This window comes from Sphingomonas quercus (assembly GCF_018863195.1).
Lineage (GTDB): Bacteria > Pseudomonadota > Alphaproteobacteria > Sphingomonadales > Sphingomonadaceae > Solisphingomonas > Solisphingomonas quercus.
In genome coordinates this window covers 446,199-502,649 of the sequence record NZ_JAHKRT010000002.1, presented here as the reverse complement: position 1 = coordinate 502,649, position 56,451 = coordinate 446,199, and the positions used below count along the sequence as shown (strand labels likewise).

Here is a 56,451-nt window from a genome sequence, read left to right as displayed (position 1 = left end):
TGCGGGTCTTGCAAGAGCGGTTCAGACCGGACACGCGCGCCTTTCCGGCCACTCGGTCGACGTGCTCGCGCGACATGCGGACGGAACCGAGATCCCCGTCGATCTCTCGCTGTCGATGTGGTTCGAGGACGGCAAGCCGATGTTCGGCGCCCTGCTGCGCGACATCGCCGATCGACATACGGCGAAGAAGCGACTGGAGCATCTCGCGCACTGCGATACCCTCACGTCACTGCCCAACCGCAATGCGCTTCAGGAGCGGCTCGTGGCCGACATTGGCCGTGTGCCATGTTCATTGCTCCTGCTCGACCTTGACGGATTCAAGCATGTGAATGACACCCTCGGCCACTCGGTCGGGGACGCACTATTGGCTGCCGTCGCGGAGCGGTTGACGCATGCCGCCGGGGGAGAGGCCTTCGTCGCGCGTCTCGGCGGCGACGAGTTTGCTGTGTTAATGTCTGATTGCGCCGATCCGCTGCGGGTCGACGAGCTTAGCAAGCGAATATTCGACGCACTGCACCCCGCGTTCGAGCTTGGTGGACAGTCGATCTACGTCGGCACCAGCATCGGCATCGCCATGTCGCCAAAGGACGCACTGGAGGTCGAGTTGCTCCTCTCCTGTGCCGACCTGGCGTTATACGGTGCGAAGGCCGAAGGCGGCGGTGTCCGAACCTTCTTCGTTCGCGCGATGCAGAATAGCTCCCAGCACCGGCATCGCCTTGCCTCCGAGCTTCGACAGGCTTTCGCGCGGAACGAATTCGAGCTCTGGTATCAGCCACAGCTCTGCCTGGCCGACCGTTCGTTGACCGGAGTGGAGGCGCTTCTGCGGTGGCGTCATCCGCACCACGGTTTGTTGACGCCCCGGACCTTCATGGAGGTCCTAGAGGAAAGTGTCATCGCAGGAGAGGTGGGCGAGTGGATCGTCGATCAGGCTTGCGCGGCCGCAGCCGGCTGGTCGCGGGCCGGCCTGGGAACGCTTCGAGTTGGGATCAATCTGTTCGCGGCCCAATTGCGCTCGGGGCAGTTATTCGCCAGCGTGTCGGCGGCATTGGAGAAGCACGGTCTTTCTCCCAACCAGCTCGAACTGGAGATTACGGAGACAACGGTTCTTCGGCACAGCGCGCAGTCCACTGAGGCGCTCCGAAAGCTCAAGGCCCTGGGCGTCGGGATCGCTTTCGATGATTTCGGCACAGGCTTCGCATCGCTCAGCCTGTTGCAGAAATATCCGATTACGCGACTCAAAATAGATCGCAGCTTTGTGGCCTCGATCGATCGGAAGGTTGGCGACGCTGCGATCGTAAAAGCCGTTATCGGCATGGCGTCGAGCCTTGGGCTGACCGTTATCGCCGAAGGCGTCGAAACCGCGGAGGAGGAGCTTGCGCTAATCGCCCTGGGTTGCTCAGAAGCCCAGGGGTACCGCTACGGACGCGCCATGCCGGCCGCTGCGATCCTCGATGCGTTTATCCAGAAGCCCGCTGCCGACAGGATCTGTCGCAGCTGAGCGCTGCCTCGCCGAGGAGTAGCGCCTGAACTGCCGTTCAATTTGTCGCGCGGCGGGATGACGCTTACTCCAAGTCATTTCATCCGCTTCCGACGATAATGATCGTTCCCGGCACTGGGCCGACAGGCGAAGGTGACGACGACCGCTGCGGTCATAAAACCCGCAGCTCCCGACCGTCAGTTGACACTCGTCCTGCCATGCATAACGGAAAGGCTCCGCTCACCGCCACGCGGCGGCTTGCCAGGAGAAAGCGGAATGCGAATGAGCTTTGCAGGCCGGTCCTGCGCGGAGCGCCCCTTGCCGCAAATGGAGGACGGCAGCGCGCCACGCGTGAAGCCATGACCGGAAATGGTCAGGCGGGCATCCGCGCCATGATCGAGCAAGGTTTGGCGCACCACCGCGCCGGGCGCCTGGACGAAGCCGAGAATTTCTATCAGTCCGCGTTGCGGATCGCTCCGGGGCAGGCGGACGCCCTTCACCTTATTGGTGTGGTGGCCCACCAGCGCGGAAATCATGCTGGCGCCGTTCGCATGATCGAACAGGCCATTGCGGCCAACCCCATGGTGCCTAGCTTTCACAACAATCTCGGCAATGCATTGCGGGCGCAGGGCGCCCTGGAACCCGCAGCCCGCGCGTTCGAACAGGCGCTGCGGCTGAATCCCAACCATGGCGACGCGCACCACGGTCTTGGCACCGTTCGTATCGCGCAAGGTGAGCTGGAGAAGGCTGCTATGGCCTTTCGGCGAGCCCTTGCCTTACAGCCAAACCACCCTGATGCGCTTGCGGGCCTGGGCACCGTCCTGGTCAGGCAGGGAAGAAACGATGAGGCCGTCGCCGCCCTTCGGGCCGCGGTCGCTGCCCGGCCTCATGATCCAGCGATACTCAACAACCTGGGCAACGCCCTGCGTGCAACCCGGAATCCCCGCGGCGCGGAGGAAGCATATCGTCGTGCCCTCCAGGCATCGCCGCAGGCCGCGGACTCCGCCTACAATCTGGCGCTTCTGTTGTTCGAACGGGACGCCGCCGAGGAGGCGGCTTCACTCTGCCGCCGCGCCATCCAGTCCAAACCAGGTTCCGCAGACCCCTATGTGTTGCTGGCAGCCATCCTGCGTGACCAGGGACAGGCGACGGAAGCGCAAGCGGTCTGCGATCAGGCACTCCATCTGTTCCCGGACAGCGCCGGCGCGAGGCTCGGCATCGCAATTGGATCGGTGCCACTGTTCGTGCGGACGGCGCAGGAAAGCGCTGCGGCACCCCAGGCCTTTGCGCGTGCGACGGACGAGCTCGCCTCCTGGGCGCTGCCCGATACAGCGCGCCTGGGCCCCGCTGTTGGCAGCGCGCAGCCATTCTACCTTGCGTATCGGCCATTCGATGTGACGGAACCTCTGGCGCGCTATGGCGACTTGATGAGCAAGGCGGCGCATGAATATTTCCGGCCCGGCTCCGATCTCGGAAAGCGGCCCGAAGGGCGCGACCGCCTTCGCCTTGTCGTCGTCAGTGCGCAGGTTCGAGAGCATCCGGTCTGGGAGATGATCCTGCGAGGGATCGTCGCCGAACTCGACCCTGCGGTGTTCGAGCTGATGATCTTTCATACCGGCGCACAGATCGACGGGGAAACCGATTGGGCACGGAGCCGGGCCGACCGGTTTCTTCAGGGACCGATGCCGCTCGCCGCCTGGATTGATGCCGTCACCGAGGCACGACCGGATATCCTGTTCTTTCCCGAGATCGGGATGGACGCCGCGACAACGGCCCTCGCCGCATTGCGCCTGGCACCGCTTCAGGTCGCGGCATGGGGTCATCCGATTACGAGTGGCCTGCCGACGATCGACCTGTACATGTCCGGGGACCTGATCGAGCCGGCGGACGGGGATCGCCATTATCGGGAACAACTGGTCAGACTGCCCGGCACCGGCGTCTGCACTCAGCCACCATCCAAGGCGGTGGAGGCATGGGGCGATCCGGGGCGGCAGCCGGGTACGGTGCGCTTTGCGCTTTGCCACCAGTCCACCAAGTTCGACCCTGGTGACGACGCGCTGATCGTCGAAATAGCGCGGCGGGTCGGCAGGTGCGAGATGTGGCTCGTTGCGTCCCGAAAGCATCGCTGGGCGAGCGAGGCCGTCAGCGACCGGCTGGCGAGAGCCCTGCGTGCTGGCGGCATCGATCCCTCGCAAGTGCTGCGTCAGGTGCCATGGCTTGCCCCGGATGCTTTCGCCGGTTTCCTCGAGGCGATGGACGTGTATCTCGATTGCCCGAGCTTCTCTGGCTACACGACTGCCCATGGCGCGCTCGCCCGGGGCCTGCCGCTGATCACCTTGGAGGGGCAGTTCATGCGTCAGCGGCTTGCCGCGGGGCTGCTGCGACAAATCGGCATTACTGACACCATTGCCTCCAGCCGCGCCGATTATGTCGATAAAGCGGTTGCGGCAGCGGAAAGCTGCCGTGCCGGCGAGGGCGCGGCCGGGTGGCGATCGCGGATCCGCGCTGCTGCCTTGCTTGCAGATGGAAATCGTGAGGCCGTCAGGGCCTTCGCGGCGGCGCTCATCGAGGCTTTCGGCAACAGACCATAGGATCCAGACCTGACCGGCCGCCGGTCAGGCGGCCTCCTTCCACGCCTCCGTGTCGTTCAACCCCAACTGGTCAAGCGCGAGGACGAGGACGAGGCGCCCATCGACATGGGCCAAGCCTTCGAGCAACGTCGGCGACTTGGTCGTGCCGGTATCCGGCACGGAATGAAGATCATCGGGCGAAACGCTGACGATGTCATTGACTCCATCAACAATGATCCCTTGCAGCTGACTGCCAATCTCCACCACCACGATGGCGTGCCGCTCGGTCGTGGATGTCGTGCCCCATCCGAGCCTGCCGCTCAGGTCGAGTACCGGCAGCACCACGCCACGAAGGTTCACCACCCCGCGGATGTGTTCGGGCGTGTTGGGCAGTGGCGTCGCGGGCGACCATGCGCGGATTTCACGCACGGCCATGATGTCGACACCCAGCCATTGATCGGCTATTTCGACAGTGATGAATTGCCGGGTCATCACGCAGCCCTTTCCTGACTATGGTGACGCGCAGTTGAGATCTCGAACATCAAAACGCGGACCAGTCGTCTTCCCCGACTGCAGGAGCTGAAGCAAGAGCCAGATTCCCCCGGTTCACCATGCGGCCATGGGACCCGGTGCTCACGCGCGTATGCAGTTTCTGCACCTTATTGGACCGCGGCTGGCTGGCGACAGTCGGGCCGGAGCCGCTTTCCCCAAGCTTGAACTGCGCGACCTGGTGCGCCAGCTGCTCGGCTTCACTGGCAAGCGAACGGGCTGCGGCGGTCGCCTCTTCGACCATTGCGGCGTTCTGCTGAGTTACCCCGTCCATTTCAGAGACCGCCGTGTTGACCTGCTGGAGCCCGGTCGCCTGCTGCTCAGCCCCCGCCGCAATCTTGGAAATATGCTCGCTGATCTGCTTTACGCGCTCGATGATACGCGTGAGTGCCTGGCCAGTCTCACCAACCAGCTGGACGCCGGCCTGCACCTGCTGACCGCTGGCGTTGATCTTCTCCTTGACGTCCTTGGCGGCGTCCGCCGATCGCTGAGCCAGAGCCCGGACCTCGGATGCAACCACGGCGAACCCCTTCCCGGCATCTCCGGCGCGCGCTGCTTCGACACCAGCATTGAGAGCGAGAAGATTGGTCTGGAAGGCGATGCCGTCGATAACCGAGATGATCTCGGAGATTTCCTGCGAGGATCGCTCGATGCCGTTCATGGCGTCGACCGTGCGTTGAACCACGATGCCGCTCTCCTCGGCATCGCCTCTCGCCTGTTCAACGACCGACTTCGCCGTGGATGCGCTTTCCGCCGTACCCTGGACCGTGCTGGTGATTTCATTCATGGCAGCAGCGGTCTCCTCAAGACTTGCCGCCTGCTGCTCGGTACGCTGCGAAAGATCATTGGACGCCTCGCGCACCTCGCCTGCACCGGTTTGGATACCGACGGCGCTAGCGTTGACTGAGATCATCGTCTGGCGCAGCCCCTCCACCGCGCTGTTGAAGTCGTGCTCTAGCTGCGCATATGATGGCGGGAAGTCGGCAAGACGAACCGTGAGATCGCCCGCGCTCAGCTTATTGAGGCTCGTCGCTACGCTTTCGACGACGCGCTTCTGATCGGCGTCGCTCCGCTCCTTCGCGATCGCGGCATCACGGAACACGAGCACGGTTTTTGCCATGCTGCCGATCTCGTCGAGCCGGTCCATATGCGCAACCTCGACGGTGTTATCGCCGGCTGCCAGCGTCGTCATGATGCCGTTGATCCGGATGAGCGGGCGGACGATCTGGCGACGAACGATAGTGAGCGCGATAATGCCAATCGAGATGAGGCCGAACGTGGCGACGCCGAGCATCGACCACAGCGCCGTGTTCGCAATCGCGGCCGCCTCAGTCACACCGGCGTTCAACGCTTCTTTCTTCTCTTTCCGGACCTTGTCGAGCGGCGTGTCGAGCTTGTCATACTGCGCGCCCGCAACGTCCTGGATGATATCCTCGGCTTCCTGATCCTTGTTCTGAACGGCAAGTGCCACGCTCTTGCGCAGGCTCTCCTCGTACTTCGCCGCACCGTCTTCGATGCTGGAAACAAGCGCCTTGTCCTCGTCGGGTATGATCGCATGGAGTTCCTCGAAGCGCTGGTTGAGCGCCTTGATCTCCTCTTCGATTTCGCCGGGAAGCGTCGCCCGACGAACCGGGTCGGACTCCACGATGGTTTCGAAGCCGAGCTGCTGCATCTTCGTGAGGTTTTCGCTCACGCCGGCGAACAAGCGGGCCTCACCGCCGAGTACCGTGCCGAGGCGATTTGCGTTGGTGGCGAGGACGTTCATCCTGTTGACCGCGAAGGCGGTGAGGCCGGCGCAAAGAAACACGAAGAGGCCAAGCGCCACCATGATCTTTTTTGAGATAGGCATGTTCGGCAAATTCATTGGCCACTTCCTCGCGCAGAGAGGGCGTTCGGCAAAGAAGTGAACGCAATCCTCAAGAATCTGCGTGTTTTTAGCCTCCAACCTGTTAATTATACGTTGCACAACTTCACCTGACCTTCTGAAATCCGGCTATTTGGTGCGCTTCCCCGCAAGAGCGCCGGCGACGCAGGCCCCCGGCGATGTCCCCCTGGAGTGCCTGCGGGTCTGGTGCGGCGTGCATGAGGTCCGATCGCCTGGCTGTCGTGCGCGACCACGAACCTGATGCAGTTTCACTTGCCCACCCGGCGACGCGATGAGGACCGACAATCTGAAGCAGCCGATTGCCTATATGGCATGACCCAGATAATTCCTGCCCTGGCCCATTGTCGCCCTTCACAAGATCATTGGCTAACCCCGGACGGGGGTCGGTATCGGAAGCGAAGTCATATGTTCGTGATGATCTCGGGATGCTCCGGTGGCGGCAAATCAACCCTTCTCGAGGAACTCGCGCGACGCGGTCACGCGGTGGTCGCTGAGCCGGGGCGGCGCATCATCGCCGAGGAGCGCGAGAGAAACGGAGACGCTTTCCCCTGGGTAGATGCCGCCGCCTTCGCCCGTCGCGCGCTCGCAATGTCCATCGCGGATCATGAAGCGGCGCGTGGGCTGACTTTCTTCGACCGCGGCGTCGTGGATGCGTCCGTCGCGATCGTCGCGACCGGCGGACAGCGGCCTGCCCATATCATCGCAACCCGTCGCTATGACCGGTTGTTCATCGCGCCGCCCTGGCCAGAAATATATGTGAACGACGCCGATCGGCGCCACAGCCTCGAAAAGGCGCTGCGCGATTACGAGCGTGTCCGGGATGCCTATGTGGATGCGGGTTATGATCCAGTCATATTGCCTCGCGATACTGTGACTGCTCGCGCCGACTTTATCCTGGCGACGCTAAGGGATTAGTCGGGAGAGCGGACGTTCCTTGGGTGTGCGACTGTTGCCACAACCGGCCATTCTCAGCCCTGGGCGGCGTGGGTGATAGGCGATGGGTAGTCCGATCATGGGCGTGCTTCTGTTGGCCCGGGCCGCGCCGCCCGGGGCCAGGCGACGACGCGGACATGCGGCACGATGGAGGAGGTCCCGGCGTGCCTCCTGTCCCACACCGACCTGCCGTCGCTTCCGGCGCGCCAAAATCTGTGATCAGGCCCCGTCCGCTCCTGTTGCGTCGATCCGGCATCGAACACGAAGCGGCGCCGTGTTGAAGTAGCCTGAATTTAAGATCCGCGCGGTACGACGCGATCTTCATCAGGGGAAGCGACGTGGACAATCATCGTGAGGCGGCGCGGCTGGATGCGCTCCATCAGCTCAAGCTGCTCGACACGCCGCCGAGCGAAAGCTTCGATCGCATCACGCGGATGGCCAGCCAGATTTTCGGGCTGCCGATCGCGGCGGTTTCCCTGACCGACCAGGATCGGCAATGGTTCAAATCCCGCGTCGGCGTTGATCATTGGAGCATTCCGAGGGACAGGGCGCCCTGCGCGGCCGTCGCCGAATCGGCGGTGCCGCTGGTGGTCGACGATCTGCTCGCCGACCCTTGCTATGCCGAGAGCGTGCTGGCCCGCGCCGGGACCCGCTTCTACGCGGGCGCTCCGCTGATCACGCGCGAAGGCCATGGCCTTGGCGCGCTGTGCGTGCTGGGCACCGAGCCGCGGCAGGCGTCGGCGGCCGAGATGATGGCTCTGGTCGATCTTGCTGCCATGGTCATGGCGCAGATCGAACTGCAGCATGCCTTCGGCCGCATTGACCCGATCAGCGGGTTGCCGACGCGCAACCAGTTCCTCGACGACCTCAGCGATCTCGCCCGCGACAATCCCGGTGAGCAGCGCTTCGCCATCGTCGTCGATTTCGCCCGCGGCGAACAGATCAGCCGCATCGCCCGGGCGCTGGGCGGGGGCCGGGTTGAAGAGCTGATCCGCGATGCCGCGCGCGCGCTGCGGGCGGAACTCGGCACGGGCCGCGAGACCTATCATGTCGGACCGGCGCAATTCGCCTTCCTGTCGCCCCGCTGTCCCGATAGCGATCCCGATCTGCGATCGCTGCAGGCGTCGCTGGAGCGGCTGCGCGCCACTTCGGCGAGCCGCTTCGCCACCAATGCCGCACTCGGCGTCCGGCCCTTCAAGCTGGGGGAGGTGCCGGGCGAGGACGTGCTGCGCGGCGCTGCGAGCGCCGCCCATGAGGCGCGCGAAATGGCCAATGGCATTGCGGTCTATTCGCCGGCCAAGGACGAGGCGCATCGCCGTCAATACGGGTTGCTGCGTGACTTCAGCGCAGCGCTGGAGGCCGCGGACCAGCTTCGCATGGTCTATCAGCCGCGCATCGACCTGGCGACCGGACGCTGCGTCGGCGCGGAGGCGCTGCTGCGCTGGCGGCACCCCTTATTGGGCGACGTTTCCCCCGGCGAATTCATCCCGGTGATCGAGCAGACCTCGCTAGCCCGGGCGGCCACGCAACGCGTGCTGGACATTGCGCTCGACCAGCTCGCCGAATGGCATCGGGCCGGGCTGGCGCTGAACCTGTCGCTCAACCTGTCCGCCGCCAACCTCACCGAGAATGATCTCGTTCAGCGTGTCCAGCTCGGCCTGCTGAAGCGCAACCTGCCGGCGGAGCGTCTCGAGCTGGAGCTCACCGAAAGCGCGATGATGGAGCAGCCGGAGCAGGCACTCGGCATTCTGAACGCGCTCGCCGGGGCGGGCGTGTCGCTGGCGATCGACGATTTCGGGACGGGCCACAGCAGCCTCGCCTATCTGCAGCGCCTGCCGGTGAAGATTGTCAAGATCGACCAGGCCTTCGTGAAGAACCTCACCGCAGGGGCCAGTCCGGACCATGTGCTGGTCGAGTCGATGGTCAGCCTTTCCCACCGTCTGGGATTCCGTGTCGTGGCCGAGGGGATAGAGACGGCGGAGGCTGCAATCGCATTGAGACAGATCGGCTGCCAGGAGGGACAGGGTTACCTCTACGGCCGGCCGATGAGCGCAGACGCCTTTGGGGCGTGGCTGACATCGTCCCATCCGCGGGCGAGCGCGGCGGCCTGATCAGAAAGTGCACGCGGGTGTGTACACGGAGGGTTACTTCCCCGACCTCACAGCCGAAAAGCGGCCGTAGTCCGCGGCTGCACCATCTCTAAGCGAGGGGAAAGCGCCCCTCGGCCCGCGACTTCCGCGCTCACTGATTTCCGCACTGTTGCCCGGAACATGCAACGCATTGCTGCATTGATCCGGCAGGGAGCGACGTCAGCATGAACGATGTGACCGGCCGCCGTCTGCGATCGATCGAAAAGGTCGCCGCCGCCTTCGTCCTGATCGGAGCTTTCGCCACCCTCGCTTATGCCTTTGGGGAGAGCTGGGTGGGGTGAGAGAACGGCATTTTGGGCAGAAAAAATAAGCTGAAGGGTGAGGGCAGCCGAATTGAAGAAGCAGCGACTGGTCGCCATGCTCGCCGCAGCAGCTGCGCTGCTGGTGATTTCAGCGATCGCGATCATCGTCGTGCGCTCCCGGGCACCGCAGCCTGTGGCACAGGCTCCCCTCACCCCCTATGCTGGCAGCAGCGGCGCCGTCACCGCCCGATCGGTGGGAGACGGCGATGACGGCCAATGGACGATGGCGGCGAAGAACTTCGCCAGCACGCGCTTCTCCACCGCCACTGAAATCAATACCGCCAATGTCAGCCGGCTGAAGGTCGCGTTCACCTTCTCGACCGGCGTGGCCAAGGGGCATGAGGCCGCCCCGCTGGTGGTCGGTGGCACGATGTACATCGTCGCGCCCTTCCCCAACAACGTCTATGCGCTCGACCTCACCAAGCCCGGGGCGCCGACCAAATGGACGTACAAGCCGAGGCCGCTCTCGGCGGCGCAGGGTGTCGCATGCTGCGACGTCGTCAATCGCGGCGCGGCCTATGCCAATGGCCGCATCTTCTTCAACACCCTCGACAACCGCACCATCGCGCTGGACGCGGCGACCGGCAAGGAATTGTGGCAGACCAAGCTCGGCGAAATCAACCTCGGCGAAACGATGACGATGGCGCCGCTCGTCGCGGAGGGGAAGGTGATCGTCGGCAATTCCGGCGGCGAACTCGGCGTGCGTGGCTGGCTCGCCGCGCTCGACGCGGACAGCGGCAAGATCGCCTGGCGCGCCTATGCCACCGGGCCCGACAAGGATGTGTTGATCGGCAACGGCTACCACCCCTTCTACGCGATGGATCGCGGTCGCGATCTGGGTGTCACGACCTGGCCGCCCGAAGCCTGGAAGCAGGGCGGCGGCAATGCCTGGGGCTGGGTGAGCTACGACCCGAAGACCCGGCTCGTCTTCTACGGCACAGGCAATCCCGGCCCGTGGAATCCGGAGCAGCGCCCCGGCGACAACAAGTTTACCACCGGCGTCTTCGCGCGCGACATCGATACCGGGGCGGCACGCTGGTATTATCAGACGTCGCCCCACGACCTGTTCGACCATGACAGTGTCAACGAGCAGATCCTGCTCGACATGCCAGTCAAGGGCCGCATGCGCGAGGTGATGGTCCGGCCGGAGCGCAACGGCTATTTCTACGTGATGGACAGGGGCACGGGCGAGGTGCTGTCGGCGACCCCGTTCGGCCATGTCACCGCCTATAAGGGCGTCGACCTCAAGAGCGGCCGGCTGATCCCCAACCCCGCCATGGAGCCCAGGGAGGGGCAGGTCGTGCGCGGCATCTGCCCGTCGGCGCCGGGCATGAAGGACTGGAACCCGGCCGCGTTCAGCCCGCTCACCGGCCTCGTCTACATCCCGCACAATAACCTTTGCATGGACTGGGGAAGCTATGAGGCGAGCTACATCGCCGGCACGCCCTATGTCGGCGCCGACGTCAAATATTACGCTGGTCCCGGCGGCAATCGCGGCGTGTTCACCGCCTGGGATCCGGTCCGTGGACGGCCCGTCTGGGAGATCAAGGAAGACCTGCCGGTGTGGAGCGGCGCGCTCACCACCGCCGGCGGGCTCGTCTTCTACGGAACCATGGATGGATGGTTCAAGGCCGTTGATCAACGCAGCGGAAAGCTTCTCTGGCAGTTCAAGACGGGCTCCGGGATCATCGGCCAGCCAATCAGCTATCGCGGCCCTGACGGGCACCAATATGTCGCCGTGCTTGCCGGCGTGGGCGGCTGGCCCGGCGCGATCGTCAGCAACAATCTCAACACCGCGGACGCGACCGCCGCGAACGGCTGGGGCGTGGCGATGGCCGATCTGCCGCAGAAGACCACCGCGGGAGGAATGCTCTATGTCTTCTCGCTGTCGCGCTAGGCTGGCCGCCCTCGCCGCGCTTGCGCTGCTCTCCGCGTGTGACCGCGAGGAACGGCAAAGCCGTGCCCAGCCCGTCCCCGAGACGCTGCCGACCCCCCGGCAGAGCATCCTCCAGCCGGGCGTGCCCGCCAGGACTGCCGCCGACCCGCGCGCCAGGGCCTATGAGAATAACAGCTACCAGATGTCACAGGGCCAGCTCCTCTATCAGAAGATGAACTGCTCGGGCTGCCACGCCCATGGCGGTGGCGGCATGGGACCGGCGCTTTCGGACGCCGAGTGGCGCTATGGCGGCAGCATGGAGGAGATCGTCGCCACGATCGATCAGGGCCGGCCGAACGGCATGCCCTCCTGGCGCGGCAAGCTTACCGAGCAGCAGATGTGGCAGCTGGCCGCCTATGTACGCTCGCTCTCGGCACAGCCGCGGCAGGACGTGCTGTCCAGCCGCCCCGACGCACCGAGCAGCACGGAGCCGGCGACGCTGCAGAGCCGGCAGCCGGTGGTGCCCTCCTCGCCGGCTGGCGTGCAGGGCACCAGCCGGTGACACGCCTTCCCGCCGGCCTGTGCCTTGCCGGCCTTCTTGCCGGGTGCGGCGGCACCCAGTCCATGACCGGTGGCGGCGGCCTCCAGGGCGAGCAGTTCAACCGGCTGTTCACGCTGTTCATGGGCATCACCGGCTTCTTCTATGTGCTCGTCATCGTCGGCATGCTCGCCGGCATCGCGATACGCGGACGGGCCGCCGGAACGGAGCGTGGCGAGCGCCTCGCGCGCACCGCCCTGCTCGGCTGGATCGCTGCGGTCGTGCTCGGCCTCACGGTGCTGACAGTCGGCAGCTATGCGAGCGAGCGGCGCGTCTCCGCGGCGATCCCGGCGCGCCCGCCGCTCGAGGTGCAGATCACCGCCAACCAATGGTGGTGGGACATCACCTACAAGAACGCGGTGCCGGCCAATGAACTGCGCACGGCCAACGAGCTGCACCTGCCCGTCGGCGTGCCGGTGAAGGTCACGCTCAAGTCCAATGATGTGATCCACAGCTTCTGGATCCCGTCGCTCGCCGGCAAGCAGGACCTCATTCCCGGCCGCGTCAACGATCTGCTGCTCCTGCCGACCCGGACCGGTCAATTCCGCGGCCAATGCGCCGAATTCTGCGGCACGCAGCACGCCCATATGGCGCTCGACGTGACGGTCGAGCCGGTCGCCTCGTTCAGGCGCTGGCAGCAGGCGCAGCTTGCCCCCGCCGCGCCCCCGTCCACCCCTCTGGCGCAGGCCGGCCATGACCTGGTGATGTCGCAGCAATGCGCGAGCTGCCACGCGATCGCCGGCACGCCCGCGTCCGCCCGCTTCGGACCCGATCTCACCCACCTCGCCAGCCGGCGCTCGATCGCCGCAGGGACATTGCCGATGACACGCGGACATCTTTACGCCTGGATCGCCGACCCGCAGGGGGTGAAGCCCGGCAACAACATGCCCTATATCGGCTTCGACTCCGCAAAGCTGCATGCCGTCGTCGCCTATCTGCAGGGTCTGAAGTGACCGGGATCGCCCGCGACGGAGAGGCGCTGAAGGGCGCCGAGCTCGAGGGGCGGCTGGACCGGACCTGGCGCCCCGCCCCCGGCCTGTGGGGGTGGCTGACCACCGTCGACCACAAGGATATCGGGCGCCGCTACATCTACACGGCGATGACCTTCCTGATCCTGGGCAGCATCCTGTCGGTGGCGATGCGGCTCCAGCTGGCGCGACCGGAAAGCGGGCTGATCAGTCCGGCTCGCTACAACCAGATTTTCACCATGCATGGCACGACGATGATGTTCCTCTTCGCCGTGCCGGTGATGGAGGCGGCGGCGATCTACGTCATCCCGCTGATGATGGGCACGCGCAACATCGCCTTCCCGCGCCTCAACGCGTTCAGCTACTGGACCTATCTGTTCGGCGCGCTGCTGCTGTGGGTGGGCTTCGTGCTCAATGTCGGCCCTGATGCCGGCTGGTTCATGTACACGCCGCTCTCCGGCCCACAATTCTCACCCGGCAAGCGCACCGACATATGGGCGCAGATGATCACCTTCACGGAAGTGGCCGGGCTTGCCGTGGCCATCGAGCTGACTGCCACCATCCTCAAGTTTCGCGCTCCCGGCATGAGCCTGAACAGGATGCCGCTTTACGCCTGGGCGATCCTGGTCACCTCGATCATGATCATCCTCTCGCTGCCGGCGGTGGCGCTCTGCTCGGGCATGCTGATCGCGGACCGGCTGATCGGGACGCAGTTCTTCAACCCCTTCGAGCATGGCGATCCGCTGCTGTGGCAACACCTGTTCTGGTTCTTCGCGCATCCGGAGGTGTACATCATCTTCCTGCCCGCAACCGGCTTCGTCAGCCAGATCGTCGAGACCTTCACCGGCCGCCCCGTCATCGCCTATCCCGCGATGGTGCTGGCGGTGGTCGCCACCGGTTTCCTGAGTTTCGGCGTGTGGGTCCATCACATGTTCGCGACCGGGCTGCCGCGGCTCGGCTATGACTTCTACACGGCGGCGACGATGGCGGTTGCGATCCCCGCCTCGATCCAGATCTTCTGCTGGATCGCCACCATGTGGCTGGGCAAGCCGCGCTATGCGACGCCGTTCCTCTATGTCATCGCGTTCATCGTGACGTTCGTCATCGGCGGCTTGTCGGGTGTGATGGTGGCAAGCGTGCCGCTAGACCTGCAATTCCACGACACCTATTTCGTGGTCGCGCACTTCCATTATGTGCTGGTCGGCGGCGCCGTCTTCCCGCTGCTCGGCGCGCTCACTTATTGGTTTCCCAAATTCAGCGGCCGCATGCTCTCGGAAGGGCTGGGGAAGCTCGCCTTCTGGCTGATCTTTCTGGGCTTCAACATCGCCTTCTTCCCGATGCACATCACGGGGATGCTGGGGATGCCACGGCGCGTCTATACCTATCCGGCGAACATGGGGTGGGACGGCCTCAACATGCTGTCCAGCATCGGCGTCGGGGTGATCGTGCTGGGCGGGCTCGTCTTCCTCGCCAATGTCGCGCTGACGCTGAGGCGGCCTCGGGACGCGGCCCCCAATCCGTGGAACGCCGCCAGCCTGGAATGGGCAGCGGCATCGCCGCCGCCACCCTATAACTTCCCCCACGTGCCGGTCGTGCGGAGCGCGACGCCGCTCTGGGAGCAGGGTCCGCTGCCGGTGATGACGGGGCTGCGCGTCGACGATCGCGAACTGCTCATCACCACCGCGATCGATGCACGGCCGGACATACGCTACCCTTCGCCCGAGGGGACCATCTGGCCGCTCCTCTCGGCGATCGCGCTGGCGGCCTTGTTCATCGGCTCGATCTTCACCCCGTGGGCGGTGGTGATCGGTCTGGCGCCGCTCGGCGTGGCCTTCCTCGCCTGGTTTTGGCCAAAGGGCTCGCCCACAGCAGAACCGGTGATCGAATGAGCGGGCGCAGCATGGCCGACGGCGTACGCTTCGAAGGCGACCTTGCCGCGCTGCCGACCCATGGCTTCGGCCACCGCAGCATCACCTGGTGGGGCATCATCGGCTTCATGGTGGTGGAGGGGATGTTCTTTGCGCTCTCCTTCGCGGCCTATTTCTTCATCCTCGACAAGGAGCAGACCTGGCCGCCGGCACCGCTGGCCCCGCCGGACCTGCTCGCCGGCTCGCTCCTCACCATCCTGATCCTGCTGACCGAAATCCCCAACAGCTGGATCAAGCGTGCCGCGGAGCGCTACGATCTGGCGACGGTGCGCAAGGGGCTGGTGGTGATGTCGGCGGCCGTGATCCCGCTGTTCGTGCTGCGCGGCTTCGAGTTCGCGTCACTCAACGTGAGCTGGACGGACAATGCCTATGGCTCCGTGATGTGGCTGCTGCTCTTCCTGCACACCACCCACCTGGTGACGGATTGGGGCGACACTCTCGTCCTCACCGCGCTGATGTTCACGGAGCATGGCAAGGAAGCCAATCGCTTCGTCGATACCAGCGAGAACGCGCTTTACTGGCGGTTCGTCTGGCTCTCCTGGCTGTTGATCTACCTGCTCATCTACTGGGTGCCGCGATGGCTTCCGTGATGCGGCGCATCCTTCAGCCCTGGGCCGGCCTGATCGGCGGGGTCGCCGGCTGGTATCTGAGCCAGCAGGCGGGTTCCGGCATGATCTTCGCCCAGTGCACGAGGGGGCACTGGTGGAGCGTCGCGCTGCTCGGGGCGGCGGGCCTGGCGCTGGTCGCGGCCGGCGCCATGCTCTCCTACCGCCGCTGGCAGGACGGACGCACGGAGCAGGACGGATGGCAGTTCGTCGCGCTCCTGAGCATGCTCCTTGCCTTGCTGCTGGCGTTCCCGATCCTCATGCAGACCATCGCCGGCCTGCTGGTGCCGGGCTGCCTGTCATGAGGCGGGCAAAGGCGATGCTGTGCCTCCTGCTGCTGCCGGAGGCAGCGCTTGCCCATGCCGGGCACGATCATGCCGAGGCGCCCGGCTGGACCCTGGCGCCATCGGTGACGCTGCCGCTCGCGATCACGCTGCTGCTCTATGGAGTGGGCTTTGCGCGGCTCTGGGCACGGGCGCGACGCGGGCGCAGGGCGATGCGACGCGACGCGCTGCTGTTTGGCCTCGGCTGGCTCGTGCTGACAGCGTCGCTGGTATCGCCTTTGCACGAGGCGGGGGAACGCTCCTTCACCGTTCACATGATCGAGCATGAGCTCATCATGCTCGTCGCCACGTTGCTGCTCGCCACCGCGGGCGCGGGGTCGATGCTTCTGTGGGGTCTGCCCGCGGCCGCGCGCCGGGCATTCGGAAGGCTGGTCCATGCGCGGTCGATTGCGGCCGGCTGGGGGGCCCTGTCCTCGCCGTGGGTCGCCACCGCCCTGCAGGCCGCTGCGCTGTGGCTATGGCACGCCCCGGCGCTGTTCGATCGCGCGTTGGCGAGCGAGGGGTGGCATGTCGCGCAGCATCTCAGCTTCATCGTCACCTCGCTGCTCTTCTGGTGGACGATCGCGCGAGCGGACGCGCGCGGCAGCGCCGGCGTCGCCGCCTTCTGCCTGCTTATCACCGCCTGCGTCGGCGCGGCGCTGGGGGGACTGATGGCCCTCTCCTCCAGCCCCTGGTATGCAGGCTATGCAGCAATGGGGATGACGCCGCTCGGCCTCACGCCCGAGGAAGACCAGCAGCTGGCCGGCCTGATCATGTGGATACCGGGCGGGATCGTCCACATGGGCGCGGCATTGGTCATCCTGTACCGTTGGTTGAAGCCTGGGGAGGAACGCCATGCCGTTTCGGCGGAATAGCCGGATCGCGCTGGCCGTGGTGACGGCGCTCGTCGCCGCTGCTGCGGGTGGCGTGACGTTCGAATATCGGCACGAGCAGACGCAGCTGCGCCAACGGGCCGAGGCAATCACCGGCGGCGACGCCCAGCGAGGCGCGAAGCTGTTTGCGGCCTTCGGCTGCGGGGCATGCCACGCCGCGAGCGGTGTGCCGCAGGCGCAGGGCATGGTCGGCCCGCCGCTCGACACGATCGGTGCCCGCGCGATCATCGCCGGCAAGCTCGCCAACAACCCGGACAACCTCCAGCGCTGGATCATCGACCCGCAGGCGATCACGCCGGGCACTGCCATGCCGCGCCTGGGCGTGCGCCCCGATCAGGCGCGCGACCTGTCAGCCTTCCTCTACACCCAGACATGAGGCGGATCACGCTGGCGCTGCTCGCGCTCTCCGCCTGCCACGCCGCGCCCTCGACCGGCCCGGCGATCTATGTGTCGGATGAGGCATCGAACGTGGTCCATGTCATCGACGCCGCCGCCCTCGCGCTGCGGATGGACATCGCGGTCGGCCGCCGGCCAAGGGGCATGGTGCTCTCGCCGGACAGGCGGCGCCTCTACGTGGCGAGCGGCGGCGACAGCCGCGTGGATGTCATCGACCTCGACCAGAACCGCGTCCTGCCGGCGCTGCCGAGCGGGCCGGACCCCGAGACGATCACCCTTTCGCCCGACGGCAGCCGCCTCTATGTGGCGAACGAGGACGATAATCTGCTTTCCATCGTCGACATCGCGGCCGGCAGGCTGGTGGCGAAGGTGCCGGTCGGCGGTGAGCCGGAAGGGACCGCGGCGAGCCCGGATGGCCGCCTCGTCGTGCAGACCTCCGAGACGGCGAGCATGGCCCATGTCATCGATGCCCGCACGGCCGCCGTGATCGACAATCTGATCGTCGACACTCGTCCACGCTTCGTCGCCTTCGAACCCGGTGGGCGGCGCTTCTGGGTTTCCTCGGAGGTTCGCGCGACGGTAACCGCCTTCGACACTGCCACCCGCCGCCCCGTCGGCCGGATCGACTTCAACAGCGCAATCCCCGGCGAGCGGCCATCGGAGAACAAGCTGCAGGCCGTAGCGATCGCCTTCACGCGCGGCGGCGACCGCGCCTTCGTGGCGCTGGGCCGGGCCAGGCTCGTCGCCGAACTCGATCCGCGGACGCTGGCCCTGGTGCGGACGTTCCCGGTCGGGTGGCGGGCCTGGAACCTGGCTCTCTCGCCGGATGGCCGGCGCCTCTACACCGCCAACGGGCTCAGCGGCGACATGAGCGTCGTCGATCTGGTGCAGAACCGGCCGGCGGGCACGATCCGGCTCGGCGGCAGGCCCTGGGGCGTGGTGGCGCGATGAGGGTTGTTCGGGCCTGCGTGCTCCTCGCGTCCGTCGGCGCGTGCATGCCCGCCGCCGCGGCGCCGGCACGCGCAGTGCTGCGCGTCTGCGCCGATCCCAACAACATGCCCTTTTCGAACCGGGCGGAACAGGGTTTCGAGAACGCCCTTGTCCGGCTGATCGCCCGCGACATGAACGCGGAGCTTCGCTACGTCTGGTGGGCGCAGCGCCGCGGCAATCTGCGTGAGACGCTGCGCGCCGGGCAGTGCGATCTGGTGCCGGGCGTCGGCAGCACGCTGGAGGCGGTGGCAACGAGCACGCCCTATTACCGGTCAAGCTATGTGGTCGTGGCGCGGCGGCATGGGAGCTCCCCCGTCCCGCGCTCGTTCGATGACCCCCGGTTGCGGCACCTGCGCATCGGGGTGCAGCTGATCGGCGACGACGGCATCAACACCCCGCCCGCACATGCCCTGACACGCCGCGGCATCGTCCGGAACGTACGCGGGTTCATGGTCCAGGGGGATTATCGCCGCGCCTACCCGCAGGACGCGATCCTCGATGCGTTGACGAGCGGCAAACTCGACATCGCCTATGTCTGGGGACCGGTGGCGGGCTATTACCGGCTGCGCCATCCCGAGCGGGTGGCGATCAGCCCCGTTTCGCCGCTGTTCGACGGCCCGCAGCTGCCGATGGTGTTTGACATCTCGGTAGCGGCGCGGAGGGACGATACGGTGCTCCTGCGCCGCGTCGACGCGATCCTGGAGCGACGCCGGGCCGAGATCGAAAGGTTGCTACGGCGCTACGGCGTGCCCCTCGTCGCGCGATAGCAGCCGTCCGTAAGGGCGCGGGCGCGCGTCGCTAGAGCTCCTGGCGTACCTGGGCATGGGCGAGAAGAGCGAACAGCCCGGTCCCGCCAATGATGTTGCCGAGAAGCGCAGGCAGGATCAGCCCGAAGGCGGCGTGCGCGAAGCTCGTCTCCCCGCAGACCGCCAGCAGCCAAGCCTCGCCCGAACCGGCCACGACATGCGCGAAGCCGCCGAGCGCGATGCTGTAGGTGAGCGCCAGCACCACCCAGAAGCCCTGCCCCCTGGCGACGGGCATGATCCACGGCACCGCGGCGATCAGGAAACCAGCCGGGACCCCGAGTTTCAGGGTCTCGAGCCAATCATGCTCAATGAGCTTGCGGGAGACCTCGAGCATGGCTGCGCGCTGCTCCACCGACCCGATCAGCGACAGGCCCGTCGCCGTGGCGATGAGCAGCGTTCCGATCAGATTGAAGCAGAGTACCAGACTCCACAGGCGGAGCATGCGGCGGACATTGGCGAGGCTGAGATGCGTCGCCACCGGTATGACCGCCGACAGCGTGCTCTCGGTAAAGAGCTGGAGACGGCCCAGGATCACGATCAGGAAGCCGAGCGTATAACCGAAACTCGCCACCAGTGGCCGCCAGGGCGCATCGGGGAGCCTGCTTTCGATGAGCGCCTGTCCCATGAGCGATGCACTGATCGCGACGCCGCCCGCCAGTCCGGACCACAAGAGCGAGAGGGCGGGCCGGTCCAGCTCCTCGTCGCCGGATCGGCGGATCACTTCGTGAAGGACCCGCGCGCTCATCAACTGCTGTTCGTAAGCGTCCTGCCGCTCTCTGCCGGACAGGTCGATATCGTCCGCGCGGGACTGCACATCGTCCGACATCCTATGCTCCTGCACTGAACGACGCCGGCTCGGGCGTGGCGTTATTCTCCTCAACGCCGGCCGGGCGGCGCCGGGTCCGATATCGCCCGGCTCAGACCTAAAGGCGCTACTTCACAAGCTGATGGTGGCTCGGGAGCATCATAGGCTGGCTTGGACGGGGATGACCCAGCTGGTCTGGACGCCTGATCGAGGATGTCCGGCGCCTTGCAAAGGAATGTGGCCGCCGGCCGTGAACCCCAGCGGTGGCGTCAGTAAGTCTCCGCAAAGGCGAGCCCCAGAAGCTTTAGTCGTCATGTTTCTCGTTAGTTTCCGTCATGAGCGATTTTGGCGAGCGGTCTTCGATCTTATCGATGACCAAATCTGCGTCTATCTGGGCCATTTCATAAGGGACTTACGCAGCCTTAAGTGGGTGCCAACGATCCCGTTTTGGATCGCGATGGCTTTCACCGAAACGCCGTCGACGCTCGGCTACATCGAGGCGGTGGCGATGCTCTGCGCCACGGCGGCTGGGCCATGTTCCTGTTTCGCCGCCGATCTATCAAGAGGCTCACCTGGGTCGAGCCAAATCGATTTTCGGACGATAACAATGGCTATTGAGAACGCCCGCATTCCACCGCCTCCACTCAGTAATCCACCCCTCGGGGACAGCCGTTCCCGCAGCATATATCCCGCGTGCCTCCCCCTCTCACGGACGTCCGCCTGCCGAACCAGGACAGGCATGATGGCGGGGACCTCCTTCAGCGCCTCGGCGAGCGCCTTCTCGGCCTCGGCAAGCTCGCGGGCGCATCTGCCCGGCGGCAATACGTAGAGGGGAACCGGCCTGTCCGGGACCGGCAGCGGCTCGGGCCTGTGCGCCCGCGGGAATGGCTTCACCTCGATTTCCCGGGACCGGCAGCGCCGACACGAGAAGTGCTGCCCGATATCCTCCAGCCTCTCGGGCCGTCGCGCGGTCCGCAGGTAGCCGGCAAGGGAGTCCGGATCATAGACGGCGGTCCTGCCGCAGCTCATGCACACCACCGCGGCGTCGCACTGGATGCTGTGCAGGTCCAGGAGGGACTTGATGTGGCGTCGCCGGCAGTTCAAACATTGCCAGCGGCTCCGCCGGCAAGGCAAGCTCCCCGCCGCTGCAGGAAATCCTCGAAAGGCGAAGCGGCCGCCCCTGATCGCGCGGCCGCCTCGTTAACGTCGAAGCACTATTCCGGGAGCGCCGCAGCCTCGAGCCAGCCCAGCAAAGCGGGCGAGCCGGTATCATGTACGTTGTTGCCTAGGCCGTAGCGCAGATATTGCGTCCCGACCTCCGTGACGCTGCCGCGCAGATCCACGAACTGGAAATGGGCGCCGCCGAGTACATCCCTGATGCCGGCATAATAGCCATACGTCCAGTCGCGCATTGCAGGGTGGTTCAGCAAAGCCTCATAGGCGGCCGTTGCATTATCTGATGCGCTGTTCTCCTCCGCATAACCTGAGTCGTGATCCAGCATCATGCCGGTACCCATGCCGCACTCGTAGCTGCAAAACTTGATCGAGTTGGGAACGTAGCCAGGAACGATAGAGCGGAAGGCGCGCTCATTCCTATGCGCCGCTGAACCGATGGCGTAGACGGTGGCCTTCATCGACAGCGGCCATGGGCCATCCAAATTCGAGCCGGTGCCTGCCGTGTTGCCGTAGATGCTGAAATTCAGCCACGCCGCCTGATCGCTATCGACCAGCGCCTTTGTCGTGAGGCCCCACCCCGGATAGAACTGCTTGCCGCTATCGAGGGCCCAGCCGCCCGGCCTATCATACGGCGTCGTGATGCCCATGTAGAGGTAGCCCAGGGGATCATTGCCCCAATAAGGAGCGCAGGCGTAATAATCGAACTTGCTCGTGTCCCCATACCAGGCGAGAACATTAGCGAGGCTATTGGGGTTTATAATGCTGGAAGCGGCAGCCCACCACCAGCCTTTAACACGATTGAGGCGCTCGTGGCCGCCAAACACGTCTGTGAATATGTCGTGGATTTCAGCCTCCCTCACCGTCGTATACCGGTCGCTAGCGACTATATAGGAGGGAATAAGATAGACGCCGCAGTTATCGAGGCTGAGAGTATCGCCGGCGGAGATATCCTTCTCTGTGACGATGATCTTATAATCGCCCATGCCCCACACGTCCGCCGCACCGGCCGAGTGGAAGTGATAGTCGGACTCGATCGACTGCCATGCCCTCAGGTAATTATCGAAGGGGCACCACTTGGCGAGATCCTCACCCGTCGCAGGCCGGACATAGCGCAGCATCCCCGGCGTGAGGTAGCTTGGGTTGTTGCTGCCATCCGCAGAGCGTAACACCGTCATGTTCTGCACAAAATGCACGCCCGTGAGGGTGCCGCCATTCAAGCTCCGGAAATCCTCAAACTCCGGAAGGTCGAAATTGATCGGGAAGATGTTGTAGGCGGCCAGCGGGTTCGCAATGATGCGCAGGTCGCTGATGCGATAGGGCACCACCCAAACGTCAACTTCAGGAATAGTGATGTTGAATCCCAGTGGCTCTGCATCCGCGAAGGTGGTTGCTGACGGGGCCACAAGGCCGCGCTCGATACCCCTGATTGCTGTGTACCAGTTCGTGCGGACGAAGCCACCACCGGCGACATTCCAGGTTTCATTAGCGTACTGCGGCCAGACCTTGAGGCCGGAGTTTAGATTGTCCCTGATAAAGGTGGCGGCAGTCGTGATCCACTCGTTCTTGGCGTCTCGGGGGATATTGAACCAGAGGTCGCAGCCAAGCGCGTTGCAGTGCTCGATTTTGGTGTCCAGCCCGAAGCCGTTCTGATTCGTACCGAACCAGGGATCAACCCGGCCACCAGGAATGACGTTCACAGAATTGATGTCGTCGGCCTGCATGAACCGCATGCCCTTGATGCCAGCCTTCATCTGATGCTCGACAGGCGTGCAGAAGTCGGTGCCGCTCCCCTCGGGCGCGACGCTGATCGCACGCGTGTCGAAGCCCTCGGCGGGAAGGTTGCCCGCAAATTCAAGGTAGACGATCTTGTTGCCCGTGTCCGTGTTCTCGGCGCGGGGGAAGTTGAACCAGATCTCACCGGCCGGAGCACCGGGGACGATGGTGTAGTCGTTGGCGTTGCCTCCGATGCCGGCCGTCATGCCAGCAGGCCAGCCCTTGACGACCCACTTCACGCCAGTGCCGTAGCGACCAGCACCCCGGCTATAGGGCAGGATTGCCCTTAGGCGGCTGCTCGTGGTGCCGCCTCCAGGGTAGGTGTGAACAACGCCATCGAGGCCGACGGCGCCTTCCGCCACCGGATCGGCACTCTGATCAGCCGGGTGCAGCGGAGTGTCTTGGTTGCTGCCGGGGTAGAAGGTGAGCCAGAAGAGTTTGGGACCGAGGTCGCGATAGCTGTCGGTGCCCTCCCAGTAGGTCTCGCTGTTCTTCTGCTGAGCCGGATGGTGAGGCTGCAGCTCGGCATAAATGGTGGGCCGGAAGCTGAGGGTGGCGGGATTGCCAGCCCCGTCTTTCCAGATTCTCACCGCATGGTCCTTGGTCGCGTCCAGCCCCAAAAGATCCAGGCTCTGCACCGTGGCACTCCAGGTGCCGTCTTCGGCCTGCGTGATGCTTGCCGGACGACGATCCAGCACGACCGTGGTGCTCTGCGTAACCTCCACGTCAAGGCTGGTTGGCGCGCTGCCGTCATAGACGCCGTTGATCTTCAGGGTGTGGCCTTGCGAGCGCGTCGGCAGGCCGACGACAGTCTCACCGTCTTCGACCGACGCGATATTAAAACCCGAGCCGCTCAGCGCCCAGACGGTGACGCGGTCCATGCGGTGAGTGTTGGCTGTAGTGCCGGAGACGGTCCAGTAGAACCAAGTGCCCCTGGCATAGTCCCAGGGCGAGGCGCTGATGTCGATGACGCCGGCACCTTCATTGCTATACCCGCTGGCTTGATAGTTGCCGATATTCATTCGCCTATAGCTGGTGTCGCCGTCAGTGGTGACGTATTTCTTATAGACGGTGAGCTGACTGTTCTGCAGCTTCAGGCGAAGGATGTCGCCAGGCTGTGGAATGTGCAGGAACGTGTACTTGTTAACACCAATTTGCGCACCCTTCTTATATGTGAAGAAGGAGACCTCGACGCGGTTCTGTGCGTTGTTGAGGGTGACAGCGACACGTACGGCATTTTTCTCGGCGCGATCGTAGCATAGGAGCATGATCAGGCTACCGCCGCTGCCCTGAAGGTCACCGTACCCAAAGTCTGCCATAACATCGGTCTCGCCAACGTCGATCTCGGCAAGGGAATTGGCGGTGACGCCTGAGGGTGGCGTGGCATAGGTGTCGGCGATGAGCACCATGGTCGTCGGGCCGCCCTCACCGACCCAAGCCCCCTTGTCGCTGTTGTCGTCGCTGACAAGCGTGCCGTTCGGCGCGCCGTTGAAATCATCATCGATGATGCAGGTGCCCTGCCCCGGGATCAGTTCGCCCTCGCTCTCCGACACCAGCTCATGTGAACCGGACGTGCAGATCGAGATATATTTCAGCATCTTGCCGGCGAAGTCATTACCGTTAATCGTGAGATCGAGGCCCGTGGGAACGTCGTCGGCATACCATTCGCTGACGACGACACCGCGGTCGAACACGGCCGGCACACCCGTAAGATGCCGATCATAGGCTTCGTCGCGATCGAAGCGCGCCTGCGTCTGCAGGATCGGCGTCGAATCCCACGGATCGGCCAAGGTCAGCGTGCCGTTGATCGGCAGCCTGCGATACTCCAGCCCTTCGAACGTTTCGGTGAGCGCGCCAGCGAACGCAAGCGTGACCGCTTCGTCGCCGAGCGGATTGATGCGCACGAGTGCCGTGCCGTCCGGGCCGACCTGTGTCACCGTGATGGTGTCACCCACGTCTAAGAGCCGCTGCACCGTAACAGGCGCGCCTTCAGGCACTTCGCCACTATCGCGGGCAGGGTCGACGTAAACGGAGATTTCCACGGCCATTGCCTGATCCTTCTATGATCAGTGCGAGACGCGCGATCGCGTGGCTCCGATTGAGCACAGGGACGCAGCCTCGGTCCGCTTCGTTGCGAACGAATCAAGAACATCAGGTGCGATCCTACATTGCAAATGCCTGGGGAAGCAGCGCATGAAATGGCACCGCCAATTCTCGTTGCGGTCAGCGAGCGGTCGCTACCGGTGTCGCGACATATGAGCCGCTGTTCACGGCACGGATGGTCGTCAGCAGGGTCGCGGCCATCATAAACCCCGAGGGCCGAGCGCGAATGTGACATTGATCGGCAAGTGCAGCGGGCGGACGATCGTGGTGGTCATGGCCGTGGAATTAATTCCGCCAACGACAGGTGCATGCCGGTAGCGAGATACTCGCGTCACAAGTGACGTCACGGCGACGTTGCGTGACGCTCGCACCGCAGGCAGCACTTGCCAGGCAGCCCCTCCATCCATTCTGGACCGATTTGGCTGATTGCCTCTCCGTAAAGGAAACGGAATAATGCCCGGGGGGATGGTATCAGAGGGCGAGCAGGAGACTGACCTTCGCAATCGGTCTCGCCCTCATAGTGCACAACGATCCCGGCCCGGGGTGTCCGACCAATCCGGCTGCGGCGAGCTTCCGATCGTGAGTGATTGCATGCTTGACACCGTACCGCGGCACGGGAGGTAGGAGCATGCCCATCGAACAACAAGGAAAATGAAATCCGGTCTCCAGCGACGAGATGAGCGCGGAGCTGTTAACCAATCCGTGCCCATGGGTTAGGCGCCGGCATCCTTGAAGGACCAAGAATGGGCCGGTTGCAGAATGGCGGCTTTCAGCAGCGAGGCCGCTAAGAGGGTCTGGTCGCTTTGGTACCGCTTCTCCCTATCCGAAAAAGTGATCGCGGCCAGTCTCCGTGCAGGTCGCGCGCCGGTCGAGCGGGATGAGCCCGCCGACGGTCAGGGAGCCGATATGTTCGACGATATCTCGATCGTCCGCCGCAGCGCATTCAGTTTCTCAAAGACGCTGATGGCCGCCACACCGTGATCGCGATTGACACCCAGTTTGCCGTCGTCACCGCTGAAGATATCGACAGCAACGTCACCATCGTAGTCCAAAATGATCCATAGTCTGACCGGAGCGGAGGCCAAGACCCCCGCTCAATCGGATCTGTTTGCCCCTGCAATCATCAGCTAACTGTCTCGCGAAAACCTGTTCGCAAGCGCGTTCGGACATGGCATTCATGTCCGGCCTCGGCCGAGCCTCGAAGCTTTCCGAAGCTCTCCCGCAACCCTCAAGACGAGAATGCTTTTCATGAGCTCGGTTCGCGGCGCTTCGAGCATTTCGCACGCGCGCTGCACGCCGCGGAGCCCGACATCATTGGCGCCATCCTGTACGCGCCGGTCGGGCAGGGACATCATGGTGCAGACCATATCGCCTTTCACCGCACTGACAGCGAATCGTACTTGGAAATTCGTCAGGCGAAGGCTGAGCGGACATTCTCGCCCGCCAACATCCGCGAAGCCGCCAATAAATTCTCGACAGCTGAGATAGCCACTGGCGAGACAAGGACGTTCGGCGGTTCATCCTGTTGTCGGCTATGCCCTCAAGAGCCGCAAGGCCGCCGACGAAGTGATCTCCAGACCGAGCAGTTCGCGGAACGGGGCGCGACCTTCTCACTCTGGAACTCCTTGGTGATCTATGGCCACCTTCCCGGCGACAATTTCGCTGTCCGGACCAATCTTAGGCAGGACTGGCATGAGAGCATCTTCGGCAAACCGACTGACCCGCTGACGGGCCTGCTGCAGGACCTCGAATGCGGCTGGAACCCCAGCGTTCTGAGCCTCCAGGCCTTTGTCACGCGCCTCGATCAGGCAGAATCTGCTCGATCAGGCCGATGCGCTTGATGGCGATTCCAATCGGGCTGCGCTCGATCCTTCTCCTGGAATCGATCGGTCCCGAGGCCATCATTGACGGGCTTCCTGCTGACGGGACCGCCGATGTCGCGGAAATTCGAGCCGTCGCGCTCTTGCGCTCGAACCGCGCCGGCCAAGCATCGGCGGAGCTCCGGGCCTTCCTTGAATCCGGCGAGACCGCCCATGGCCGTCAGAAGCCATTTCAAAAATGGGCACGAAAGTGGGCAGGGAACGCCGATTTCCTCAAATTCGATGGAAAATGAGGGCGTTCTGGCGGAGACGGAGGGATTCGAACCCTCGGTACGAGTAATCCCCGTACGGCGGTTTAGCAAACCGCTGGTTTCAGCCACTCACCCACGTCTCCGGATGCGGCGCGAGAGGGGGCTATAGCGACGAGCTTCCAGCCTTTCAACGTCTTCGACAGCGCATATTAGCGTATCGACGACTCAGGTCATCGCCCGTTCATTGCGGGGCAAGGCGGAGACGGGCTAGGTATCGCATCCCGTTCGGATTCTGGAGTGCCATGCCCGTCTCATCCACCCCGATCCGCCTCGCCGCGCTGGTGCTGCTGGCCGCGCCCGGCCTCGCCCAGGCGCAAATCCGCACCTCGGACCCCTCATCGCCCGACGTCGCCGCGTCGGCGGCGCGCGGCAGTGACGGGTGGAGCCAGCCGGTCGATCCGGGCGCGCCGGATCCCGCCGGCCAGCCGGCGCCGCCCCCGGTGGCGGCTCCTGCCCCCGCGCCGCAACAGCCGGCGCCGGCCGGGGTCGCGGATGGCGGCTGCGGCCAGCCGGGCAAGGCCAGTTTCCGCGACGAGGAAATTTTCGGCGCCGCCGAGCGCGTGTTCGGCGACGGTACCCAGGGCATCGCCAAGTTCGTCCAGGACGTGCTGAAGAAGCAGGGCTGCCCCACCGCCTATATCGCCGGGCGAGAGGCCGGCGGCGCGATCGGCATCGGTCTGCGCTACGGCCAGGGCGATCTCTATCACAAGGTCGAGGGGCAGCAGCCGATCTACTGGACGGGTCCCTCGCTCGGCCTCGATATCGGCGGGGCCGGATCGAAGGTGCTGATCCTCGTCTACAACCTCTATGACAGCGAGGAGCTGTTCGAGCGCTTCCCGCTGGTCGAGGGCAATCTCTACGCGGTCGGCGGGTTCACCGCCTCCTATCTGCGCCGCGGCGACGTCGCGCTGGTGCCGATCCGGCTCGGCGTCGGCTGGCGGTTCGGCGCCAGCGTCGGCTACATGAACTTCAGCCACAAGGGCAAGGTACTGCCCTTCTAGAAGCTCATTTCCTCATAGATGCGGCCGATGTCACCGGCCCATTCCCCTTCGTAGCGGGCAAGCAGCAATTCGGCCGGCGTGCGCCCGTCGGCGATCACCTGCCGCAGCGGATCGAGATAGCCGCGCTCGTCGTCGCCGGCGCCGTTGAGGCGCGCGCGCGCCTTGAGGCCCTCCGACGAGATCGCCAGCGCCTCGCGGCCGAGATCGAGCAGCGTGCCGCCGCCGGGCAGCCGGGCGCGCAGCCCCTCGACCGGAACAGCATCGCGCAGCGCCTGCCGCTCGGCCAGCGACCAGCCCTTGACCAGATCCCACGCCGCATCGAGCGCCGCGCCGTCATAAAGCAGCCCGACCCACAAGGCCGGCAAGGCGCAGATGCGCCCCCACGGCCCGCCATCGGCGCCGCGCATCTCTAGGAAGGTCTTGAGCCGCACCTCCGGGAAGGCGGTCGACAGATGATCCGCCCAATCCGAGACGCGGGGCTTCTCGCCGGGCAGGACGGAGAGCTCGCCCTTCAGGAAATCGCGGAACGACAGGCCGGCGGCGTCGATATAGCGGCCGTCGCGGTAGACGAAGTACATCGGCACATCGAGCGCGTAGTCGGCATAGCGTTCATAGCCGAAACCGTCTTCGAACACGAAGGGCAGCATGCCGGTGCGCGCCGGATCGGTATCGGTCCAGATGTGGGAGCGGAAGGAAAGGAAGCCGTTCGGCCTGCCCTCGGTGAATGGCGAGTTGGCGAACAGCGCGGTGGCGAGAGGCTGGAGGGCGAGGCCGACACGGAATTTGCGCACCATATCCGCCTCGCTCGCATAATCGAGGTTGGTCTGGATAGTGCAGGTGCGCAGCATCATGTCGAGGCCGAGCGAGCCGACCCGCGGCATGTGCGCGCGCATGATGCCGTAGCGGCCCTTGGGCATGACCGGCAGCTCGGCGCGGGTCTTGTCCGGCCAGAAGCCGAGGCCGAGGAAGCCGAGGCCGAGCCGGTCGCCGACCTCCTTGACCTGGCTGAGGTGGCGCGCCGTTTCGGCGCAGGTCTCATGAAGATTGTCGAGCGGCGCGCCCGACAGCTCGAACTGGCCGGCCGGCTCCAGGCTGATCGCGCCGTCGGCCCCGGTCATTGCGATGACGTTGCCACCTTCCTCGACCGGCCGCCAGCCATAGGCGGTGAGCCCGTCGAGCAGATCGCGGATGCCGCCCGGCTCGGCATAGGAGGGCGCATGATGGTCCGCCCTGGCGTAGACGAACTTCTCGTGCTCGGTGCCGATGCGCCAGCGCTCCGGCGGTTTCTCGCCGCCAGCGAAATAGGCGATAAGCTGCGCCTTATCCTCGATAACCGGATCGAGCTTCGGCGCGGATTCGGTGCGGGTCGTCATCGCCGCCGCCTAGACCGGCTCCGCGCTCAACGCCAGTCCCCCGCAGCAGCCATCCACACCGCCACCGCGGCGAGCGCCGCCGTTTCGGCGCGCAGGATGCGCGGACCGAGCGAAACGCCGACGGCAGCCGGGCAGGCACGGATCGCGTCGCGCTCTTCCGGCGTGAAGCCCCCCTCCGGGCCGATCAGGATCGCGGCAGGGCAGGGCCTCGCCGCCTTCGCCAGCGGCACGCCGCCCGTCTCGTCGGCGAAGATCAGCGCGCGCCCGGCCGGCCAGTCGGCGAGCAGACGCTCCAGCTTCACCGGCTCTGCGACCAGTTCGGGCAACGCGGTGCGGCCGCATTGCTCGGCCGCCTCGATCATGTGGGCGCGCAGCCGCTCGGGGTTGAGCCGTTCGATGACGGTGCGCCGCGTCGCCACCGGCACCAGCCGCGCCACGCCGAGTTCCGAAGCCTTCTCGGCGACGAGATCGATACGGGCGCGCTTGATCGGGGCGACGCATAGCCACAGGTCGGGCACCGCCTCGCGGGGTCCCAACCGGGTCGCGACGACGAGCCGCGCGTCACGGCGACCCTCGCTTTCGATCCGCGCCGCCCATTCCCCGGTACGATCGTCGAAGATGCGCACCGCGTCCCCCGTCTTGAGGCGCATGACGTTGAGCAGATAATTGGCCTGGGCACGATCGAGCGGCACCGACGCGCCCTCGGTCAGCGGGGCATCGACGAACAGGCGCGGCGCGCTCGCGGGCGGCCAGGCGGGGATGGCGGGCATGGCCCCGCTTTGCCCGCCCCCGGCCGACGAGTCGAGCGGGCGAAGTGGACGAAGCTGACAATATCGAAAGGTGGTCGCGGCGCGTTCGACATCGCAGTGGTGTGGCGTGCGCGGTCCTGTTTCGAAAGCGCAGGAGCAGGCGCCGCCGTCATGCGGTTCGCGACGGCATCATTATCAGCTGGTGCTGCGCGAGCGCCGGGGGGCCGGCCGTTGCCGAGACGCCGTTCGCGCTCAGCACGCGGGCTCGTCGTGCCCGGCAACAGGGCGGGTCGGCTGGGGACGGGCATCGCCGCCGCTTCCCGCGCGCGTGGCTTGCCGCTAAGCCGCCCCGATGGAGCGCCCTCCCCCCGATCGCGTCATCGTGCCCGACACCGAGCAGCGCGGGCTGGTCGCCGCTCTGCCCTCGACGTTGCGCGATCTCGTTCAGCTGGCCCGGCTCGACCGGCCGATCGGCATCTGGCTGCTGTTCTGGCCGGGCGCCTGGGCGATTGCGCTCGCCGGCGGGGGGCGGGGCCGGCTCGACCTGATCCTGTGGTTCGCACTCGGCGCGGCGGCGATGCGCGGCGCGGGATGCGTCTATAACGACATCGTCGATCGCGACCTTGATCGGAAGGTGGCGCGAACGCGCAGCCGCCCGCTGGCCAGCGGGCGGATGTCGCTGCGCACCGCCTGGCTGTTCCTCGTCGCCTTGTGCATGGTCGGGCTGGTGGTGCTGCTCAGGCTCGATCGCACCGCGCAGATCGTCGGGCTGGCCAGCCTCGCCCCGGTGGCGCTCTATCCCTTCATGAAGCGGATCACCTGGTGGCCGCAGGCATGGCTCGGCATCGTCTTTTCCTGGGCGGCGCTGGTCGGCTGGCCGGCGGTGACGGGCGGCTTCTCGGCCGCGCCGCTGCTGCTCTATGCCGGATCGATCTTCTGGGTGATCGGCTACGACACCATCTATGCCGTGCAGGACATCGAGGACGATGCGCTGGCCGGCGTGAAATCCTCGGCGCGGGCGATGGGCCGGCATCTGCGCGCCGGCACCGCGCTTTGCTATGCGCTGGCGGTGGCGTTGTGGGCCGCGGCCTTCTGGCAAGTGCGGCCCGATCCGCTGGCGCTGGCGGCGCTGGCGCCGATGGCATTGCATCTCGGCTGGCAGATCGCCACGCTCGATCCATCTTCGGGAACGAACGCGCTCGCGCGGTTTCGCGCCAATCGCTTTGCGGGTCTGCTGATGTTCCTCGCCTGTTTCGTAGTGGGGTCGACGGCCTGAGCGATTCTTCCCCGGGCAGGCTCGCCGAAGAGCTTGACGGCCTTTACCGCGCGGCCCGGCGATCCTAAGTGCCGGGCATGCTTCCCGTGATCGCAGCCGAAACCCGCGTCGCCGACCTCGTCTCGGCCGCCCGCAAGGCCGGCGCCGACGCCGCCGACGCCCTTTATGTAGGCGATGCCTCGACGCAGGTGCAGGTGCGCCTGGCCAGGCTGGAGGATGTATCGCGCGCGGAGGGCGAGGAGATCGGCCTGCGCGTGTTCGTCGGCCAGCGTTCGGCAACCGTCTCCTCGTCCGACCTGTCCGCTGCCGCGCTGGCGGCGCTGGTCGAGCGCGCGGTGGCGATGGCGCGCGAGGCGCCGGAGGATCAATGGGCGGGCCTCGCGCCTGCCGAGATGCTGGCCACCGGCGCGCTCGTTGCGGTGGATGGCGACGACGGCGGCGAGGCATCGCCGGCCGAACTTCGCGCGCAGGCGCTCGCCGCCGAGGATGCGGCGCGCGCCGTGGCCGGCATCACCAATTCGGAAGGCGCCGGCGCCTCGGCCGGCCGCGCGACGGTGGCGCTGGCCACCTCGACCGGCTTCGCGCGCGGCTACGCCACCTCCTCCTACGGCGTGTCGGCGACGGTGATCGGCGGCGAGGGCGGCGCGATGCAGCGCGACTATGCCTATCACTCCGCTCGCCACCGCGCCGACCTGGAGGATGCCGCCGACATCGGGCGCCGCGCCGGCGAGCGTACGGTCGCAAGGCTCAACCCCGGCAAGGTGGCGTCGGGGCGCATGCATGTGGTGTTCGACCCGCGCGTCGGCAGCTCGATGATCGGGCATCTGATCGGCGCGATCACCGGCTCGGCGATCGCGCGGCGGACCAGCTTCCTGCTCGACGCCGAAGGCACGCAATTGTTCGCGCCCGGCATCACCATCCGCGACGATCCGCACCGGCCGCGCGGCCCCCGCTCCCGCCCGTTCGACGGCGAGGGGCTGGCGACGGCGCCGTCCGACATCATCGCCGACGGCGTGCTCACCGGCTGGCTGATGGACTCCGCCTCCGCCCGCCAGCTCGGCCGCCAGCCTACCGGCCATGCCAGCCGCGGCACCGGCGGCGCGCCGGGCGTATCGACGACCAACATCTACCTGGAGTCCGGCGCGCTGTCGGTGGACGATCTGCTCGCCGAGACCGGGAACGGCCTCTACGTAACCGAGCTGATCGGCCATGGCGTCAACCCGGTGACGGGCGATTACAGCCGCGGCGCCTCAGGTTTTCTGATCGAGAATGGCGTGATCACGCGGCCGGTCGCGGAATTTACCATCGCCGGCAACCTGCGCGAGATGTTCGGCGCGCTGACGCCGGCGTCCGATCTCGTCTTCCGCCGCGGCGTCGACGTGCCGACGCTGCGCATCGAGGGGATGACCGTCGCCGGGGCCTGACCTCCCCTCCCTCGACGCGGTGGCGGAGATCACCGCCCGCGCCGGCCAGCTGGCGCTCGCCGGCTGGCGGGGCGAATTCCGCCGCTGGGAGAAATCGCCCGGGCAGATCGTCTGCGAGCTCGACCTTGAGGTCGACGAATTTCTCAAGCGGGAGCTGTGCGCGCTGCTGCCCGACGCCGGCTGGCTGTCGGAGGAAACGGCGGATGATCCGGCGCGACTGGAGGCGCGACGGGTGTGGGTCGTCGATCCGATCGACGGCACCCGCGATTTCGTGCGCGGACGGGACGGGTGGTGCGTGTCGGTGGCGCTGGTCGATCGCTGGCAGGTGGCATTGGGCGTGCTCGACGCGCCGGCGCGCGGGCAACGCTGGACTGCCGCGCAGGGCGAGGGCGCGGCGCTGAACGGCCGGCCGCTGGCCGTGCGCCCGCGCACGGCGCTGGCCGGCGCACGGGTGCCGGCGGATTCCCTGCCGCGAGTCGATCAGGACCTGGTGATGGTGGCCAAGCCCAATTCGATCGCGCTCAGATTGGCGATGGTCGCGGCCGGCGAGGCAGACCTCGTCGCCTCCCTGCGCTGGGGCAATGAGTGGGATATCGCGGCGGCGGCCCTGATCGGCGAGGAGGCAGGCGCGACCGTTACCGACGCGCTCGGCATGGCCTTGTCCTACAACACGCCCACCGGCGAGGCGTTCGGCATCCTCGCCACCGCGCCGGGCATCCACGCCGCCGCGCTGGCGCGGCTGCGCGCGCGCGCCGAGGCAGCGCTGCCGCGCTAGCCTGCGACCGGCGCCACGCCCAGCCGCCTGATCTCGATCGCCGGGCAGTGGTCCATCACCACCTTCAGCCCTGCCGCCTCGGCGCGGGCGGCGGCCTCCTCGTTGATGACGCCGAGCTGCATCCACACCGACTTCGCCCCCGCCCGGATCGCCTCGTCCACCGCCTCGCCGGCGGCCGCGGGGCGACGGAAGATGTCGACCATGTCGATCGGCTCGCCGATCTGCGACAGTTCGCGCCAGACATATTCGCCATGGACATGCTCGCCGGTGATCTGCGGGTTGACCGGGATCACCCGGTAGCCGTGATCCTGCAGCGTCTTCATCACGCCGTAGCTCGGCCGGTCCGGCCGGTCCGACGCGCCGATCATGGCGATGGTGCGCGTCTCCTCGAGCAGCGCCTTGATCTCATCAGGACTGGTCAGCGGCATGGTCCGTCTCCTTCAGGCGCGCGGCCGATCCAGCCATTGGCGGACACGCGCGGCAAGCAGGGCGAACGCCTCGCCCTCGGGTTCGTCTCCAGCCGCCGGCGGGTCGCCGGCATCGGAGCGGCGGCGGATGGCGGGATCGAGCGGCACGCGGCCGAGGAAGGGCAGGCCCATCGTGCCCGCCGCGGACTCCGCCCCGCCGATGCCGAAGGGGTCGGAGAACTCGCCGCAATGCGGGCAGATATAGCCCGCCATGTTCTCGACGACGCCGATCACCGGCACGCCCGTCTTGCCGAACAGGTCGATGGCGCGCATCGCGTCGATGAGCGCCAGATCCTGGGGGGTCGAGACGATCACCGCGCCTTCGGGCCTGTGCTTTTGCAGCATCGACAACTGGACGTCGCCGGTGCCCGGCGGCAGATCGACGATCAGCACCTCGCAATCGCCCCAGTCGGCATCGAGCAGCTGGGCGAGCGCACTCCCGGCCATCGGCCCGCGCCAGGCGATCGCCTGGCCGGGCTCGACGAGCTGGCCCATCGACAGCATCGGCACGCCGAAGCGGGTGGCGACGGGCAGCAGCGTCTTGTCCCGCCCCTCGGGCCGGATGCCCTCGGCGGAGAGCAGGCGCGGCTGGGAGGGGCCATAAATATCGGCGTCGACGAGGCCGGTGCGGGTGCCGGCGCGGGCCAGCGCCACGGCAAGGTTGGCGGCGAGCGTCGATTTCCCGACGCCGCCCTTGCCCGAGCCGACGGCGATGATCCGCCGGCCGGTCTTCTCCGCGGTCTGGGCGACGCGCACCGCCGTCACCCCCGGCACCGCGCCGAGCGCGCGCTTCATCTCGTCCTCCAGCGCCGCGCGGCGATCGCCGTCGAGGCCGGTGACGTCGAGCACGACGCTGACCGCGCCGTCGGCGCCCCGGCGCGGGGCGGCGGCACGCCCCTCGATCCCGGTGACTCGGGCGAGGGCGGCGGCGAGGGCGTCTGCTTCCGGATAGGTCATGGCGAGCGACATAAGACGCCAGCAAGGCAATGCCACTGTTTTTCGGAGCATCGCCCCCTATAATGGCCGGATGACCAATCAAGACGGCCGAGGAATGGAAGAGCAGGCGGTGCTGAACGAGGGCGGCCCCTGGGGGGGGTCGCCCGGCGGCCCCGGCGATGGCGACGGCAAGGGCGGCGGCGGCCTCGGCCCGCGCAACCCGTGGCGCCAGCCGCCCGGCAAGCGCGGCGGCGGACGGGCGGGCATGAACCCGCCGGCGCTCGACGCGCTGCTGCGGCGTGGGCGCGAGCGGTTTGGCGGGCGCCTTCCGTCCGGCGGCGGTCAGACCCTGTGGCTGTGGGCGGTGGCGCTGCTCGTCGTGCTGTGGCTGGTCGGCACAAGCTTCCACCGCGTCGAGCCGCAGGAGCGCGGCGTGGTGACCCGGCTCGGCAAATATGCGGGCACGCTCCGGCCGGGCATCTCCTTCACCTACCCGGCGCCGATCGACACGGTGACGCCGGTTAACGTCGACGGCATCCGCACCGTCGACATCGACAGCTCCGGCGACAAGGGCAATCTGGTCCTCACCGGCGATCAGAACATCATCGATCTCGCTTATTCGGTGCGCTGGTCGATCCGCGATCCCGAGCTCTACATCTTCGAGCTGGCCGATCCGGACGATACCATCCGCGAAGTCGCCGAGAGCGCGATGCGCGAGGAAATCGCCCGCGTCTCGCTCAACGATGCGATCGGATCGCAGCGCGGCCAGATCGAGGGACGGGTGGCGACGCGGATGCAGGCCCTGCTCGACAGCTATCGGGCGGGTGTCGTCATCCAGGGCGTGGCGATCCGCCAGGCCGACCCGCCCGCGCAGGTGCTCGACGCCTTCAAGGAGGTGTCCGCCGCCCAGCAGGAGGCGCAGAGCTATCTGAACGGCGCGCGCGCCTATGCCGAGCAGCTTACCGCCAAGGCGCAGGGCGAGGCGACCGCCTTCGACAAGGTCTATGAGCAATATCGCCTCGCCCCCGAGGTGACCCGCCGGCGCATGTATTACGAGACGATGGAGGATGTGCTGTCCAAGGTGGACAAGACGGTGGTGCAGGCGCCGGGCGTGATGCCCTACCTGCCGCTCGATCGCGCCCGCAAGGCCGCGCCCGCGCAAGCCCCCGCCGAGGAGCCCGGCCGATGAACGCCAGCATGCGCAACCCCATATTGTGGGCGATCGCGGCGATCGCCGCGGTGCTCGTCTTCGCGTCGGTGTTCGCGATCGTGCCGGAGACCAAGCAGGCGCTGGTCGTCCGGCTCGGCAAGCCCAACCGCATCGTCAATCCCTACAAGCCCGGCCAGCCCTTTGGCGCCACCGGCGCGGGGCTGGTCTGGCGCATCCCGTTCCTCGAGCAGATCGTGTGGATCGACAAGCGCGTGCTCGATTTCGACATGCAGCGTCAGGCGGTGCTGTCCACCGACCAGCTCCGGCTCGAGGTCGACGCCTTCGCGCGTTACCGCATCGTCGATCCACTGCGCATGTATGTCGTCGCGCGGGAGGAAAACCGGGTGGCGGACGCGCTGCGCCCGATCCTCGGCTCGGCGCTGCGCAACGAGCTCGGCCGCCGCAACTTCGCGGTGCTGCTCAGCCCCGAGCGCGGCCAGATCATGGATAATATCCAGAACCGCCTCGATCGCGTCGCCCGCCAATATGGCGCCGAGATCGTCGACGTGCGCATCAAGCGCGCCGATCTGCCGGACGGAACCCCGCTGGAAAGCGCCTTCCAGCGCATGCGCTCGGCCCGCCAGCAGGAGGCGCTGACCATCCGCGCCCAGGCCGCCAAGCAGGCCCAGATCATCCGCGCCGACGCCGACGCCGCGGCTGCCCAGACCTATGCGGCAAGCTTTGGCAAGGACGCCGGCTTCTATGATTTCTACCGGGCCATGCAATCCTACCGGCAAAGCTTCGCGCCGGGTGGCCAGGGCGCGACGACCATGATCCTGTCGCCGGAGAATGATTATCTGCGCGAGTTCAAGGGCCAGAAATAAGCAGCGCCGCGGACCCCTGCTTATTCAATCAGCGTTCATTGCCCATCGTTCATCGCAGGGCCGACGATTCCTTCCCAAGGGAGAATTCCGACAGTGCGTTATGCCTATGCCATTACGACCGCGCTGATCGCCGGCGGTGCCGCCGCCACCATGGCGCTGCAACAGCCGGTCGGCGCCCAGGTCGCGCAGAACGCGCCAGGCGCGATCCAGGCCGCGCCGCCGCGCGCCGATGCGCCGATGAGCTTTGCCGACCTCACCGCCCGCCTGCAGCCGGCGGTGGTCAACATCTCGACCACCCAGCGCGTTCAGGTCGGGACCCAGGGCCGCAATCCGTTCGCCGGCACGCCGTTCGAGGAAATGTTTCGCGGCTTCGGCGGCGGCAGCGACCAGCAGGGCCGTCCGATCACCCGTGAGGCGACCTCGCTCGGCTCCGGCTTCGTGATCTCGGCCGACGGCTATATCGTCACCAACAACCATGTCATCTCCGGCGACCCGCGCGATCCGCGCACCCAGGGGACGGTGGAGAGCATTACCGTCACCCTGCCCGACCGGCGCGAGTTCACCGCCCGCGTCGTCGGCAAGGATCCGGCTTCCGACCTGGCGCTGCTCAAGATCGACGCACAGAACCTGCCGTTCGTGCAGTTCGGCGATTCGACTCGCACCCGCGTTGGCGACTGGGTGGTGGCGATCGGCAACCCCTTCGCGCTGGGCGGCACGGTGACGGCGGGCATCGTCTCGGCGATCCACCGCAATATCGGCCAGGGCGGCGCCTATGATCGCTACATCCAGACGGACGCGGCGATCAACCAGGGCAATTCCGGCGGGCCGATGTTCGACCTGCGCGGCAATGTCGTCGGCATCAACACCGCCATCTTCTCGCCGACCGGGGGCAATGTCGGCATCGGCTTCGCCATCCCGGCGGAGCAGGCCAAGCCGGTGATCGACGCATTGATGAAGGGCGGCAAGGTGCGCCGCGGCTATCTCGGCGTCGGCATCCAGCCGATGACCGACGACCTCGCCACCTCGCTCGGCCTGCCGAAGAATCGCGGCGAGATCGTCAGCCGCGTCGAGCCCGGCTATGCCGCCGCCCGCGCCGGCATCCAGCAGGGCGACGTCATCATGAAGGTGAACGGCGTCGAGGTGACGCCGGACGAGACCCTGTCCTACATCGTCGCCAATGTGACGGTGGGCAGCCGCATCCCGATCGAGCTGATCCGCAACGGCAAGACGATCAGCGTCACCGCCACCGTCGGCGAGCGCCCGCCCGAGGACCAGCTCGCCGCCAACACCAATAATTTCAGCGACGACGACGACGACGACGACAATCAGACGCCGAGCAGCAGCAGCACCGAGACCGGCATCCGCGCCGCCCTCGGCATCACCGTGCAGCCGCTGACCCCGCAGATCGCCCAGCAGCTGCGCATGCCGCCGACGACGCGCGGCGTGGTGGTGGGCGCGGTCGATCCCTCGTCCGATGCGGCGAGCGATCTGCGGCGCGGCGACGTGATCCTGTCGATCAACAACCAGCCGACCACGACCACAGCGGCCGTTGCCCAGGCGGTCGCGGCGGCGCGCGCGGCGAACAAGGCCAGCGTGGCGCTGCTCGTCCAGCGCGGGCCGAACCCGCCTTTCTATCTGGGCGTGAAGCTGGCCAAGCCGGCGGCCAAGTAAGCGGCTCGGGGGGCGGCGACGCCCCCCTTCCGCGACCGTCATGCTGAACCTGTTTCAGCATCCATCTCGCAACACATTTCGCAGTTCGCGGAAGGGTGGACCCTGAAACAGGTGCGGGGTGACGGGTCGTGTCGGGTCGCCCGTGCCACACCCGCTTCGCGTCCGCCGGCTCGCGCGCTACACAGGGCCGCGACCATGGATCGAGGAGCCCGCCGCATGCCTGACACCGCCCCCGGCCTGTTCATCGGCGCGTCGCCTAGTGGTGGGCCGCAGCTGCTCAATCTCCGGCGGGCCAACCGCCATGGGCTGATCGCCGGCGCCACCGGCACTGGCAAGACCGTCACCCTCCAGCGCATGGCCGAGCAATTCTCCGCCGCCGGCGTCCCGGTCTTCGTCGCCGACGTGAAGGGGGACCTGTCCGGCATGGCCATGCAGGGATCGCCGGCCGCGAAATCCCATGCCGCACTGTCGGAACGCGCCGGGCAAGTGGGCGACACCGGCTGGGCCTATCACGACAATCCGGTGGTGTTCTGGGATCTGTTCGGCGAGGCCGGCCATCCGGTGCGCGCCACCGTCTCCGAAATGGGGCCGCTGCTACTCTCCCGCCTGATGGGGCTGAACGAGACGCAGGAGGGCGTGTTGACCATCGCCTTCCATGTTGCCGACAAGGACGGACTGCTGCTGCTCGATCTCGACGATCTGCAGGCGATGCTGGTCGATTGCGCCGAGCGGGCGGATGAGCTGACCACGCAATATGGCAATGTCGGCAAGCAATCGATCGGCGCCATCCAGCGCGCCCTGCTCCAGCTGCGTTCGCAAGGCGCCGAGCATTTCTTCGGCGAGCCTGCCCTCGACATCCATGACCTGATCGCCGTGGACGAGAGCGGCCGCGGCCGGGTCGGCATCCTCGCCGCCGACCGGCTGATGGCCGCGCCGAAGCTCTATGCGAGCTTCCTGCTGTGGCTGTTGTCCGAGCTGTTCGAGGCGCTGCCCGAGGTCGGCGATCCGGACAAGCCGAAGCTGGTGTTCTTCTTCGACGAGGCCCATCTGCTGTTCGACGAGGCGCCGCCGGCCCTGCTCGAGAAGGTGGAGCAGGTGGTGCGGCTGATCCGCTCCAAGGGCGTCGGCGTCTATTTCGTCACCCAGAACCCGATCGACATTCCGGAAAAGGTCGCCGGCCAGCTCGGCAATCGTGTCCAGCACGCGCTGCGCGCCTTCACGCCGCGCGATGCCGAGGCGGTGGCGCAGGCCGCGAAGACGTTCCGGGCCAATGCGGGCGTCGATGTCGCCACCGCGATCACCGAGCTGAAAGTGGGCGAGGCCCTGGTGTCGTTCCTGCAGGAGGACGGCTCCCCCTCGCCGGTCGAGCGCACGCTGATCGCGCCGCCCGGCTCCCGGCTGGGCCCGGTGACGGACGAGGAGCGCAAGGTGATCCTGTCCACCTCGCCGCTCGCCGGCACCTACGATACCGCGGTGGATCGCGATTCGGCCGCGGAGATCCTTGCCGGCAAGGCCAGCGCCGCCGCGGAGGCGGCCGAGGATGCCAAGGCTGCCGCCGAGCAGGCCAGGCTCGACGCCACCCAGGCCAAGGAACAAGCCAGGCTCGACGCCCAGGCGGCCCGCGAGCAGGCCCGGCTCGACGCGCAGGCCGCCCGCGAGGCCGCGGCTGCCGAGCGCGCCCGCCAGCGCGCCGAGGCCGCCGCCGCGCGCGAGGCGGCGCGCCCGACGATGACCGAGAAGATGCTCCAGTCGGCAGCCCGCTCGGCGGCCTCGTCGATCGGACGACAGATGGCCGGGTCGATCGGGCAGCAGCTGGTGCGGGGCCTGCTCGGCGGGCTGTTCAAGGGGCGCTGAGCCGGCATGCCGGGCCGCAGCTTCTGGACATCGTGGCGGGGGCTGGCGCTGTTCCTGCTGCTGGCGGTGGGCGTGAGCTATGCGATGCGCCATGGCGGGCCGCCGCTGACCGACCTGTCCGGAGATGCGGCGCTGGCGGGCATCCTCGCCGATCACGCCTCGCCAAGCGAGGGGCCGGCGGACGGCGACGTGACGCTCGTCGTCTACACTGATTATCGCTGCCCGGTGTGTCGGGGCGACGCCAGGGCGCTCGAACGGCTGGCATCGCGCGAGAAACGGGTGCGCATCCTCTACAAGGACTGGCCGATCCTCACTCCCGAATCGCGGGTGGCGGCGCGGCTGGCGCTGGCGGCGGCCTATCAGGGCCGCTACGGCGAGGTGCATCGCGCGCTGATGGCCGCCTCCCGTCTCGACGAGCCGGGGCTGCGTCAGGCGCTGGGCGAGGCGGGCGCCGACTGGGATCGGGCGCAGGCCGATCTGGCGCTGCATTCGGAAGCGATCGACATGCTCCTCGCCGAACATGCCCGCGAGGCGGCCGCGCTGCGCCTTCCCGGCACGCCGGGCTATCTCGCCAACCAGTTCCTCGGCATTGGCGCGATGGGCGACGGCGGTTTCAGCCGGATCGTGTCGCGGGCGCGGGGCGCGTTGTAGCGCTTTCCCCGCGCTGCCGGCGACTCTAGATTGGGCCGATGGAAACCGCCCTCGATGCTCCGCCCGCCACCGTCGCCTCCGTGTCGCTTGCCGGGGAGGCGCGCGATCCCGACGGCTTCGCGGCGGCGCTCGGCGCCTCGTTCGAGCGCTACGGCTTCGCCATCGTCTCCGACCATGGCATTCCGGCCGAGCTGATCGCCCGCGCCGAGGCGGCGGCAAAGGCGCTGTTCGCGCTACCCGAGGCAGCGAAGCGGGCCTATCATCTGCCCGGCACCGGCGGCGCGCGCGGCTATACGCCGTTCGGCACCGAGGCCGCGAAGGACGCCACGCTCGTCGACCTCAAGGAATTCTGGCACGTCGGGCGGGAGCTGCCGGCCGGGCATCGCTATGCGCAGGTGATGGCGCCGAATCTGTGGCCCGCGGAGCTTGGCGAGTTTCGCGACACGATGCTGGCGCTCTACGCGGCCTTCGAGGCGACCGGCGCGCGGCTGCTCGCCGCGATCGCCCGCCACCTCGGCCTCGCGCCCGACTTCTTCGTGGACACGGTCGACGACGGCAACAGCGTGATGCGGCTGCTTCATTATCCCCCGGTGCCGGCCGACGCGCCCGGCATCCGCGCGGGCGCGCATGAGGACATCAACACCATCACCCTGCTGCTCGGCGCCGAGGAGGCGGGGCTGCAACTGCTCGACCGCGACTCAGGGCGATGGCTGGCGGTGAGCCCGAAGGAGGGCGAGCTTGCCGTCAACGTCGGCGACATGCTGCAACGGCTGACCAACAACCGGCTGCGCTCGACCACCCACCGGGTGATGAACCCGGCGCCGGAGCGGCGCGGGCACTCGCGCTACTCCATGCCCTTCTTCCTGCATTTCCGGCCGGATTATCTGATCGAGACCTTGCCCTCATGCGTCGATGCGGACCATCCGGACCTTTATCCGCAGCCGATCACCGCCCATGATTATCTGATGCAGCGGTTGCGCGAGATCCGGCTGCTTTAGCCCGGCAGGCCCATTCGCTTCGTGCCTGCCGGGATGTCGCGGCCGTATCTCGACAGGCCCTAAGCGACCGCGATTTCCACGCCTATCCGCGGCCGCGATATCCCGGAACGTCCTGCCCCGGCACCCACAGGCCGTCCGGCGCGGCGCCGGTCTGCCAGAACACGTCGATCGGGATGCCGCCGCGCGGATACCAATAGCCACCGATGCGCAGCCATACCGGCTTCATCTCCGCAACCAGCCGCTCGGCGATGCCGACCGTGCAATCCTCGTGGAAGGCGGCGTGATTGCGGAAGGCGCCGAGGAACAGCTTGAGCGACTTGGATTCGACGATCGTCTCGCCCGGCGCATAGTCGATGACAAGGTGGGCGAAATCGGGCTGGCCGGTCACCGGGCACAGCGAGGTGAATTCCGGCGCCGTGAAGCGCACCAGATAAAGCCGGCCCGGGCGCGGATTGGGGACGTAATCGAGCACCGCCGCTTCCGGGGTGGCAGGCAGGCTGCTCGTCTTGCCGAGATGCTGGGTTTCCATCGCCGCCATGTAGGGTCTGAACCAGCCGAGGCCAATGGCCGTGACGGCGGGCCCTTGGCGGGTTCCGACCCCGGGGCGTGGCGGCATCGCTGGCAAGCGGCGCGTGGGGGCTCTAGGGACGGAGCATTAGCCCCGGAGGAGAGGATCCATGGACTCGCTCGTCTCGACCCAATGGCTGGCCGATCAGGCCGGCGCCGCCGATCTCGTCATCCTCGACGCGACCTTGCTCGATCCTGCCCTGGGCCGCGACGCCGAGGCCGAATTCGCCGACGCCCACATTCCCGGCGCGCGTTTTCTCGGCCTCAAGACGCTCGTCGACGCATCCAGCCCGCTGCCCAACACATTGCCGGAGCCGGGCGCGTTCGCCTCGCGGCTGGCGGCGCTGGGGGTCAACGGCGATGCCCGCCTCGTCCTTTACGACAACTCGCCGTGGAAGACGGCGGCGCGTGGCTGGTGGATGCTGCGCGCCTCCGGCTTCGAGCGGGTGGCGATCCTCGACGGCGGGCTGGCCCTGTGGAAGGCCGAGGGGCGGCCGATCGAGACCGGCGCGCCGTTGCCCGCCGCCGCCGTCGCCGCGGCGACGGCGCCCGCCCCGTTCGCGGGCACCCGCGATCTCGCCGCGGTGCAGGCCAATCTGCAAAGCGATGCCGAGCAGCTCGTCGATGCACGTTCGGCGGCGCGCTATGCCGGCGAGGAAGCCGAGCGCGCCGGGGTGGAGCCCGGCCATATCCCGGGCAGCCGCAGCCTGCCCTATTCGAAGCTGTTCGACGGCGACGGCCGGTGGAAGCGCGGCGCGGCGTTGCAGGCGGAATTCGATCGGGCCGGCGTCGATCCGGGCCGGCCGCTGGTGGTGACGTGCGGATCGGGCATCACCGCCTGCGTCGTGGCCTTCGGCGCGCATCTTCTCGGGCGCGACGACGTCGCCCTCTATGACGGCAGCTGGACGGAATGGGGCGGCGATCCGGCCACCCCCAAGGCGACGGGCCCGGCGGCATGAGCGGGCAGGGAGGCGACCGTCCACTCACCCGCCTCGCCGGTGCCGGCCGGCGCCCGGAATGGACCGGCGGCGTCGTCAATCCGCCGGTGTGGCGGGCGTCGACCATCCTGTTCGACGACTGTGCCGACCTCGACGCGAAGAGCAGCCGCAATCGCGACGGCGAGCTTTATTATGGCCGGCGCGGCACGCCCACCCAATGGGCGCTGGCCGACGCGCTGACCGAGCTGGAGCCGGGCGCGGCGGGCACGATGCTCTATCCGTCGGGCGTGGCGGCAGTGGCGGGCGCTCTGCTCTCGGTGCTGAAGCCGGGCGACGAACTGCTGCTCGTCGACAGCTGCTATCAGCCGACCCGCGCCTTCGCGCAGAACATCCTGGCGCCGATGGGCGTCGCCACGCGCTTCTACGATCCGCTGGTCGGCGCCGGCATCGCCGAGCTGTTCACCGACAAGACCCGCGCCGTGTTCATGGAGAGCCCGGGCAGCCTCACCTTCGAGGTGCAGGACGTGCCCGCGATCTGCGCCGCCGCGCGCGCGCGCGGCATCGTCACGCTGATCGACAATACCTGGGCGACGCCGCTGCTGCTGCCGGCCATCGCGCTCGGCGTGGACCTGTCGATCATCGCCTGCACGAAATATATCGTTGGCCATTCCGACGTGATGCTCGGCTCGGTCACCGCCACCGCGCCCTATTATAAGCGCCTGCGCATGGTCGCCCAGTCGCTTGGCCAGCATGTCGGGCCGGATGATGCGTGGCTGGCGCTGCGCGGCCTGCGCACGCTGGGCGTCCGGCTGCGCCAGCATCAGGAGGGCGGGCTCGCCGTGGCGCAATGGCTGGCGACGCGGCCGGAAGTGGCGCGAGTGCTGCATCCTGCCCTCCCCGACTGCCCCGGCCACGACCTCTGGCGGCGTGATTTCGGCGGCGCCTCGGGCCTGTTCAGCTTCGTGCTGCGGGATGCCGATGCGGCGGCGCGCGCGCGGCTGATCGACGGGCTGGCGCTGTTCGGCATCGGTTTCAGCTGGGGCGGCTATGAGAGCCTGGCGCTGCCCGTCGACCCCGCGCCGCTGCGCAGCGCGGTCCGGTGGGAAGCGGGAGGGCCGGCGGTGCGGCTTCATATCGGCCTGGAGGATCCGGCCGACCTGATCGCCGACCTGGACGCGGGGCTGCGCCGCCTTTGACATCCCTGTGTTGCGATTCAGCAACGTTGCGGAAGCGGATGGATACGATTCAGCAATAACTATTGTGCGACGCGGAACTCGGGCGCAGGAATTTCGCAGTCGCGGTAAGGTGGTCCGGCATGTCCAGAGGCCGCCACCCGGGACACGCAGGCGGATGAACTCGCTAAACTGGGGAGTCTCATGCGCTACACACTGAAGATCGCACTCATCCTGTCCGCCGCCGTCGCCGCTCCGGCCTTCGCCGAGGACACCGCGCCGCCGAGCGGGCCGATCACCGTCACCGGTGGCGCCACGGTGGTCTCCGACTATCGCTTCCGCGGCGTATCGCAGACCGACCGGCGCTTCGCCCTTCAGGGCACGCTGACCGTCACCCATGAATCCGGTTTCTATGTCAGCACCTGGGGCAGCTCGATCGACGACTATGTCGCCTATGGCAGCGATCAGGAGATCGATCTGATCGCCGGCTATCACAAGACGGTGAACGGCACGACCTTCGACATTGGCGGGCTCTATTATTACTATCCGGGCTCGCACGGCAACAACACCGACTTCATCGAGCCCTATGCTTCGGTGAGCCACGTCTTCGGTCCCGCAACCGCCAAGGCGGGCCTCGCCTATGCGCCCAAGCAGCGCGCGCTCGCCACTGCCTTCCACGACAAGGAAGACAATCTCTATATGTATGGCGAGCTCGGCGGGGCGATCCCGGACACCGGCTTCTCGGTGCTCGGCCATGTCGGCTATTCCAAGGGCCGCAGCGTGCTGACGTCGAGCCTCAAGGGCTATGTCGACTGGAATCTCGGCGTCAATTACACGTGGCAGCACCTGACCTTGGGCGTCGCCTATGCCGATACCGACATCAAGAATGACGAGTTCACCACCCCCTCCGGCCGCCACCCGGCCAAGGCCGGCGCCGTGGTGTCCCTCGGCGCGAGCTTCTGAGCGCCACAGGCTGAGATGAGGTATCGAAGGGCGCCCCGCGTCGGCGGCGACCCTTCGATACGCCGCTTCGGCAGGCTCAGCAGCCACTGAGGGGGTGCGGGTCGCCCGAATCCGGGCCACCCACATTGTTCCGGATGGACCTGCCCCGCCCTTCGAGCGGGACTGAGCGATGTCGAGGATCCGTACTATGGGCGCGACGGCGCGCGTCCGCTTACTTCGGCTGCTGCCCGGTCTGCACCGTGGCCTCTTTGCCCTGCGCGGCGGGCGCGTTGAGGATGTCGCGCGTGGTCTGGCCCTTGTTGACCGTCTCCGTCGCCGGATCGCCGGCGGTGGAGCGGATGCCCTCCTCGGCACGGCCGGCGCCGGCCGCGCTCAGCACCGCCTTCTCCGTCTCGCTGCGCTGCGCCTGACCGCCGAACATCGCCTGCAATGCCTGGGTCGAGCTGTCCGCCTCCTGCGGGCGGGGCGCGCCGGGGCGCGGCGGCACGAGGTTGAAATCCGGCGGGATGACGAGAGGCTGCTGGCGCGACACGGCCAGCTCGTCCGGGCCGGCGCGGCCGGCGAACACGCCGCCCTTGTGGCCTCCACACGACGCCAGCGTCCCCGCTGCCGCCACGAGACCCACCACGACCACAACCTTACGCATGCTTATCCTCCGAAACCGCCGGCTCGCCGCGCACCAGGAAGGCGCGCAGCAGCAGCGCTACGACACCGAGCGTAATAGCCGCATCGGCGACATTGAACACGAGAAAAGGGTGCCAGTCCCCGAAGTGCAGGTCGAGGAAATCGAACACATGGCCGAGCCGCACCCGATCGAGGATGTTGCCGAGCGCGCCGCCCAGCACCAGGCCGAGGGCGACGGCATCGGCCCGGCTCTTCTCGCGCAGGATCCAGATCGCCGGGACAAGCGCGATCAGCCCGGTCATCGCCACCAGCAGCCAGCGGCCGGTGTCGCTGTCGGCGACGAGGAAGCCCATCGACACGCCGAAATTCTGCACATAGCGCAGGTCGAAGATCGGCAGCACCGGGATGATCAGCCGGCCGGTGAGATCCAGCGGGCCGGCGGCGATCCATTTGGTGAGCTGGTCGACCAGGATCACCGCGAGCGCGGTGGCGTAGCCGGCGCGCGTCACGCGATTCATGCCTCGACCACCCCGGCGCAGCGCGCGCAGAGATCGCCTTCCTCATCGACCTCGGGAAGGTGGCGCCAGCAGCGGCCGCATTTCTGATGATCGGTGCGGGTGACGAGGATCGCACCGCCGGGCCCGTCCGTCTCGGTCACCACCGGCGCGGTGATGAATATCTCGGCGAAGTCGATCCCGGCGAGCAAGGCCGCGTCCTCCGCCGATAGAGACAGGCCGACGCGCGCCTCCAGGCTGGAGCCGAGCGCCTTGGCGCGGCGGAGCGGCTCGATCTCCTCGGTGGCCCGGCGGCGCAGTTCGCGCACCCGCTGCCAGCGCAGCGCCAGCCCCTCGGACGCGGCGCTGCCCTCGGGGAGGACCGGCCATTCCAGCATGTGGACGCTGCCCCCCTCGGGGAAGCGCGCCGCCCAGACCTCTTCGGCGGTGAAGCAGAGGATCGGCGCCGCCCAGCGCACCAGCGCATGGAACAGCACGTCGAGCACGGTGCGATAGGCGCGCCGCTTCGGATCGGCGGGCGCGTCGCAATAGAGGCTGTCCTTGCGGATATCGAAGAAGAAGGCGGACAGGTCGTTGTTGCAGAATTCGGTAAGCGCGCGCGCGTAGCGGTTGAACTCGAAGCCGTCGGTGGCGGCGCGCAGCTCCGCCTCCAGCGCGGCGGTGAGATGGAGCATGTAGCGCTCCAGCTCCGGCATCTCCGCGACCGGCACCCGCTCCGCCTCGCTGAACCCGTCGAGCGCGCCGAGCAGGTAACGGAAGGTGTTGCGCAGCTTGCGATAGGAGTCGGAGGTGCCGGCGAGGATCTCCTTGCCGATGCGCACATCCTCGAAATAATCGGTGCTCGCCACCCACAGGCGCAGGATGTCCGCCCCGCTCTCGCCAATGATCTTGAGCGGATCGACGACATTGCCGACCGATTTGGACATTTTCCGCCCCTGCCCGTCGAGCGCAAAGCCGTGGGTCAGCACCGCCTCATAGGGCGCGCGGCCGCGCGTGCCGCAGCTTTCGAGGAGCGAGGACTGGAACCAGCCGCGATGCTGGTCCGACCCCTCCAGATAAAGATCGGCGCGGACGCCGGCGCCATAGCGCGCCTCGATGGTGAACGCATGGGTCGAGCCCGAATCAAACCACACGTCGAGGATATCGGTGACGATCTCGTAATCGGCCGGATCCCGGCCCTCGCCCAGCAGCGCGGCGTGATCGGCGGCGAACCAGGCGTCGGCGCCGCCCAGCCTGAAAGCCTCGACGATGCGGGCGTTGACCGCCGGATCGCGCAGATATTCGCTGGTGCGGCGATCGACATAGAGCGCGATCGGCACGCCCCAGGCGCGCTGGCGGCTGATCACCCAGTCCGGCCGGCCCGAGACCATGGCGTGGATGCGATTGCGCGACTTTTCCGGCACCCAGCGCGTATGGTCGATGGCGTCGAGCGCCAGCTCGCGCAGCGTCGGATCGTTCGAGCCGGCGCGGATGCGCTCCTCCTCGGCGCAACGGGGAATGGCGCTGTCGGCGATCGGCCGGTCCATCGGGATGAACCATTGCGGGGTCGCCCGGAAGATCACCTTCGCCTTGGAGCGCCAGCTATGCGGATAGCTGTGCCGGTAATCCGCGCTCGCCGCGAGCAGCGCTCCGGTTTCGCGCAGGTCCGAGCAGATCGGCCCGTCCGGCGCGTTGAACTTCGGGTTGATCACCGAGCCCTGCCCGCCGAGCCACGCCCAGTCGGCGCGGTACTTGCCGTCGCCCTCGACCGCGAACACCGGATCGAGGCCGTGTTCCTTGCATAGCAGGAAATCATCCTCGCCATGATCCGGCGACATATGGACGAGGCCCGTGCCGCTGTCGGTGGTGACGAAGTCGCCGGGGAGCATCGGGCGCGGCCGCGCGAAGAAGCCGCCGATGGCGTGCATCGGGTGACGAACGATCGTGCCGGCGAGCGCGCTGCCCCGGATCGGCTGACTGCGATCCGATACGGTGAGCCCGGCGCGTGCGACAAACGTCTGGGCGAGCTCGGCGGCGACCAGATAGCGGCGATCGGCGGTGAGCAGAACATAGTCCACCTCCGGCCCATAGGCGAGCGCCTGGTTGACCGGGATCGTCCACGGCGTCGTCGTCCAGATCACCGCATAAGCGCCGACCAGCTCCGGGATCGCGCTCTCGACGATCTCGAACGCGACGTCGATCTGGGTGGAGGTGATGTCCTCATATTCGACCTCCGCCTCGGCGAGCGCGGTCTTCTCCACCGGGGACCACATCACCGGCTTGGCGCCGCGATAAAGCTGGCCGGTCTCGGCGAACTTCAGAAGCTCCGCCACGATCGCGGCCTCGGCCTCGAACTTCATCGTCAGATAGGGATCGTCCCAATCGCCCATCACGCCCAGCCGTTCGAACTGGGCGCGCTGCACCGCCACCCATTTTTCGGCATAGGCGCGGCATTCGGCGCGGAACTGGGCGACGGGCACCTCGTCCTTGTTCAGCTTTTTCGCGCGATAGGCCTCCTCGACCTTCCATTCGATCGGCAGGCCGTGGCAATCCCAGCCGGGGACATAGGGCGCATCCTTGCCGAGCAAGGTCTGGCTGCGGACGATGATGTCCTTCAGCACCTTGTTCATGGCGTGGCCCATATGGATGTCGCCATTGGCATAGGGCGGGCCGTCGTGAAGGATGAAGCGCTCGCGGCCGGCGCGGGCGGCGCGCAGCTTGCCGTACAGGTCTTCGCCCGCCCATTTCGCGAGAATCGCCGGCTCCCTGGCGGCGAGGCCCGCCTTCATCGGGAAGTCGGTCTTCGGCAGGAAGACGGTGTCGCGCCAGTCGGGCTTGGAGGAGGTGTCGGTCATCGCCCCGGCGCTTAAGCCAGCGGGCGATTTCCGGCAAGGATCGCCCGCGCCCGCTCGCAATCCGCCTCCATCTGCGCGGTGAGCGCGGCGAGCGTGTCGAACCTCGCCTCGGCGCGCAGGTGGGCGATCAGCTCGACGCTGATCTCCTGCCCGTAGAGATCGCCGGAGAAATCGAAGAAATAAGGCTCGAGCAGCTCGCGCGGCGGATCAAAGCTGGGGCGGACGCCGAGATTGGCGGCGCCATCCAGCACCCGCCCGTCGGCGAGGCGCCCCCGCACCGCATAGATGCCATAGGCCGGCCGCACATAATCGCCGAGCAGCAGATTGGCGGTGGGGTAGCCGATCGTCCGGCCGCGCTTGTCGCCGTGGATCACCGTGCCGCGGATGGCAAAGGGGCGAGTGAGCAGCCGCGCCGCCTCCCCCGGATCGGCGTCGCGCAGCGCCTGGCGGATGCGCGACGAGGAGACCGGCGCCTCGTCCGCCACCACCGGTGCCACCGCGTCGGCGGAAACGCCGTGCGCGCCCGCCAGCTCGGCGAGCACCGCGGCATTGCCGGCGCCGCCCCGCCCGAAGCTGAAATCCTCGCCGGTCACCACGCCGGCGGCACCGATCCGGCCGACCAGCCAGTCGCTGACGAACTCGGCGGCGGCGACTCCGGCCAGCGCCCGATCGAAGCGCAGCACATAGGCGGCGTCGGCGCCTGCCGCCGCGAACAGGGCGACGCGCTGCGGAATGGTGGTGAGCAGGAAGGGGGCGGCATCGGGCCGGAACAGGCGGGCGGGATGCGGATCGAAGGTGGCGACGATCGCCGGCCGCCCCTCGGCGCGCGCACGCGAAACGGCACGGCCGACCACCGCCTGATGGCCGCGGTGGAAGCCGTCGAAATTTCCCAGCGCGACGATAGCCCCCCTCAGGCCCGCCGGCACGGCCACGTCGCTCGACAGAGTTTCCATTGCCGCTGCTATAGGAAGCTCAGGCGCGGCGCACCAGCGTAACGAAGCTGTAGGCCGGGCGACCATCGGCGGCGGGATGATCCTCGCGCGCAGTCTCGCGCCAGCCTTCCTCGGCGGCGAAGGCCGGCAGGATGGTATCCCCGGCAATGGCCATGTCGTGCACTTCGGTCAGCTCGACGCGGGCCGCGCGGGCGCGGAGCGCCGCGAAGACCTGCGCGCCGCCGATCACCGCCAGCTCCGCTACCGGCCCCGCCGCGGCGAGCGCGGCGGCCAGCGTCGGCACCGGCTCCGCGCCGTCCGCCCGCCAGCCGGCGTCGCGGGTCAGCACCAGATGGCGCCGGCCGGGCAACGGGCCGCCGAGGCTCTCGAAGGTGGCGCGACCCATCAGCATCGGCTTGCCCATGGTCAGCGCCTTGAAGCGCCTGAGGTCGGCCGGCAGCCGCCAGGGCAGGCCGCCGTCGCGGCCGATGACGCCATTGTCGGCGCGCGCCACGTAGAAGACGATCGCGGGTTCCATCGCCGATGCTCTCGCCCAGCCGGCCGACGGCGTAAAGCCCCAGGCGATTCGCCCGTTGTTCATTCGGCGATCCCCGCGATGACTGCCAATAAATCGCGGCCATCCGCCAAAACTGAAGGAGAAACCCCGGATTCGGGCGATCGGGTCACGCCTGTGTCGCGGAATGCCTGTCAAATCAGACGACGAAACGATATAGCTTGCCAGCAATGCCGGGTCGCCCGGTGGACGATTGTTTTCCGGTACGGGATGCGCATGCAGCCAGTTCGCTTTGCCGATCTGACCGAACGCGAGCGTGAATGTCTACGCTTGGTGTATCAGCACAAGCAATCCAAGGACATTGCGCGGCTGTTCGGCCTCTCCAAACGCACTGTCGACGGCTATCTCGACAGCGCGCGTGCCAAGCTCGGCGTTGCCAACCGGATCGAGGCCGCCACCCTCTTCCATGTCCATGAGACCGGCTACGGGGAGGATGAAGCCGCCCCGTATCGAATCACATGCGATCCGATACGGGTTTCCGAATCCGTCGATTTCGCCACCTTTGCCTCGTCACCTGAACCCGAGAGGGAGCCTGGCGAAGCGTTCAGAGGTGTGCATGTCGGGGAAGAGCGCGCGGCGTTCGATCACTTCTCCCTGACCCCGCCCGCGACATTCGACTGGCCCTTCCGGACAGCCCGGAGGCCGCACAATGACCTGACGATCTGGCAGCGAGGCATGTGGTCGCTGATCATCCTGTTCGGCCTGCTGGTCGGCACCGGATTGCTGATCAACAGCTTCGCGACGCTCTCCCAACTGGCGCGTTCGCTGGCGCGCTGACCCCAATTCAGGATCGCTCACCTTCAGAAAGCCGCGCGGGCAGCGATGCCCTGCGCGCTAGGGAGAAGTTATGTCCGTTACGCAGCTCCGTCACACCCGTGACGCCCGTTTCCAGGCCGCCGAAGAGATCGGCCTCAGCCTCAACGCCTTCGAACTCGCGCTCTCCGAGGCTTTCGCCAAGGGCGGCGAGCTTGCCATGACCATGTCGGTCGCCCGCACCGCCGCCGGCCTTTCCCCGATCGCCGGCCAGCCCGCCTTCGCGCAGATCGCCGCCGCGCTGAACAGCCTGGCCCAGGCGATGGAGCAGACCGCCGCCGGCCATTACACGCTCAACCAGACCCGCAAGGACCTGCGCATTCCGGTGACCAGCCTCGGCGACAGCGTCGCCGTGCCGTGATCCGGCCGTCCGGCTCTTGATCCGGATCGCCATTGGTGATCCGGATAAGGGATGATCCGTTTCATTCTGTTCTCGGTGCTCCTGGTGCTCGCATGCGGCTATGCGCTGATGCGCGGCGGAGCGCCGGAGCGGATCGCGGCCGCCATCCTGTTCCTCGGTTCCGTGCTTTCTCCATTGGTTGCTTCCGCATGGCTCACCCGCTTCCAACACGTCGAACACGGCATGCTGATGGTCGATCTGATCGTCTTCGCGCTGTTCTTCATCCTGGCTCTGACGACGAGGCGGTTTTGGCCACTCTGGATGACCGCCATGCAGGGCGTGAATTTGGTTTCGCACCTCAGCATTCTCGCGCCGGACGTGATCCCGAGGGTGTACGGAAACGCCGTGACCCTTTCGATCTATCCGATGCTGCTGGTGCTGGTGGTGGCGACGTGGCGTCATCAGCGGCGGCTGGCCGCCTGCGGTGCCGACAGCTCCTGGGCGGTCTCCTACACCCCATCCTCGCCGGCAATGCCGCCGCCGTCGCGGCGCGGCTGATCGAGGAGTTCGGCTCGCTCGGCCAGACGCTGTCGGCGAGCCCCGAACGGCTGGTCGCGATCGCCGGCAAGCCTGTCGCCGAACTGCTCGCGACGATGCGCGCCTCGATGCTGCACAGCCTGCGGCCCGAGCGGCTGGAGGAGCCGCTGCTTTCCAACGCCAACGCGCTCGTCGCCTATCTGCGCATGCAGCTCGCCAACCTGTCGCATGAAGAGGTGCACGCGCTGTATCTCGACGTCCGCAACCGACTGATCCGCGACGAGATGGTGGCGCGCGGCACGATCGGCTTCGCCCCTTGCCAGCCGCGCGACATCATCCGTCGCGCGCTGGAGCTGGGCGCCTCGTCGATCGTGCTCGCGCACAATCACCCGAGCGGCGATCCCAAGCCCAGCCGGCAGGATATCGACACCACCCGCCTGCTCGCCAACGCCGCCAACGCGCTCGACATCCGCCTGCTCGATCACATGATCATCGCGCGTTCCGGCGTGGTCAGCCTGCACGCGCTTGGTCATGTCTGAACATGATCGGGAGGCCCGCCGACGCGATTGAGACGGACCCGGCGGAGACGGCGCGCCACCTGCTCGAAGAGCGCCGGCGCCGCGCCGCGCTGTTCGGCGAGGACCTGTTCGCCAATCCGGCGTGGGAGATCATGCTCGAGCTGTTCCTGGCCAGCGAGACCCATGTGCGTGCGCCGCTCGCCCGCGTCGGCTCGGCGGCGGGCGTGCCGGCGGCAGCGGCGCGGCGCTGGGTCGACCTGCTCGAAGAGCGCGGCCTGCTCCGCAAGATCCCCGACCGCGAGGCGCCGGACTGCATGACTGTGGCGCTCACCACCGAGGTGCAGGAGCGGATGCGGGCCTATCTTCGCGAGAGCGCCGGCTAACGACGGGCGTGGCCCCGCCCCGCGACGGTCAGGATCATGTAGGGTGGCGAGGATCGTGGGGCGGCACGGTGCCCGTCCGGCGCGATGCCCTATCCCTCGTCGCCCATGCGCAGCGCGGCGATGAAGGCTTCCTGCGGGATCTGCACGGAGCCATATTCGCGCATCCGCTTCTTGCCTTCCTTCTGCTTTTCGAGAAGCTTGCGCTTGCGGGTCGCGTCGCCGCCATAGCATTTGGCGGTGACGTCCTTGCGCAGCGCCGCGATCGTCTCGCGAGCGATGACCTTGCCGCCGATCGCCGCCTGGATCGGGATCTTGAACAGATGACGCGGGATGAGGTCCTTCAGCCGCTCGCACATGTGGCGGCCGCGCGCCTCGGCGGCGGCGCGGTGGACGATCATCGACAAGGCATCGACCGGCTCGTTGTTGACGAGGATCGACATCTTGACGAGGTCGCCCTCGCGATAGCCGGTCTGGTGATAGTCGAAGCTGGCATAGCCGCGGCTGATCGATTTCAGGCGGTCGTAGAAATCGAACACCACCTCGTTGAGCGGCAGCTCATAGACGAGCTGGGCGCGGCCGCCGACATAGGTGAGGTTCTTCTGGATGCCGCGGCGATCCTGGCAGAGCTTGAGGATCGGCCCGAGATATTCGTCGGGCACGTAGATCGTCGCCTCGATCCACGGCTCCTCGATCATCTCGATCTTGTTGGGATCGGGCATGTCGGCGGGATTGTGCAGCTCGATCTCGCCGCCGCCATGGGTGAGATGAATCTTGTAGACCACCGACGGCGCGGTGGTGATCAGGTCGAGATCATATTCGCGGGTCAGCCGTTCCTGGATGATCTCCAGGTGCAACAGGCCGAGAAAGCCGCAGCGAAAGCCGAAGCCGAGCGCTGCCGAGGTCTCCATCTCGAAGCTGAACGAGGCGTCGTTGAGCCGGAGCTTGGAGATCGATTCGCGCAGCTTGTCGAAATCGTTGGCGTCGACCGGGAACAGCCCGCAGAACACCACCGGCTGCACTTCCTTGAAGCCGGGCAGCGCCTCTGCCGCCGGGCGCTTCACGTCGGTGATGGTGTCGCCGACAGCGGTCTGGCTGACCTCCTTGATCTGGGCGGTGATGAAGCCGACCTCGCCGGGGCCGAGTTCGGTCAGCTGCTCGATCTTCGGGCGGAAACAGCCGACGCGATCCACCAGATGCTGGGTGCCGGCGTTCATGAACTTGATCTGCTGACCCTTGCGAATCATCCCGTCGATCACCCGGATAAGGATGACGACGCCCAGATAAGGATCGTACCAGCTGTCGATCAGCATCGCCTTCAAGGGCGCGTCGATATCCCCCCTGGGCGCGGGGATGCGCTCGACGATCGCGTCCAGTATCTCGTCGATGCCGATGCCCGATTTGGCCGAGGCGAGCACCGCGCCCGATGCGTCGAGGCCGATGATATCCTCGATCTCGTGGCGGACCTTTTCCGGCTCGGCGGCGGGCAGGTCGATCTTGTTGATCACCGGCACGATCTCGTGATCATGCTCGATCGACTGATAGACATTGGCCAGCGTCTGCGCCTCGACGCCCTGCGCCGCGTCCACCACCAGCAGCGCGCCCTCGCAGGCCGCGAGGCTGCGCGAGACCTCATAGGCGAAGTCGACATGGCCCGGCGTGTCCATGAGATTCAGCACATGACCCTTCCACTCGAGGCGCACGGTCTGCGCCTTGATGGTGATGCCGCGTTCCTTCTCGATATCCATGTTGTCGAGCACCTGCGCCGACATCTCGCGATCCGTCAGGCCGCCGGTGCGCTGGATCAGCCGATCGGCGAGCGTCGACTTGCCATGATCGATGTGCGCGATGATGCTGAAATTACGGATCTTTTCGAGAGGCGTCGCCACAGGCAAGTCATTCTTTCGGGAGAGTTGGCGAGGCGCATAGCATTCAAGCCGGCAAACTCCAAAGATGGACAAGCCGCCCCCTCTGCTGCATTGCCGCAATCATCATGTCTGCATCGCCACCTGCCAACAGTCCGCATCCCGGGCTGAGCTTTCGCGCCTTCGTCGCGATGGTGGCGTGCATGATGATGCTGAACGCGCTGGCGATCGATTCCATGCTGCCGGCGCTGGCCGCGATCGGGGACAGTCTCGGCGTCACCCATGAGAATGACCGGCAATGGGTGATCACGGCCTATCTGCTCGGCTTCGGCGTGGCGCAGCTCGTCCACGGCACCTTGTCCGATCGGTTCGGGCGGCGGCCGGTGCTGATCGGCGGGCTCGCCGCCTATGTGCTCTTCTCGGTGGTGATCAC

At 66.9% G+C, this 56,451-nt stretch carries 52 protein-coding genes, 1 tRNA gene and 1 pseudogene (2 of these 54 running past the window's edge); 37 read left to right on the top strand and 17 right to left on the bottom strand.

Going from position 1 to position 56,451, the window contains the following annotated elements; genetic code table 11:
- From KOF26_RS05560 to KOF26_RS05550, 3 genes and pseudogenes are all read left to right on the top strand, one after another.
- Positions 1 to 1,498: the 3' portion of a putative bifunctional diguanylate cyclase/phosphodiesterase gene (locus KOF26_RS05560; protein WP_216321365.1), read on the top strand. It extends 239 nt beyond the left edge of the window; 1,498 of the gene's 1,737 nt are visible here — the last part of the coding sequence; its start codon lies beyond the left edge, outside the window; it ends in the stop codon at positions 1,496 to 1,498.
- A 98-nt stretch (positions 1,499 to 1,596) separates the two neighbouring features.
- A pseudogene (locus KOF26_RS17380) lies at positions 1,597 to 2,007 on the top strand (hypothetical protein); the annotation flags it as partial.
- Between the two features lie 21 nt (positions 2,008 to 2,028).
- The gene (locus tag KOF26_RS05550; RefSeq protein ID WP_216321358.1) at positions 2,029 to 4,068 is read left to right on the top strand and encodes an O-linked N-acetylglucosamine transferase, SPINDLY family protein; all 2,040 of its coding nucleotides are present in this window, start codon (positions 2,029 to 2,031) and stop codon (positions 4,066 to 4,068) included.
- A gap of 24 nt (positions 4,069 to 4,092) precedes the next feature.
- Here the strand turns inward: KOF26_RS05550 and KOF26_RS05545 are convergent, their stop codons facing one another.
- Positions 4,093 to 4,539, bottom strand: coding sequence for a chemotaxis protein CheW (locus tag KOF26_RS05545; RefSeq protein WP_216321355.1), 447 nt, complete (start codon positions 4,537 to 4,539; stop codon positions 4,093 to 4,095).
- Positions 4,540 to 4,588: 49 nt separating this feature from the next.
- Positions 4,589 to 6,460, bottom strand: coding sequence for a HAMP domain-containing methyl-accepting chemotaxis protein (locus KOF26_RS05540; protein WP_216321352.1), 1,872 nt, complete (start codon positions 6,458 to 6,460; stop codon positions 4,589 to 4,591).
- A 426-nt stretch (positions 6,461 to 6,886) separates the two neighbouring features.
- Here KOF26_RS05540 and KOF26_RS05535 point away from each other — a divergent pair, with 426 nt between their 5' ends.
- The 12 genes from KOF26_RS05535 (at position 6,887) to KOF26_RS05480 (ending at position 19,210) form a co-directional block, all read left to right on the top strand.
- Complete coding sequence (locus KOF26_RS05535) at positions 6,887 to 7,396, top strand: AAA family ATPase (RefSeq protein ID WP_216321347.1); 510 nt, start codon at positions 6,887 to 6,889, stop codon at positions 7,394 to 7,396.
- A 356-nt stretch (positions 7,397 to 7,752) separates the two neighbouring features.
- Positions 7,753 to 9,525, top strand: a complete 1,773-nt coding sequence (locus KOF26_RS05530) for an EAL domain-containing protein (protein WP_216321344.1) — start codon at positions 7,753 to 7,755, stop codon at positions 9,523 to 9,525.
- Between the two features lie 372 nt (positions 9,526 to 9,897).
- Positions 9,898 to 11,763: a methanol/ethanol family PQQ-dependent dehydrogenase gene (locus KOF26_RS05525; protein ID WP_216321340.1), complete on the top strand. Its 1,866-nt coding sequence runs from the start codon at positions 9,898 to 9,900 to the stop codon at positions 11,761 to 11,763.
- The gene (locus KOF26_RS05520) at positions 11,741 to 12,304 is read left to right on the top strand and encodes a c-type cytochrome (RefSeq protein WP_216321337.1); all 564 of its coding nucleotides are present in this window, start codon (positions 11,741 to 11,743) and stop codon (positions 12,302 to 12,304) included. Before KOF26_RS05525 ends, KOF26_RS05520 begins: the two co-directional genes overlap by 23 nt.
- Complete coding sequence (locus KOF26_RS05515) at positions 12,301 to 13,293, top strand: cytochrome c oxidase subunit II (RefSeq protein WP_216321334.1); 993 nt, start codon at positions 12,301 to 12,303, stop codon at positions 13,291 to 13,293. The genes KOF26_RS05520 and KOF26_RS05515 overlap by 4 nt, the downstream gene beginning before the upstream one ends.
- Positions 13,290 to 15,197: a cytochrome c oxidase subunit I gene (gene ctaD, locus KOF26_RS05510; protein WP_363181874.1), complete on the top strand. Its 1,908-nt coding sequence runs from the start codon at positions 13,290 to 13,292 to the stop codon at positions 15,195 to 15,197. Before KOF26_RS05515 ends, ctaD begins: the two co-directional genes overlap by 4 nt.
- Positions 15,198 to 15,208: 11 nt before the next feature.
- Positions 15,209 to 15,826 carry a cytochrome c oxidase subunit 3 gene (locus KOF26_RS05505; RefSeq protein WP_216321331.1) on the top strand — a complete coding sequence of 206 codons (618 nt, stop codon included), beginning with the start codon at positions 15,209 to 15,211 and terminating at the stop codon, positions 15,824 to 15,826.
- Entirely contained in the window at positions 15,826 to 16,146 is a 321-nt protein-coding gene (locus KOF26_RS05500) for a hypothetical protein (protein WP_216321327.1), read from the top strand. Before KOF26_RS05505 ends, KOF26_RS05500 begins: the two co-directional genes overlap by 1 nt.
- Positions 16,143 to 17,039, top strand: a complete 897-nt coding sequence (locus tag KOF26_RS05495; RefSeq protein WP_216321324.1) for a cytochrome c oxidase assembly protein — start codon at positions 16,143 to 16,145, stop codon at positions 17,037 to 17,039. Before KOF26_RS05500 ends, KOF26_RS05495 begins: the two co-directional genes overlap by 4 nt.
- The gene (locus KOF26_RS05490) at positions 17,020 to 17,433 is read left to right on the top strand and encodes a c-type cytochrome (protein WP_216321322.1); all 414 of its coding nucleotides are present in this window, start codon (positions 17,020 to 17,022) and stop codon (positions 17,431 to 17,433) included. The genes KOF26_RS05495 and KOF26_RS05490 overlap by 20 nt, the downstream gene beginning before the upstream one ends.
- Positions 17,430 to 18,404, top strand: a complete 975-nt coding sequence (locus KOF26_RS05485; RefSeq protein ID WP_216321305.1) for a PQQ-dependent catabolism-associated beta-propeller protein — start codon at positions 17,430 to 17,432, stop codon at positions 18,402 to 18,404. Before KOF26_RS05490 ends, KOF26_RS05485 begins: the two co-directional genes overlap by 4 nt.
- Positions 18,405 to 18,448: 44 nt before the next feature.
- Complete coding sequence (locus KOF26_RS05480) at positions 18,449 to 19,210, top strand: quinoprotein dehydrogenase-associated putative ABC transporter substrate-binding protein (RefSeq protein WP_216321302.1); 762 nt, start codon at positions 18,449 to 18,451, stop codon at positions 19,208 to 19,210.
- 31 nt (positions 19,211 to 19,241) lie between these two features.
- On the opposite strand, the gene KOF26_RS05475 is transcribed toward KOF26_RS05480, so the two are convergent.
- From KOF26_RS05475 to KOF26_RS05465, 3 genes are all read right to left on the bottom strand, one after another.
- Entirely contained in the window at positions 19,242 to 20,075 is an 834-nt protein-coding gene (locus KOF26_RS05475; RefSeq protein ID WP_216321299.1) for a formate/nitrite transporter family protein, read from the bottom strand.
- Positions 20,076 to 20,543: 468 nt separating this feature from the next.
- Positions 20,544 to 21,083 (bottom strand): hypothetical protein, encoded by a 540-nt coding sequence (locus KOF26_RS05470; RefSeq protein WP_216321296.1) that lies wholly within the window; start codon positions 21,081 to 21,083, stop codon positions 20,544 to 20,546.
- A gap of 185 nt (positions 21,084 to 21,268) precedes the next feature.
- Positions 21,269 to 25,051, bottom strand: a complete 3,783-nt coding sequence (locus KOF26_RS05465) for a hypothetical protein (RefSeq protein ID WP_216321292.1) — start codon at positions 25,049 to 25,051, stop codon at positions 21,269 to 21,271.
- A gap of 814 nt (positions 25,052 to 25,865) precedes the next feature.
- Here KOF26_RS05465 and KOF26_RS17020 point away from each other — a divergent pair.
- The 3 genes from KOF26_RS17020 to KOF26_RS05450 all read left to right on the top strand — a co-directional run bounded on the left by KOF26_RS17020 (position 25,866) and on the right by KOF26_RS05450 (position 27,219).
- Positions 25,866 to 26,087, top strand: coding sequence for a hypothetical protein (locus KOF26_RS17020; RefSeq protein WP_253201110.1), 222 nt, complete (start codon positions 25,866 to 25,868; stop codon positions 26,085 to 26,087).
- Positions 26,088 to 26,506: 419 nt separating this feature from the next.
- Positions 26,507 to 26,947: a hypothetical protein gene (locus KOF26_RS05455; protein WP_216321289.1), complete on the top strand. Its 441-nt coding sequence runs from the start codon at positions 26,507 to 26,509 to the stop codon at positions 26,945 to 26,947.
- Complete coding sequence (locus KOF26_RS05450; protein ID WP_216321286.1) at positions 26,947 to 27,219, top strand: hypothetical protein; 273 nt, start codon at positions 26,947 to 26,949, stop codon at positions 27,217 to 27,219. The genes KOF26_RS05455 and KOF26_RS05450 overlap by 1 nt, the downstream gene beginning before the upstream one ends.
- 8 nt (positions 27,220 to 27,227) lie before the next feature.
- Here KOF26_RS05450 and KOF26_RS05445 read toward each other — a convergent pair.
- Positions 27,228 to 27,320: transfer RNA gene (locus tag KOF26_RS05445), tRNA-Ser, on the bottom strand.
- Positions 27,321 to 27,479: 159 nt separating this feature from the next.
- Here KOF26_RS05445 and KOF26_RS05440 point away from each other — a divergent pair.
- Complete coding sequence (locus KOF26_RS05440) at positions 27,480 to 28,238, top strand: DUF1134 domain-containing protein (RefSeq protein WP_216321283.1); 759 nt, start codon at positions 27,480 to 27,482, stop codon at positions 28,236 to 28,238.
- Here KOF26_RS05440 and KOF26_RS05435 read toward each other — a convergent pair.
- Entirely contained in the window at positions 28,235 to 29,611 is a 1,377-nt protein-coding gene (locus tag KOF26_RS05435) for a glutamate--cysteine ligase (protein WP_216321280.1), read from the bottom strand. The genes KOF26_RS05440 and KOF26_RS05435 overlap by 4 nt on opposite strands.
- Before the next feature lie 26 nt (positions 29,612 to 29,637).
- Positions 29,638 to 30,381, bottom strand: coding sequence for a 16S rRNA (uracil(1498)-N(3))-methyltransferase (locus KOF26_RS05430; RefSeq protein WP_216321277.1), 744 nt, complete (start codon positions 30,379 to 30,381; stop codon positions 29,638 to 29,640).
- Between the two features lie 331 nt (positions 30,382 to 30,712).
- On the opposite strand from KOF26_RS05430, the gene ubiA reads away from it, so the two are divergent.
- The 3 genes from ubiA (at position 30,713) to KOF26_RS05415 (ending at position 33,835) form a co-directional block, all read left to right on the top strand.
- Complete coding sequence (gene ubiA / locus KOF26_RS05425; RefSeq protein ID WP_216321273.1) at positions 30,713 to 31,636, top strand: 4-hydroxybenzoate octaprenyltransferase; 924 nt, start codon at positions 30,713 to 30,715, stop codon at positions 31,634 to 31,636.
- Positions 31,637 to 31,713: 77 nt separating this feature from the next.
- A complete protein-coding gene (locus KOF26_RS05420; RefSeq protein ID WP_216321271.1) occupies positions 31,714 to 33,060 on the top strand; it encodes a TldD/PmbA family protein in 1,347 nt (448 codons plus the stop codon).
- A 19-nt stretch (positions 33,061 to 33,079) separates the two neighbouring features.
- Positions 33,080 to 33,835, top strand: a complete 756-nt coding sequence (locus tag KOF26_RS05415; RefSeq protein WP_216321269.1) for a 3'(2'),5'-bisphosphate nucleotidase CysQ — start codon at positions 33,080 to 33,082, stop codon at positions 33,833 to 33,835.
- Here the strand turns inward: KOF26_RS05415 and KOF26_RS05410 are convergent.
- Positions 33,832 to 34,263, bottom strand: a complete 432-nt coding sequence (locus KOF26_RS05410; protein WP_216321265.1) for a CoA-binding protein — start codon at positions 34,261 to 34,263, stop codon at positions 33,832 to 33,834. The two genes, KOF26_RS05415 and KOF26_RS05410, sit on opposite strands and share 4 nt — an antisense overlap.
- A 12-nt stretch (positions 34,264 to 34,275) precedes the next feature.
- Positions 34,276 to 35,271 carry an Mrp/NBP35 family ATP-binding protein gene (locus KOF26_RS05405; RefSeq protein WP_253201109.1) on the bottom strand — a complete coding sequence of 332 codons (996 nt, stop codon included), beginning with the start codon at positions 35,269 to 35,271 and terminating at the stop codon, positions 34,276 to 34,278.
- A 58-nt stretch (positions 35,272 to 35,329) separates the two neighbouring features.
- Between KOF26_RS05405 and hflK the strand changes: the two genes are divergently transcribed.
- From hflK to KOF26_RS05375, 6 genes are all read left to right on the top strand, one after another.
- Entirely contained in the window at positions 35,330 to 36,427 is a 1,098-nt protein-coding gene (hflK, locus tag KOF26_RS05400) for an FtsH protease activity modulator HflK (protein ID WP_253201108.1), read from the top strand.
- The gene (gene hflC, locus KOF26_RS05395; RefSeq protein WP_216321262.1) at positions 36,424 to 37,272 is read left to right on the top strand and encodes a protease modulator HflC; all 849 of its coding nucleotides are present in this window, start codon (positions 36,424 to 36,426) and stop codon (positions 37,270 to 37,272) included. The genes hflK and hflC overlap by 4 nt, the downstream gene beginning before the upstream one ends.
- A gap of 93 nt (positions 37,273 to 37,365) precedes the next feature.
- A complete protein-coding gene (locus tag KOF26_RS05390) occupies positions 37,366 to 38,943 on the top strand; it encodes a Do family serine endopeptidase (RefSeq protein ID WP_216321259.1) in 1,578 nt (525 codons plus the stop codon).
- A 216-nt stretch (positions 38,944 to 39,159) separates the two neighbouring features.
- Positions 39,160 to 40,797, top strand: a complete 1,638-nt coding sequence (locus KOF26_RS05385) for a helicase HerA-like domain-containing protein (RefSeq protein ID WP_216321256.1) — start codon at positions 39,160 to 39,162, stop codon at positions 40,795 to 40,797.
- 6 nt (positions 40,798 to 40,803) lie between these two features.
- Positions 40,804 to 41,448, top strand: a complete 645-nt coding sequence (locus tag KOF26_RS05380; RefSeq protein WP_216321254.1) for a DsbA family protein — start codon at positions 40,804 to 40,806, stop codon at positions 41,446 to 41,448.
- Positions 41,449 to 41,486: 38 nt separating this feature from the next.
- Positions 41,487 to 42,446: an isopenicillin N synthase family dioxygenase gene (locus KOF26_RS05375; RefSeq protein ID WP_216321249.1), complete on the top strand. Its 960-nt coding sequence runs from the start codon at positions 41,487 to 41,489 to the stop codon at positions 42,444 to 42,446.
- Between the two features lie 82 nt (positions 42,447 to 42,528).
- On the opposite strand, the gene queF is transcribed toward KOF26_RS05375, so the two are convergent.
- The gene (gene queF, locus KOF26_RS05370; RefSeq protein WP_216321248.1) at positions 42,529 to 42,975 is read right to left on the bottom strand and encodes a preQ(1) synthase; all 447 of its coding nucleotides are present in this window, start codon (positions 42,973 to 42,975) and stop codon (positions 42,529 to 42,531) included.
- A gap of 148 nt (positions 42,976 to 43,123) precedes the next feature.
- On the opposite strand from queF, the gene KOF26_RS05365 reads away from it, so the two are divergent.
- The 3 genes from KOF26_RS05365 (at position 43,124) to KOF26_RS05355 (ending at position 46,086) form a co-directional block, all read left to right on the top strand.
- On the top strand, positions 43,124 to 43,972 hold the full coding sequence (locus KOF26_RS05365) for a sulfurtransferase (protein WP_216321245.1): 849 nt from the start codon (positions 43,124 to 43,126) through the stop codon (positions 43,970 to 43,972).
- Complete coding sequence (gene metC / locus KOF26_RS05360; protein WP_253201107.1) at positions 43,969 to 45,147, top strand: cystathionine beta-lyase; 1,179 nt, start codon at positions 43,969 to 43,971, stop codon at positions 45,145 to 45,147. Before KOF26_RS05365 ends, metC begins: the two co-directional genes overlap by 4 nt.
- 180 nt (positions 45,148 to 45,327) lie before the next feature.
- Positions 45,328 to 46,086, top strand: a complete 759-nt coding sequence (locus tag KOF26_RS05355; RefSeq protein WP_216321238.1) for a TorF family putative porin — start codon at positions 45,328 to 45,330, stop codon at positions 46,084 to 46,086.
- Positions 46,087 to 46,297: 211 nt separating this feature from the next.
- Here KOF26_RS05355 and KOF26_RS05350 read toward each other — a convergent pair whose 3' ends face one another.
- Genes KOF26_RS05350 through KOF26_RS05330 form a run of 5 tightly spaced genes read right to left on the bottom strand, consistent with a single transcriptional unit; the run spans position 46,298 to position 51,529 of the window.
- Complete coding sequence (locus KOF26_RS05350; protein WP_216321234.1) at positions 46,298 to 46,732, bottom strand: DUF3035 domain-containing protein; 435 nt, start codon at positions 46,730 to 46,732, stop codon at positions 46,298 to 46,300.
- Positions 46,725 to 47,228 carry a signal peptidase II gene (gene lspA / locus KOF26_RS05345; RefSeq protein ID WP_216321231.1) on the bottom strand — a complete coding sequence of 168 codons (504 nt, stop codon included), beginning with the start codon at positions 47,226 to 47,228 and terminating at the stop codon, positions 46,725 to 46,727. The genes KOF26_RS05350 and lspA overlap by 8 nt, the downstream gene beginning before the upstream one ends.
- On the bottom strand, positions 47,225 to 50,059 hold the full coding sequence (ileS, locus tag KOF26_RS05340) for an isoleucine--tRNA ligase (RefSeq protein WP_216321228.1): 2,835 nt from the start codon (positions 50,057 to 50,059) through the stop codon (positions 47,225 to 47,227). The genes lspA and ileS overlap by 4 nt, the downstream gene beginning before the upstream one ends.
- Before the next feature lie 11 nt (positions 50,060 to 50,070).
- The gene (locus tag KOF26_RS05335) at positions 50,071 to 51,012 is read right to left on the bottom strand and encodes a bifunctional riboflavin kinase/FAD synthetase (RefSeq protein WP_216321225.1); all 942 of its coding nucleotides are present in this window, start codon (positions 51,010 to 51,012) and stop codon (positions 50,071 to 50,073) included.
- Positions 51,013 to 51,031: 19 nt separating this feature from the next.
- Entirely contained in the window at positions 51,032 to 51,529 is a 498-nt protein-coding gene (locus tag KOF26_RS05330; protein WP_216321765.1) for a dihydrofolate reductase, read from the bottom strand.
- A gap of 246 nt (positions 51,530 to 51,775) precedes the next feature.
- Between KOF26_RS05330 and KOF26_RS05325 the strand changes: the two genes are divergently transcribed.
- From KOF26_RS05325 to KOF26_RS05305, 5 genes are all read left to right on the top strand, one after another.
- Positions 51,776 to 52,342: a response regulator transcription factor gene (locus KOF26_RS05325; protein WP_216321222.1), complete on the top strand. Its 567-nt coding sequence runs from the start codon at positions 51,776 to 51,778 to the stop codon at positions 52,340 to 52,342.
- A 70-nt stretch (positions 52,343 to 52,412) separates the two neighbouring features.
- Entirely contained in the window at positions 52,413 to 52,739 is a 327-nt protein-coding gene (locus KOF26_RS05320; protein WP_216321219.1) for a hypothetical protein, read from the top strand.
- A 51-nt stretch (positions 52,740 to 52,790) separates the two neighbouring features.
- Positions 52,791 to 53,276 (top strand): hypothetical protein, encoded by a 486-nt coding sequence (locus KOF26_RS05315; RefSeq protein ID WP_216321217.1) that lies wholly within the window; start codon positions 52,791 to 52,793, stop codon positions 53,274 to 53,276.
- The gene (locus KOF26_RS05310) at positions 53,171 to 53,794 is read left to right on the top strand and encodes a JAB domain-containing protein (protein WP_216321214.1); all 624 of its coding nucleotides are present in this window, start codon (positions 53,171 to 53,173) and stop codon (positions 53,792 to 53,794) included. The genes KOF26_RS05315 and KOF26_RS05310 overlap by 106 nt, the downstream gene beginning before the upstream one ends.
- A gap of 2 nt (positions 53,795 to 53,796) precedes the next feature.
- A complete protein-coding gene (locus tag KOF26_RS05305; RefSeq protein ID WP_216321212.1) occupies positions 53,797 to 54,156 on the top strand; it encodes a hypothetical protein in 360 nt (119 codons plus the stop codon).
- 89 nt (positions 54,157 to 54,245) lie between these two features.
- Here the strand turns inward: KOF26_RS05305 and lepA are convergent, their stop codons facing one another.
- Complete coding sequence (gene lepA / locus KOF26_RS05300) at positions 54,246 to 56,042, bottom strand: translation elongation factor 4 (RefSeq protein ID WP_216321209.1); 1,797 nt, start codon at positions 56,040 to 56,042, stop codon at positions 54,246 to 54,248.
- A gap of 104 nt (positions 56,043 to 56,146) precedes the next feature.
- On the opposite strand from lepA, the gene KOF26_RS05295 reads away from it, so the two are divergent.
- Positions 56,147 to 56,451, top strand: partial view of a multidrug effflux MFS transporter gene (locus tag KOF26_RS05295; RefSeq protein ID WP_216321206.1) — the start only. Its footprint extends 946 nt past the window's final position; 305 of the gene's 1,251 nt are visible here — the first part of the coding sequence; it begins with the start codon at positions 56,147 to 56,149; the stop codon falls past the right edge of the window.

Excerpts from the sequence above, each read along its gene's own strand:
- KOF26_RS05450 (WP_216321286.1), top strand. The coding sequence starts at position 26,947 with ATGGCGATTCCAATCGGGCTGCGCTCGATCCTTCTCCTGGAATCGATC.
- KOF26_RS05315 (WP_216321217.1), top strand. The coding sequence starts at position 52,791 with ATGATCCGTTTCATTCTGTTCTCGGTGCTCCTGGTGCTCGCATGCGGC.
- KOF26_RS05465 (WP_216321292.1), bottom strand. The coding sequence starts at position 25,051 with ATGGCCGTGGAAATCTCCGTTTACGTCGACCCTGCCCGCGATAGTGGC.
- hflK (WP_253201108.1), top strand. The coding sequence starts at position 35,330 with ATGACCAATCAAGACGGCCGAGGAATGGAAGAGCAGGCGGTGCTGAAC.
- hflC (WP_216321262.1), top strand. The coding sequence starts at position 36,424 with ATGAACGCCAGCATGCGCAACCCCATATTGTGGGCGATCGCGGCGATC.
- KOF26_RS05430 (WP_216321277.1), bottom strand. The coding sequence starts at position 30,381 with ATGCCCGCCATCCCCGCCTGGCCGCCCGCGAGCGCGCCGCGCCTGTTC.
- KOF26_RS05375 (WP_216321249.1), top strand. The coding sequence starts at position 41,487 with ATGGAAACCGCCCTCGATGCTCCGCCCGCCACCGTCGCCTCCGTGTCG.
- KOF26_RS05325 (WP_216321222.1), top strand. The coding sequence starts at position 51,776 with ATGCGCATGCAGCCAGTTCGCTTTGCCGATCTGACCGAACGCGAGCGT.
- metC (WP_253201107.1), top strand. The coding sequence starts at position 43,969 with ATGAGCGGGCAGGGAGGCGACCGTCCACTCACCCGCCTCGCCGGTGCC.
- KOF26_RS05550 (WP_216321358.1), top strand. The coding sequence starts at position 2,029 with ATGATCGAACAGGCCATTGCGGCCAACCCCATGGTGCCTAGCTTTCAC.
- KOF26_RS05545 (WP_216321355.1), bottom strand. The coding sequence starts at position 4,539 with ATGACCCGGCAATTCATCACTGTCGAAATAGCCGATCAATGGCTGGGT.
- KOF26_RS05305 (WP_216321212.1), top strand. The coding sequence starts at position 53,797 with ATGATCGGGAGGCCCGCCGACGCGATTGAGACGGACCCGGCGGAGACG.
- KOF26_RS17020 (WP_253201110.1), top strand. The coding sequence starts at position 25,866 with ATGGCGGCTTTCAGCAGCGAGGCCGCTAAGAGGGTCTGGTCGCTTTGG.
- KOF26_RS05420 (WP_216321271.1), top strand. The coding sequence starts at position 31,714 with ATGCTTCCCGTGATCGCAGCCGAAACCCGCGTCGCCGACCTCGTCTCG.
- KOF26_RS05535 (WP_216321347.1), top strand. The coding sequence starts at position 6,887 with ATGTTCGTGATGATCTCGGGATGCTCCGGTGGCGGCAAATCAACCCTT.
- KOF26_RS05485 (WP_216321305.1), top strand. The coding sequence starts at position 17,430 with ATGAGGCGGATCACGCTGGCGCTGCTCGCGCTCTCCGCCTGCCACGCC.
- KOF26_RS05410 (WP_216321265.1), bottom strand. The coding sequence starts at position 34,263 with ATGCCGCTGACCAGTCCTGATGAGATCAAGGCGCTGCTCGAGGAGACG.
- KOF26_RS05355 (WP_216321238.1), top strand. The coding sequence starts at position 45,328 with ATGCGCTACACACTGAAGATCGCACTCATCCTGTCCGCCGCCGTCGCC.
- KOF26_RS05335 (WP_216321225.1), bottom strand. The coding sequence starts at position 51,012 with ATGGAAACTCTGTCGAGCGACGTGGCCGTGCCGGCGGGCCTGAGGGGG.
- KOF26_RS05365 (WP_216321245.1), top strand. The coding sequence starts at position 43,124 with ATGGACTCGCTCGTCTCGACCCAATGGCTGGCCGATCAGGCCGGCGCC.
- KOF26_RS05380 (WP_216321254.1), top strand. The coding sequence starts at position 40,804 with ATGCCGGGCCGCAGCTTCTGGACATCGTGGCGGGGGCTGGCGCTGTTC.
- KOF26_RS05495 (WP_216321324.1), top strand. The coding sequence starts at position 16,143 with ATGAGGCGGGCAAAGGCGATGCTGTGCCTCCTGCTGCTGCCGGAGGCA.
- KOF26_RS05405 (WP_253201109.1), bottom strand. The coding sequence starts at position 35,271 with ATGTCGCTCGCCATGACCTATCCGGAAGCAGACGCCCTCGCCGCCGCC.
- KOF26_RS05540 (WP_216321352.1), bottom strand. The coding sequence starts at position 6,460 with ATGAATTTGCCGAACATGCCTATCTCAAAAAAGATCATGGTGGCGCTT.
- KOF26_RS05330 (WP_216321765.1), bottom strand. The coding sequence starts at position 51,529 with ATGGAACCCGCGATCGTCTTCTACGTGGCGCGCGCCGACAATGGCGTC.
- ubiA (WP_216321273.1), top strand. The coding sequence starts at position 30,713 with ATGGAGCGCCCTCCCCCCGATCGCGTCATCGTGCCCGACACCGAGCAG.
- KOF26_RS05500 (WP_216321327.1), top strand. The coding sequence starts at position 15,826 with ATGCGGCGCATCCTTCAGCCCTGGGCCGGCCTGATCGGCGGGGTCGCC.
- KOF26_RS05320 (WP_216321219.1), top strand. The coding sequence starts at position 52,413 with ATGTCCGTTACGCAGCTCCGTCACACCCGTGACGCCCGTTTCCAGGCC.
- KOF26_RS05470 (WP_216321296.1), bottom strand. The coding sequence starts at position 21,083 with ATGAGCTGCGGCAGGACCGCCGTCTATGATCCGGACTCCCTTGCCGGC.
- KOF26_RS05480 (WP_216321302.1), top strand. The coding sequence starts at position 18,449 with ATGCCCGCCGCCGCGGCGCCGGCACGCGCAGTGCTGCGCGTCTGCGCC.
- KOF26_RS05440 (WP_216321283.1), top strand. The coding sequence starts at position 27,480 with ATGCCCGTCTCATCCACCCCGATCCGCCTCGCCGCGCTGGTGCTGCTG.
- KOF26_RS05435 (WP_216321280.1), bottom strand. The coding sequence starts at position 29,611 with ATGACGACCCGCACCGAATCCGCGCCGAAGCTCGATCCGGTTATCGAG.
- KOF26_RS05490 (WP_216321322.1), top strand. The coding sequence starts at position 17,020 with ATGCCGTTTCGGCGGAATAGCCGGATCGCGCTGGCCGTGGTGACGGCG.
- ileS (WP_216321228.1), bottom strand. The coding sequence starts at position 50,059 with ATGACCGACACCTCCTCCAAGCCCGACTGGCGCGACACCGTCTTCCTG.
- queF (WP_216321248.1), bottom strand. The coding sequence starts at position 42,975 with ATGGAAACCCAGCATCTCGGCAAGACGAGCAGCCTGCCTGCCACCCCG.
- KOF26_RS05475 (WP_216321299.1), bottom strand. The coding sequence starts at position 20,075 with ATGTCGGACGATGTGCAGTCCCGCGCGGACGATATCGACCTGTCCGGC.
- KOF26_RS05350 (WP_216321234.1), bottom strand. The coding sequence starts at position 46,732 with ATGCGTAAGGTTGTGGTCGTGGTGGGTCTCGTGGCGGCAGCGGGGACG.
- KOF26_RS05385 (WP_216321256.1), top strand. The coding sequence starts at position 39,160 with ATGCCTGACACCGCCCCCGGCCTGTTCATCGGCGCGTCGCCTAGTGGT.
- lspA (WP_216321231.1), bottom strand. The coding sequence starts at position 47,228 with ATGAATCGCGTGACGCGCGCCGGCTACGCCACCGCGCTCGCGGTGATC.
- KOF26_RS05520 (WP_216321337.1), top strand. The coding sequence starts at position 11,741 with ATGTCTTCTCGCTGTCGCGCTAGGCTGGCCGCCCTCGCCGCGCTTGCG.
- KOF26_RS05505 (WP_216321331.1), top strand. The coding sequence starts at position 15,209 with ATGGCCGACGGCGTACGCTTCGAAGGCGACCTTGCCGCGCTGCCGACC.